Annotated in this window: 43 protein-coding genes and 3 pseudogenes (1 of these 46 running past the window's edge); 22 read left to right on the top strand and 24 right to left on the bottom strand. The window is 47.0% G+C overall.

All coding sequences use genetic code 11. From position 1 onward, the window contains the following. A protein-coding gene (locus EV681_RS00230; protein ID WP_130303966.1) for a hydantoinase/oxoprolinase family protein crosses the window boundary here: on the bottom strand, window positions 1-899 show its 5' end (the start). The gene continues 1,132 nt to the left of window position 1, outside the view; the window shows 899 of its 2,031 coding nt (coding positions 1-899); its start codon is at window positions 897-899; its stop codon lies off the left edge, out of view. 159 nt (window positions 900-1,058) lie between these two features. Here EV681_RS00230 and EV681_RS00225 point away from each other — a divergent pair, with 159 nt between their 5' ends. After that, window positions 1,059-1,970: a LysR substrate-binding domain-containing protein gene (locus tag EV681_RS00225; protein ID WP_130303000.1), complete on the top strand. Its 912-nt coding sequence runs from the start codon at window positions 1,059-1,061 to the stop codon at window positions 1,968-1,970. Window positions 1,971-2,664: 694 nt separating this feature from the next. Here EV681_RS00225 and EV681_RS00220 read toward each other — a convergent pair. From EV681_RS00220 to EV681_RS00200, 5 genes are read right to left on the bottom strand one after another with little or no spacing between them, the layout of a single operon-like run. After that, entirely contained in the window at window positions 2,665-3,849 is a 1,185-nt protein-coding gene (locus EV681_RS00220; protein WP_130302999.1) for a lysozyme inhibitor LprI family protein, read from the bottom strand. Between the two features lie 14 nt (window positions 3,850-3,863). Beyond that, complete coding sequence (locus EV681_RS00215) at window positions 3,864-4,898, bottom strand: hypothetical protein (protein ID WP_130302998.1); 1,035 nt, start codon at window positions 4,896-4,898, stop codon at window positions 3,864-3,866. Window positions 4,899-4,909: 11 nt separating this feature from the next. After that, window positions 4,910-6,379: an ATP-binding protein gene (locus tag EV681_RS00210; RefSeq protein WP_130302997.1), complete on the bottom strand. Its 1,470-nt coding sequence runs from the start codon at window positions 6,377-6,379 to the stop codon at window positions 4,910-4,912. A gap of 3 nt (window positions 6,380-6,382) precedes the next feature. Continuing rightward, window positions 6,383-8,878 carry an Hsp70 family protein gene (locus EV681_RS00205; protein WP_130302996.1) on the bottom strand — a complete coding sequence of 832 codons (2,496 nt, stop codon included), beginning with the start codon at window positions 8,876-8,878 and terminating at the stop codon, window positions 6,383-6,385. Further along, window positions 8,875-9,255 carry a hypothetical protein gene (locus EV681_RS00200; RefSeq protein WP_130302995.1) on the bottom strand — a complete coding sequence of 127 codons (381 nt, stop codon included), beginning with the start codon at window positions 9,253-9,255 and terminating at the stop codon, window positions 8,875-8,877. Before EV681_RS00200 ends, EV681_RS00205 begins: the two co-directional genes overlap by 4 nt. A gap of 473 nt (window positions 9,256-9,728) precedes the next feature. Here EV681_RS00200 and EV681_RS00195 point away from each other — a divergent pair, with 473 nt between their 5' ends. After that, complete coding sequence (locus EV681_RS00195; RefSeq protein ID WP_130302994.1) at window positions 9,729-11,609, top strand: DUF262 domain-containing protein; 1,881 nt, start codon at window positions 9,729-9,731, stop codon at window positions 11,607-11,609. 79 nt (window positions 11,610-11,688) lie between these two features. Further along, window positions 11,689-12,027 carry a hypothetical protein gene (locus EV681_RS00190; RefSeq protein WP_130302993.1) on the top strand — a complete coding sequence of 113 codons (339 nt, stop codon included), beginning with the start codon at window positions 11,689-11,691 and terminating at the stop codon, window positions 12,025-12,027. 230 nt (window positions 12,028-12,257) lie between these two features. Here EV681_RS00190 and EV681_RS00185 read toward each other — a convergent pair whose 3' ends face one another. Then, entirely contained in the window at window positions 12,258-13,958 is a 1,701-nt protein-coding gene (locus EV681_RS00185; RefSeq protein ID WP_130302992.1) for an ATP-dependent nuclease, read from the bottom strand. Window positions 13,959-14,102: 144 nt separating this feature from the next. Between EV681_RS00185 and EV681_RS00180 the strand changes: the two genes are divergently transcribed. Continuing rightward, complete coding sequence (locus tag EV681_RS00180) at window positions 14,103-14,603, top strand: hypothetical protein (protein ID WP_130302991.1); 501 nt, start codon at window positions 14,103-14,105, stop codon at window positions 14,601-14,603. Between the two features lie 970 nt (window positions 14,604-15,573). Here EV681_RS00180 and EV681_RS00175 read toward each other — a convergent pair. The 4 genes from EV681_RS00175 to EV681_RS00160 are packed head-to-tail and all read right to left on the bottom strand — an operon-like array spanning window position 15,574 to window position 19,541. Further along, the gene (locus tag EV681_RS00175) at window positions 15,574-16,347 is read right to left on the bottom strand and encodes an enoyl-CoA hydratase/isomerase family protein (RefSeq protein WP_130302990.1); all 774 of its coding nucleotides are present in this window, start codon (window positions 16,345-16,347) and stop codon (window positions 15,574-15,576) included. A 1-nt stretch (window position 16,348) separates the two neighbouring features. Further along, window positions 16,349-17,314: a Bug family tripartite tricarboxylate transporter substrate binding protein gene (locus EV681_RS00170; RefSeq protein ID WP_130302989.1), complete on the bottom strand. Its 966-nt coding sequence runs from the start codon at window positions 17,312-17,314 to the stop codon at window positions 16,349-16,351. Window positions 17,315-17,346: 32 nt separating this feature from the next. Continuing rightward, on the bottom strand, window positions 17,347-18,351 hold the full coding sequence (locus EV681_RS00165) for an NADPH:quinone oxidoreductase family protein (RefSeq protein ID WP_130302988.1): 1,005 nt from the start codon (window positions 18,349-18,351) through the stop codon (window positions 17,347-17,349). Further along, window positions 18,348-19,541: a CaiB/BaiF CoA transferase family protein gene (locus tag EV681_RS00160; protein WP_130302987.1), complete on the bottom strand. Its 1,194-nt coding sequence runs from the start codon at window positions 19,539-19,541 to the stop codon at window positions 18,348-18,350. The genes EV681_RS00165 and EV681_RS00160 overlap by 4 nt, the downstream gene beginning before the upstream one ends. Window positions 19,542-19,720: 179 nt before the next feature. Between EV681_RS00160 and EV681_RS00155 the strand changes: the two genes are divergently transcribed. The 6 genes from EV681_RS00155 to EV681_RS00130 all read left to right on the top strand — a co-directional run bounded on the left by EV681_RS00155 (window position 19,721) and on the right by EV681_RS00130 (window position 26,254). Continuing rightward, entirely contained in the window at window positions 19,721-20,887 is a 1,167-nt protein-coding gene (locus EV681_RS00155; RefSeq protein ID WP_130302986.1) for an acyl-CoA dehydrogenase family protein, read from the top strand. 45 nt (window positions 20,888-20,932) lie between these two features. Next, complete coding sequence (locus EV681_RS00150) at window positions 20,933-21,991, top strand: hypothetical protein (protein WP_130302985.1); 1,059 nt, start codon at window positions 20,933-20,935, stop codon at window positions 21,989-21,991. 16 nt (window positions 21,992-22,007) lie between these two features. Continuing rightward, on the top strand, window positions 22,008-23,123 hold the full coding sequence (locus EV681_RS00145) for a CaiB/BaiF CoA transferase family protein (RefSeq protein ID WP_130302984.1): 1,116 nt from the start codon (window positions 22,008-22,010) through the stop codon (window positions 23,121-23,123). Between the two features lie 155 nt (window positions 23,124-23,278). After that, a complete protein-coding gene (locus EV681_RS00140) occupies window positions 23,279-23,881 on the top strand; it encodes a TetR/AcrR family transcriptional regulator (protein WP_207227030.1) in 603 nt (200 codons plus the stop codon). 691 nt (window positions 23,882-24,572) lie between these two features. Further along, window positions 24,573-25,670 carry a potassium channel family protein gene (locus tag EV681_RS00135; protein WP_207226980.1) on the top strand — a complete coding sequence of 366 codons (1,098 nt, stop codon included), beginning with the start codon at window positions 24,573-24,575 and terminating at the stop codon, window positions 25,668-25,670. A gap of 65 nt (window positions 25,671-25,735) precedes the next feature. Further along, window positions 25,736-26,254: a hypothetical protein gene (locus tag EV681_RS00130; RefSeq protein WP_130302981.1), complete on the top strand. Its 519-nt coding sequence runs from the start codon at window positions 25,736-25,738 to the stop codon at window positions 26,252-26,254. A gap of 235 nt (window positions 26,255-26,489) precedes the next feature. Here the strand turns inward: EV681_RS00130 and EV681_RS00125 are convergent, their stop codons facing one another. After that, window positions 26,490-27,401, bottom strand: coding sequence for a LysR substrate-binding domain-containing protein (locus EV681_RS00125; RefSeq protein WP_130302980.1), 912 nt, complete (start codon window positions 27,399-27,401; stop codon window positions 26,490-26,492). 138 nt (window positions 27,402-27,539) lie between these two features. On the opposite strand from EV681_RS00125, the gene EV681_RS00120 reads away from it, so the two are divergent. The 6 genes from EV681_RS00120 to EV681_RS00095 all read left to right on the top strand — a co-directional run bounded on the left by EV681_RS00120 (window position 27,540) and on the right by EV681_RS00095 (window position 34,677). Next, complete coding sequence (locus EV681_RS00120) at window positions 27,540-28,919, top strand: MmgE/PrpD family protein (RefSeq protein WP_130303965.1); 1,380 nt, start codon at window positions 27,540-27,542, stop codon at window positions 28,917-28,919. After that, window positions 28,916-30,061: an NAD(P)/FAD-dependent oxidoreductase gene (locus EV681_RS00115; protein ID WP_242612081.1), complete on the top strand. Its 1,146-nt coding sequence runs from the start codon at window positions 28,916-28,918 to the stop codon at window positions 30,059-30,061. The genes EV681_RS00120 and EV681_RS00115 overlap by 4 nt, the downstream gene beginning before the upstream one ends. Next, a complete protein-coding gene (locus tag EV681_RS00110; RefSeq protein WP_423191185.1) occupies window positions 29,967-30,332 on the top strand; it encodes a (2Fe-2S)-binding protein in 366 nt (121 codons plus the stop codon). The genes EV681_RS00115 and EV681_RS00110 overlap by 95 nt, the downstream gene beginning before the upstream one ends. Window positions 30,333-30,334: 2 nt before the next feature. Next, window positions 30,335-31,720, top strand: a complete 1,386-nt coding sequence (locus tag EV681_RS00105) for an NAD(P)/FAD-dependent oxidoreductase (RefSeq protein WP_341273427.1) — start codon at window positions 30,335-30,337, stop codon at window positions 31,718-31,720. A gap of 264 nt (window positions 31,721-31,984) precedes the next feature. Next, window positions 31,985-32,992, top strand: coding sequence for a Bug family tripartite tricarboxylate transporter substrate binding protein (locus EV681_RS00100; RefSeq protein ID WP_130302977.1), 1,008 nt, complete (start codon window positions 31,985-31,987; stop codon window positions 32,990-32,992). 65 nt (window positions 32,993-33,057) lie between these two features. Further along, on the top strand, window positions 33,058-34,677 hold the full coding sequence (locus EV681_RS00095) for an amidase (protein ID WP_130302976.1): 1,620 nt from the start codon (window positions 33,058-33,060) through the stop codon (window positions 34,675-34,677). Window positions 34,678-35,116: 439 nt separating this feature from the next. Here the strand turns inward: EV681_RS00095 and EV681_RS00090 are convergent, their stop codons facing one another. Both EV681_RS00090 and EV681_RS00085 read right to left on the bottom strand, forming a co-directional pair. Then, window positions 35,117-35,857 carry a hypothetical protein gene (locus EV681_RS00090; protein ID WP_130302975.1) on the bottom strand — a complete coding sequence of 247 codons (741 nt, stop codon included), beginning with the start codon at window positions 35,855-35,857 and terminating at the stop codon, window positions 35,117-35,119. A gap of 115 nt (window positions 35,858-35,972) precedes the next feature. Next, the gene (locus EV681_RS00085) at window positions 35,973-36,878 is read right to left on the bottom strand and encodes a DUF5655 domain-containing protein (protein ID WP_207226979.1); all 906 of its coding nucleotides are present in this window, start codon (window positions 36,876-36,878) and stop codon (window positions 35,973-35,975) included. 310 nt (window positions 36,879-37,188) lie between these two features. On the opposite strand from EV681_RS00085, the pseudogene EV681_RS00080 reads away from it, so the two are divergent. Together EV681_RS00080 and EV681_RS00075 are read left to right on the top strand one after the other, a co-directional pair. Beyond that, window positions 37,189-37,305: pseudogene (locus tag EV681_RS00080) on the top strand (transposase); the annotation flags it as partial. Between the two features lie 313 nt (window positions 37,306-37,618). Next, the gene (locus EV681_RS00075) at window positions 37,619-38,161 is read left to right on the top strand and encodes a hypothetical protein (RefSeq protein WP_130302974.1); all 543 of its coding nucleotides are present in this window, start codon (window positions 37,619-37,621) and stop codon (window positions 38,159-38,161) included. 25 nt (window positions 38,162-38,186) lie between these two features. On the opposite strand, the pseudogene EV681_RS00070 reads toward EV681_RS00075, so the two are convergent. From EV681_RS00070 to EV681_RS00055, 4 genes and pseudogenes are all read right to left on the bottom strand, one after another. Then, window positions 38,187-38,381: pseudogene (locus EV681_RS00070) on the bottom strand (type I restriction-modification system subunit M N-terminal domain-containing protein); the annotation flags it as partial. Further along, window positions 38,378-38,833: a DMT family transporter gene (locus EV681_RS00065; protein ID WP_165392898.1), complete on the bottom strand. Its 456-nt coding sequence runs from the start codon at window positions 38,831-38,833 to the stop codon at window positions 38,378-38,380. The pseudogene EV681_RS00070 and the gene EV681_RS00065, both read right to left, overlap by 4 nt. Before the next feature lie 137 nt (window positions 38,834-38,970). Continuing rightward, on the bottom strand, window positions 38,971-39,324 hold the full coding sequence (locus EV681_RS00060) for an isochorismatase family protein (protein ID WP_423191194.1): 354 nt from the start codon (window positions 39,322-39,324) through the stop codon (window positions 38,971-38,973). A 172-nt stretch (window positions 39,325-39,496) separates the two neighbouring features. Then, the gene (locus tag EV681_RS00055) at window positions 39,497-41,014 is read right to left on the bottom strand and encodes an ApeA N-terminal domain 1-containing protein (RefSeq protein WP_130302971.1); all 1,518 of its coding nucleotides are present in this window, start codon (window positions 41,012-41,014) and stop codon (window positions 39,497-39,499) included. Between the two features lie 602 nt (window positions 41,015-41,616). On the opposite strand from EV681_RS00055, the gene EV681_RS00050 reads away from it, so the two are divergent. After that, complete coding sequence (locus EV681_RS00050) at window positions 41,617-43,380, top strand: ATP-binding protein (protein WP_130302970.1); 1,764 nt, start codon at window positions 41,617-41,619, stop codon at window positions 43,378-43,380. Between the two features lie 154 nt (window positions 43,381-43,534). Then, window positions 43,535-45,583: a DUF262 domain-containing protein gene (locus EV681_RS00045; RefSeq protein WP_130302969.1), complete on the top strand. Its 2,049-nt coding sequence runs from the start codon at window positions 43,535-43,537 to the stop codon at window positions 45,581-45,583. 352 nt (window positions 45,584-45,935) lie between these two features. On the opposite strand, the gene EV681_RS00040 is transcribed toward EV681_RS00045, so the two are convergent. From EV681_RS00040 to EV681_RS00015, 6 genes are all read right to left on the bottom strand, one after another. After that, entirely contained in the window at window positions 45,936-48,659 is a 2,724-nt protein-coding gene (locus tag EV681_RS00040) for a phospholipase D-like domain-containing anti-phage protein (RefSeq protein WP_130302968.1), read from the bottom strand. A gap of 3 nt (window positions 48,660-48,662) precedes the next feature. Next, window positions 48,663-51,500: an anti-phage-associated DUF1156 domain-containing protein gene (locus EV681_RS00035; protein WP_130302967.1), complete on the bottom strand. Its 2,838-nt coding sequence runs from the start codon at window positions 51,498-51,500 to the stop codon at window positions 48,663-48,665. Continuing rightward, window positions 51,500-52,087 (bottom strand): anti-phage-associated DUF3780 domain-containing protein, encoded by a 588-nt coding sequence (locus EV681_RS00030; protein ID WP_130302966.1) that lies wholly within the window; start codon window positions 52,085-52,087, stop codon window positions 51,500-51,502. The genes EV681_RS00035 and EV681_RS00030 overlap by 1 nt, the downstream gene beginning before the upstream one ends. Then, on the bottom strand, window positions 52,084-55,152 hold the full coding sequence (locus EV681_RS00025) for an anti-phage-associated DUF499 domain-containing protein (RefSeq protein ID WP_130302965.1): 3,069 nt from the start codon (window positions 55,150-55,152) through the stop codon (window positions 52,084-52,086). Before EV681_RS00025 ends, EV681_RS00030 begins: the two co-directional genes overlap by 4 nt. Continuing rightward, window positions 55,149-55,364 carry a methylation-associated defense system helix-turn-helix domain-containing protein MAD1 gene (gene mads1 / locus EV681_RS00020; RefSeq protein WP_130302964.1) on the bottom strand — a complete coding sequence of 72 codons (216 nt, stop codon included), beginning with the start codon at window positions 55,362-55,364 and terminating at the stop codon, window positions 55,149-55,151. The genes EV681_RS00025 and mads1 overlap by 4 nt, the downstream gene beginning before the upstream one ends. A 163-nt stretch (window positions 55,365-55,527) precedes the next feature. Beyond that, window positions 55,528-56,334, bottom strand: coding sequence for an ABC-three component system protein (locus EV681_RS00015; protein WP_130302963.1), 807 nt, complete (start codon window positions 56,332-56,334; stop codon window positions 55,528-55,530). Window positions 56,335-56,757: 423 nt separating this feature from the next. Between EV681_RS00015 and EV681_RS00010 the strand changes: the two genes are divergently transcribed. Together EV681_RS00010 and EV681_RS00005 are read left to right on the top strand one after the other, a co-directional pair. Continuing rightward, the gene (locus EV681_RS00010) at window positions 56,758-57,057 is read left to right on the top strand and encodes a type II toxin-antitoxin system RelB/DinJ family antitoxin (RefSeq protein WP_130302962.1); all 300 of its coding nucleotides are present in this window, start codon (window positions 56,758-56,760) and stop codon (window positions 57,055-57,057) included. Between the two features lie 42 nt (window positions 57,058-57,099). Beyond that, window positions 57,100-57,354, top strand: a pseudogene (locus tag EV681_RS00005) (type II toxin-antitoxin system Phd/YefM family antitoxin). Window positions 57,355-57,671 lie beyond the last annotated feature (317 nt).

The raw sequence follows: 57,671 nt of genomic DNA, 5'->3' as shown, positions 1-57,671 counted from the left end.
CTGCCAGAGATGATCGACACGTCCGTGCTTGTTCCACCAACGTCGAACGTGATAATTTCTGAAATTCCTGCAGCCGCTCCAAGGACAGCGCTCCCCACCACGCCCGCTGCAGGTCCAGAAAGACAAGTTAAAACGGGAAGACTTGCCACAGTATTCAGCGGCATCAGTCCACCATTAGAGTGGAATGTCAATGGCTCGACCTTTAATCCAACATCGGCTAACCGGGTGCGAAGACGATCCAAGTAGGTTTGCATACGCGGCGCAATATACGCGTTAAGCACCGTCGTCGATGTGCGCTCGAACTCCCTAAACTCAGGCAGCACTTCGTATGAAACGCTTACATGTATTTCGGGTGCAATGCGTTGAATCACACGACGAGCCTTTTGCTCATGAGCCGGGTTTCGATACGAATGGAGAAATGTGACCGCGATAGCCTTCACTCCATCGGCTATCAATTCCTTTACAACCGCCTCAAGCGCTTCCTCATTAAGTTCTCTCAGCGGCTCTCCGTTCGAGGATAAACGTTCGTCAACTTCGACCCGATGGCGCCGCTGCACAAGTGGATGGGGCTTCTGAATACCGTGATCGTACAAAGAAGGACGTGTCTGGCGGCCGACCGCCAACACGTCTCGGAACCCTTTGGTCGTAACCAAGCCGGTCTTCACTCCCGTGCGCTCTATTACCATATTGGTCGCTACCGTAGTCCCGTGACCGAAGTACTCAACGTCCTGAGGCTGCACAGAGAATATCCGCAGCATTTCCCGAGTCCCTTCCTCGATCGCCACAGATGGATCTGCAGGGGACGAGGGCACCTTAAAATAAGACAATGCACCCGTGCTGACATCCGTCATCACGAAATCCGTGAACGTGCCGCCTACATCAATTCCAATCCGAACCATGATAATTTCCACTGAATGAATTTCTATGCCTGCATCATAGTATCCACCCAAGATATAAACAACGGCACAGAATATTGGACGCGCATAATGAAATGTTATACTTCGAGAATCGCAACGAAACTCTAAGTAAGGCTATTTAGCCTCGAAAAGGCATTAGATATGGCGCTTCATCCAAAACAGCTTGAGGCCTTCTATAAGGTTATGTGCACAGGCAGCATGACGTTGGCAGCAGAAATGCTAAAGGTCAGCCAGCCTGCCGTTAGTAGATTAATTAAAGACCTGGAAGCGACTTTATCAATACGTCTTTTCAGACGAGAGGGCAATCGCCTGATTCCCGGAGACGAAGCACGACGACTCTTTCGAGAAGTTGAACGTTTTTATCGTGGTATGGAATCAATAGAACTCATCGCGAATGATCTAAAGGCAGCACGTGTCGGAACGCTGCGCATTGCCACCATTAGTGCGCTAGGGTTAGGATTCTTAAGTGATGGGATTGGAGCGTTTTCGAAGGCACACCCTCAGGTGATAGTTTCATTGGACATATGCCAGTCTCAGGGCGTTCTAGAACTCGTCACGGCCAATCAGGTTGATATCGGATACGTCGGCTTTATAGGTGCCGAATATCCCGGCGTTGACTTCTTTCCACAACCCGATGCTGCAGTTGTTTGCGTATTACCACACAATCATGCCCTTGCAGAGCAAGATACAGTAAATATCACCGACCTTGAGGGGCAACCAATAATTTCTCTACGATCGGATAGCCCTCTTCGCATGCGCGTCGAAATGGCACTAAAAGCAGCTGACGTGAAGTACCGTCCCGTTATGGAAACAACACATGCTCTATCAGCATGTAGTCTTGTCGCCTCTGGGCTGGGAATAACGCTTGCCGACCCATTCACAGCAGCGCTCCTACATGATCCCAGAGTCGTCTGCCGACCTATAGTTCCTAACATTCCATACGCATTTTCGATGGTCTTTCCATCACACCAGCCTAGGCCAAAAGTGGTAGATAGTTTCATTAGGGAGATGAAAATAATTTTCGATCAACACTTTTCATCCATTACAAATTAACAGGATCAAACGGCGTGTAAGAACACCTACTCGTCTACGTAAACCCCTTCATACGCCGGACCTGATCATCATTTGCCTTAAATGATCGGATGCTTACGTTTTGCACTGATGCAGTCGCTCGTCCCATAATCTCGGAATTCGTCACGTCATGGCTGAATGAAAATCCAGGGATCTTGTTCCTATTTAATTGCCCAAAAAACGATAAGCATGCGGCCCTAGCCGTATAAATTGGACTCGATGCGACGCCAGGTAATTATTTTTCCAGAATAAACATCGCCAACCAAGACGCAAATAAAAACGGGCTCCGTTAAAAAACAGAGCCCGTTTGCAAATCTGTACTTCTACAGATTATTCTCACTAATTATGAGAACCGACAACACCTGTCGTATCTCACAATAAGTGAAAATTTCTGGATTTTTTCTCACAATTAATGAAAATATTTTCCAGAATAAGAAAAACCCACATAACCAATTGAATTAAAACAATATTTATATAGTCAATGCTTTTGTCTAATTTATACTGTAGGAATCAATCTAAAGAGCCAATATAACTAAAGTCACGATTTCCGATGCTGCAGCTTAGTCGAGTAGTCCTACACCTTCGCCTGATGCACTAACCGCTCGGATAGAGTTACGCGGCATGAATACAATTCCTAGTTTTTCAAAATCTATCCTACTTATTCCAATGAATTAATTCAGAAATTTTCAATAAATTCTAATCCCTTTACATAACTTGATTTCAAACACGCCAAACTATCTCCGCAAGCATTACGTTCCTTAATCCAACCTCGCAGTTGATTCACTATTCTCGTTTTTTCATCTCCGATTGCCATAGCTTTCGCTGCAGCTACGGCATTACTGAACGAAACATCAAGAGAACTTAAAAGCGGGGTGCGACAAATCATATACTCAGTACTATTAGAAGCTTTATTACAATCGAAGCTAGGCCCGTTAAAAACTGCATTTAGCTCATTATTACAAGTACGAACAGTACCTTTAGTTGCCGCATCTATCGTTGCCGAAATATCCTTGCCTATCGAATTTGGATTTCTTTTGTAGTATCGACGATTATAGATTTCAATCTTGCGACTCATACATTCTGACACAGCGCGGTTACCGCCACTCGCATATTTACTTACGGCTATTCTTATAATTTCTCTATTTTCAGGATAAGCGCCTCCAGATGGAATCGGTTTAAATTGCTTGACCTCATCCTCATGGCTTGACGCGGATGTATTTAACTGTCCGGTCGACATCTCAAACGCTCTAGCTTCAGCAATAGCCTCTGAAATAATCTGATTCCGATAGGAGGCAATGTCATCGATTGCCCTGGAGTAATGATCCTGATAGTATCGATAATTCCCGCATCGGCTGTTGTAATCGCTGACAATACGGTTGAAATTATCGACACCGTTGGTTGAATAAAAAATAGATCTCATTGCTCCAAGACGTATATTTTCACGAAGGCACCACCGAATTTCTATAACGGACAACACATTGCTGTTACCAGCACCAGGCTTTGTAAACTGCAAATCATCGAGTGACGCAATAACTGTGGATTTAGCTGTCGGAGTGGGATTATTCTGTCGAGTGTTGTACATGGAAGCCTCTGACTTGGGGAGAGCAGGCTGTCGTCCATTATTTTTTTCATTACTGATAATCCAGACTAATATAACAAGACCGGTTATTACAGCGACCCATATGCCGCTCCAACCACCACCTCGTTCTGAGTTGTCAGTGCCTCCCTTTGAAGAACTAGTTTTAGCAGTATTGGCGGTCGCCGATCTCTGACTAGCTTGTATGGACGCATCAATGTCGCCAATATCTGACACTAAATCTGTAAGTCCAGAAAAGCCGCGATTATTATCTTTGTTTACCATTGACAATTATTTTTTTATTTGCGAAACAAATGGTTCCGCGGTTTTCCAATGTTATCAAGAACATCTGCATCCTCCGAAACACGCTGTATAACAGTATCAATCTCTGCAAACACGTCCTGTAACATTTTCACAAGTTCACGTGAGAGATCCAGTTTGTTGTGTTTATTAAACAGATGAATCGCAAGATCGCGTACCAGAAAAGCTAGATCTAGACTTTGCCTATGTTCGATTCCTCGACTCTTTGCGCTAACTTGTATTGGCTGAGCCACCATGTCCCAATTTTTCATAACTTGGACAAGTTTTTTCACTATGATAGTAAGTACCGAATCAGGTTTTTGTGCATCAACAGCCCTCCGCAATTTCTCGACAAGAACTGTTATATTTTCCTCTTCTTTTGTGAGAAACCCTTGAGCTTCTACCTCATAGAAGTCAGTAAGTTCAGCTATAAGAATTGGGCTCGGTACTTGCCCATTCTTAGTTGCCTTCACGACTACAGTAGTAACTGCTCCAACCAAGTCTTTTGGGAACAGATTATCTAGCGAGGACTTGAAAATTTTTCGATAATATTTTCGTCGCTCCTGAATTTCTGCGTCAATGACTGCCGCGTCCAGTACGGCAGGAAAGCCAGAAACAACCCTAGCCTCATTGATAAGTAGTCTTAGATCTTCTGATTTAATATTTTCAAACTCCCGAGATATTTCGATGATCCAGTTCTCTACTTCTGTGGTACTCAGAAAAGGTAAGCGAAATAGAGCGGCAACAAGGAGATTAGTTCGCGTAATCGACGGCAAATTTTCAACCGCGAGCAGTTCTCTTGGAGAGGAATCAAGGCGTGACAATAAATCTCGTGTGCGCTCTGAGTCGATGCCTAGTAACCAAGCGACTTCTGCCGAAAGCCTTTTCCGTGGTGCCGTTAATTCGGACTGAGCCTGTATGCCCACGTCTGAGTCAACTAAAAGACTTTGTTCATCCGCCAGCTCCATAATTCGACGACGATGGTCCCAAGGGCTGGCATTGAGAATATGAAATGGATTTTGTAAGAGGTCCATGATATTTTCTACTAATCGCTCCAGATGAATCCTATCGACTTACCTTTTTTATCTTGAGAATTAGGAAGACCATTTACAGCAGCATCGATGCATTCCTGATCAAGTTGCGTCTTCCCGTTCTTGGCAGCCAACCGCGCAGCCTCGCGTATGACAAAAGTTACGTCAGAGAGAGCTTTACCGGCTAGAACATCCAGCATTCTAGCTATATTAAGTTCATCGGTGACGGGCAGTTTGCTCAAAAGTGACTCTATCAGCGACTCCACTTCTTCTCGAGAAGGCATTCCAACTTCAATGATGTGATCGAAACGGCCACGCCGCAAAATGGCAGGGTCAATCATATCAATTAGATTCGTCATGGCAATAATCAATACGTTACTGTTGATTGCCTCTGGGATTCGACGAAGAAATTCGGCTACCTCTTCGACGTGATGTAGGCCTGATGAAATTCCCGCGTTTCTATCCGATAGAAAAGACTCCATTTCATCGATAACAATGACAGATGGAGCGGTATCTATTGCTTTGTCAAAAATTTCTGAAATTTTCTTGCTTGTTGCATGAACATATGGGCTGCCAACGCTATTCGAAGTGATGGGATAACACGGCCAATCGATATGTTCAACTAGTCGCTCTACTGCGAAAGTTTTTCCACACCCCGGTGGTCCATGCAGGACGACCGCTGATGGAAACTCAATACCCATCGCCTGATACTTATCTACATTGAATATTATGTCGATCACATGTTCGTTAAAGAAACACTCGAGCAGAGGTCTGCCTGGAAGTTTAAATACTTTCGTATTGTCCGATGTATCAGAGGATTGTGTTAGTAGGCTGGACTCATCGGAGCCCAGAGAAATATTAGGTTTTGTTTCGATTTTTACTTTAGAAGTATGCTGAGGCTTAGTAAATAACCTCACCTCTGTAGGCACATAAAATCCGACAGTATTTAGAATATCTGCCAATTCGCTGGCGTGCATCCATCCAGTAAGAGCAGCTAAACGTCGGAAGGATGCAGTTGATATGGCCACTCCTCCAGACATCCATGTGCCCAAAACCACTTCATCAATGACATGCGGAATCAGAGTAGATGTTGGAAGTAATCTTGAATACTGCTCAACATAAACAGCGTTATGAAAAGAAATACTATCCGAAAATTTTCGTGACTCTTTAATCGCAAGCGCAAAGGCTAACACCTCAAGCTTATTTTCAGGCGATTTCCCGTTTACTACCGGCGCAAGGACGTATTTCTTTGGGCTACTTAAACAATACAAGAGCCCGCAGTCTGTTGAGACTTTAACAAAGACCGATTCAGCCAAGAGCCCAATTTCATTCCAGTTTTGTACAAGTTCCTGCCGCGCAATTAATATATTGCTCGGACCAGTTGTGTCAAGGATCTGCCATTCTTCTCCGAAGTAGAGTAGAGACCGAATTTTTGAACCATCCGGAAGTCCATGTCCCCTAGGCAGCCAAAAGTCCTTTGCCACAACTTACCCCGTAATAATATTGGTTACATCGGTCATCGCTTGCTCAGCTCCCCCACCGATTTGTATAGTAGATAGCTGCGCAAGAACCTCTCGTAGGCACTTTATATCGTCTTCACGGACGAACTTCATGCCCATCTGCACTAATTCGTTGAAGCGCTGTTGATTAGAAAAGCGATGAGGCGCACTAATCAACCACTTGAAGCGCGCGACCACAAACCAATCTTGTCTCCATAGAATTTCAAAACTCATTTTTTTAAGCCGATCTAGTTGGCGTTCAAAGTCATCGTTCTTTTCCCCGATGGACTTCTGTACGAGCCTCACTTGGCTATCAAAGGTCGCTTCCTCAGATTGTTGGGCATGCTGGCGAACGTGCTCATCGAATAAGACAACTATTCCATTGAGATCAATTTGTTGAATCTCCGATAAATGCTCCATTCTGACTTCGTCCAACAGTATTCGCGCCGCTAGAATTTTCTCCATTGCTTCCTGAGATTTTTCGGTTTCCGTTTCTTCTGGGTCGAGCGACACGACTGATTCGAGTTTCTGACGTGCTTCGTGTAGTTTCGGGCTGTCTATCGCTGCGTTTATTTCTCCAATACGAGTTAGCGTTCTTTTACCTTCATCTATCACTAGAGCAGCTGCTGTCGAGTAGTCGAGTCGAGTATCATCAGTAGAATAAAAGTTCTTCTCGGAATGGAAAGTACTACCAATACAGGGTACCGATACTTCAAGAACGAGATTTCCGGAATCGAGTAATTCAAAGTCACAGATCAAGTCGGCACCAGCGGGGATCACTCCGTCATCAAAATCGGAGCCAGATATCTTTAAGACGCCGATGGCGCGATTATCACTTATCGGGTCTCTTATGTCACCCTCCCAAATTTTCAAGTTAAGCGAACCTGCATCCCTGGCTTTAAGTGATTCAGCCGCCTTGAAAACTAACTTTCCTTTCTTGGGTAATGAATCACCAGCACGAACCAAATATTCAATTACAGGACGGCCTCCGAGCTTACTCAAGACCTCTACGCCGATTGAGTGGGAAGCGGGGATAGCCTCTACCGTTGCGGCAGTGCGAGTGATGACAATTTGGTCCTGCTCTAAGGAAATAGGCCGACCTATGGAATCATAGACCGAGACCTTAAATGTATTTTCTCCAGCTTTCGTCAAGAATACCTTAGTGGTTACTCCGGATTTAAGAGTTAGACGGCCTGAAGTCCAACCAGTATCGATACTGTCGATCTGGAACTCCAAACCTTGCTCGACGGTATTGGTTAACTGAACAGCAATCGAAGCATTTTCGTCTGATGTACGGGCAATGTAATTAAAAGACAATGCCAACTTGCTACCCAATGAAATCTGCCCGCGACTACCTTTTCTTGATCGGCTCTGCGTGCTCCAATCAATAGACTCCGCGAAAAGACTTGCTCCCTGTGCGACCGCGGTCATTGGATTTACATCTATGCTTCCTAGAATTCCTAGTTCAAAGGCAATCTTGTCGCGTAAGGGCTTGTAATTGGTCGGGCCACCAACAAATACAATACGTTCCACATCGTGTGAAGATAGTCCAGCACTATCGATAGCCTTTCGCGTAGCCACGATAGATTCGTCGACACGCTCACTAATTAACCGGTCGTATATGTCGCGTTGTAAAGGAATATCGATATAGATTTCGGTACCGTTAAGATCACGCACCCGCGCTTCAGTTTCTGAGAGGCTAATGACTGTACTCTCTCTTGCAGACAATTCGATCTTTGCGCGCTCTGTAGCCCAAGTAGCCAATCGGATGAGCGATTTGAAGGTGGGATTTACGGAAAAATCCTCAGGAAGGTCAAATTGCTCATGTAGCCACGGCCGAACAACGCTATCAAGTAGAACTCGGTCAAAATCTCGACCACCGCACATGGCGATGCCACCGTGGGAAAGAAGGTTGACGCGACCGCCAATATTTTCGGCAATTGCTACGTCCAAAGTACCTCCGCCCAGATCATAAATCAGAAATATTCCATCGCTATTTCGAGCATGCATCACGCTCATGACCGCGGCAACCGGCTCCTGCATGAGCGCAACCTTTCCAAGGCCTGCCATACTAGCAGCTTGCATAGTGGCATCTTTCTGCATTTGATTAAAAGCCGCTGGTACTGTAATCACTGTGCCGGTGTCTGGGTCGTTCCGAATTTCTTCCGGTAGGTATCCGAAGAGTACTTTTAATACCTCCGCGGAACATTCCTCAGGGGTTTTGCTCTGTTTTATCGCAGAAAATTGGATCGGTGTACTCGTCCCCATTAGACGTTTAAACAAAGTTGCAGAATTATCTGGACTGTGTGGAGCAAAATCATAAGCCCGTTTACCCACGTACTTATTACCCCGCCTATCAATATATATTGCCGATGGAGTCACGTCATTTTGTTCAGGGCTTTTCCAAATTCGAGCTTCAGAACCATCGTACGAACAAATCGCACTATTCGTCGTACCCAAATCAATACCAACAAAATATTTCATAGCTCAACTTTCCTCAGCGTGACTGTCCCGGATCTAACCAGCCCATCTTTCCCCATAATGATTGGTTCAAGCATTTGATCCACCGCCAAAATATCTGTCGTACCGAACTCATCGATATTTAATGGAGTCGCAGCCAAGCCCGGGTCAAAGCGAGATCCCTCAACATTGACAATTCTCAGCTCTGCTTGTGCCAGTGCTTCTTCAACTTTCTTTATGAACCACCGAAATTGACTTCTGTATCTATTCTGTTTTTCGATGTCGAGTTTTAACAGCAGACGATCAAACACTCGTCCAAAGCGCCACGACTCAATAGCCATACTAACTACAACATCCAACAATATTTCGGAGTTTCCTTCGTGATGTTCTGAATCATCCATTCACTTATTCTCTATATTATTACTTTGACTTTAGCCAGTTAGGTATCCATCACTGTAGTGATTTACTTGTCTTGCGGATTTACGTCCACACTTAATTTGTCAAAATTCAATTGGTCAACAACGTATCTTTCGATACGATATGTACACACATATAAATCGATCCCTGTCCTGTCGAACTGAAAACGGTATGCCGACACTTTCAATCTGTAGCGATTTAGTTACAAATAAACGGATTTAATAGTTATTTAACGGTAATATATATATTATCTAACATAATACATATTCTATAACATTATTTAGACAGGGGCCGATTTTCTCAAAATTAAAGGGTTGATCCTAGCACTTAGCAATATATTGTCTAGTGAGAGTATGAGAGTATCGTGGGTAATTCGGACGATGACCAAACTCAACTGCCTGATATTTAGTTTGTCGCTCATATAAATAACAAGATTGAAAATACAAGGAAGATAGAAATGGCAGGCAGTTTCGAAAAGGCGATCACGATTCGCCAAGCTATTCGTAATATCGATGATCGTACTTTTTTATTACCAGCCATTCAGCGAAATTTTGTCTGGACTACTCAGCAAATCTGCATTTTATTTGACTCTCTAATGCGGGATTACCCAATCAATACTTTCATGATGTGGGATGTCATCAGTTCTGAAATCAAAAATAAATATCGGTTTTACAGTTTTTTGACGGATTTTTGTCAACGCTTTAAGGAGTCCAACGATTATGTTCCAACTAAGGGGGAATTCAAAGATTTCAAAGCGGTCATTGACGGACAACAACGCCTGACATCAATTTATATTGGATTGAAAGGTACCTACGCCTACAAGCAGCCCCGCGTCTGGTGGCCAAATACACGCAATGATCAAGCTCTTCCGCCTCGCAAACTCTATCTCAACCTGGCAAGCGGAGTGGACGGAGAAGACAACGAATCGATGACGCAATATCAATTTCGATTCCTAACAAAACAGCAGGAAGAGACTTACAATAATGACTCAAAGGCACACTGGTTCGAAGTCGGCAAGGTACTAACCCTACCAGAAGTAGAGTCAGTAGACGAGATCCCATTCGATGTAGTTCTGCCCTATCTTAAGCTATGTGGCCTAGATTCCAATAGCTTTGCACGTAAGGCACTAACCCGACTTTACTATCTAGTTAGGCATGAAGAAGTAATCCACTACTACAACGAACAAAGTCAAGACATTGACCACGTCCTCGATGTTTTCATTAGAACCAATAGTGGCGGCACTCCTCTTGCATTTTCTGATCTGTTAATGTCGATTGCCATTGCTAACTGGAAAGGTGATGCCCGTAAAGATATTGATGAACTTGTCACAGAGGTTCGACAAAGCTCTGAGATGCAGTTCTCAATTGGTAGAGATTGGGTTCTTAAAACCTGCTTGATGTTGGCCGGTGCCGATGTGAAGTTTCGAGTAAAGAACTTCGACTCCGATCAAGTCTATGCGATCCAGCAGCAATGGGGAAACATCAGGGACTGTATAGTTGCCACCTTCAAGCTGTTAAAAAATTTTGGAATGAATGATCAGTCCCTTAGAGCCAAGAACGCTGTAATCCCATTGGCATTCTACCTATACAAACAGTCATTCCGTGGCAAACCACTATATCAGGCAATCAATAATATCAACATTCTGCGTGACGAGCGCCTAGCACTGTCAAAGTGGTTACATATGGTGCTGTTGCGCGGGGTATTTGGTGGGCAATCTGATGGTATTTTATCGAGAATGCAAAAGATCCTTTCGTCACATCTAAACGAGGGATTATTCCCACTCAACTCAATAATTGACGCATTTACAGGTACGAATAAGGACCTTCGTTTCGATGAGGCTTATCTGAAAGGACTACTAGAGCTTCAATACGGTGATCCACGCTGCCGCTCTGTTTTGAGTTTGCTATTTCCAGAAGTTAATGAAAACCTGCAACTGGATATAGATCATCTACATCCACGAAGTGCATTTACCAAATCGGCACTTGCCGAAGAAACTTTTTTGAAGGATGAGCCTGAGCTATTGAAATACTATCAAAATCCTTCCAACTGGAACTCACTCGCTAACCTGCATCTACTAAACGCGTCTCAAAATCGTGCAAAGCAAAACTTATCTCTGATCGCATGGATGTCCAAGAAAGATCTTGGCGTTAAACCAGTAGATTTGTTGTTAGATGATGAGGACATCCTTTCGTTTTCCGATTTCAAACTGTTCTGTGAAAAACGCAGAGAGGTTTTGCTTCAACGTCTACGAGACAATATTTATATGAGCGACAGGTTAATTGCTACTGGAGAAGTTATAGACGAAGAAGAGGAATCTGAAATAGAGGAGTTGGCATGAAAGGGTCCCTAGATAACATGAATTACGAACAACGTCAAATATCCACAATCCTTGAACGAACATAACCACGGGAATAATCATGCATTACGAGGATAGCGATGATGAATTCAAACGTAATTACGATAATTATGGATGGCGATCCCGTCGCGAGTATCTTGAAATATTTGCCGAAGATAGAGAAAACCGACCTCAACGTGAGCGGCTATGGAAAATTCAAGTAAAGGGATTTTCAGAGGGTATAAAAATGCCCGAACGGATTGTGGATCAGTCAAAATTATCTATGCTTATCGATCCATCAACCGGCAGTTTTTTGGAGATTATGTGTTTTGATGACCATCCATTTCGATTAAATAAAATCGAAATTATTCATCGCACTAAAACGGTGTGTCTTCATATTTTATCCAGATGGAATAGTTAATACACAATCGGATGCAGATAAACGAATAAAAGGGTTACCTGAGCCTATGTGAGATCAATGAACTCACTCAGAGCTTTATATGGTAAAGTCAGAGACGTGTGAACGCCCAACTCGGTCAGCCCCTGCGGGCTTTTGAGAACCTCGTTCGAAAACAGAGTTTCATCTGAAATGCGTGCTGCTCCCTGCCCTAAAATATCGAGGTCTATGACACCGCGTTTATTCGGCGCATCCTACTTTGATGAGGAGCTCAAAGCTAGTTTTCTTTCTAACGAGCTGACTAGTGCGTCAATTGAAGCGCGTTTATGCGCATTTAACGCTGTAGAAGGTGTCTTAGCTACCGCGCGGGCGACAGTATCCTTTAACTGTGCTTTAACACGGTCACCCCAAGGTTTAGCTGCTTTATCGAAACAAGTTTTCGCCCGGGTAGACCATTTTTCATTCCCGCGAAAAGATGTTGACCTTAAATCGACACCAAACCTCGTCATAACGTCATCAGCATACGCATCAACATTAAAGCAGTCTTCAAGTTCTGAGTTTTGCATGCCTCTACACATGACTAAGGTAAGGTCGGCAATTTTCAAAAGGCCATCACTTTCGGCCTTTTCATAACCCAATCGTCCAGCTGCATCATGATCTAGCAATACATGTGCTGAACACAAAGCATTGCTTAACATATTAAGTTTGTAAGAGAGGTTTCCAGCACCGGCTAAACCTTCAATTACTAGAAAATTTTGCTTCAAAGCGGCTCCAATCGCGTCGCTCAATGTCGGCAATAGCGCTCTTAGCGCTATCACGTCTTCATTGCCCTCCACTACTAATACATGACTCGCATTCACGAGATTATCAGATGCTCTAATGCCGAGCAATTCGCGGATACTGGCGATTGTTTTAGCAGGTTTCGCACTATTCGTATCTACGAGGATATTGCGCGCGATCTGATCACGATCAGCGAATAATGGGCAATGACTAGTCAACACCACTTGGTTTTCCGGCACCAGATTTAGGATAGCTTCTCTGAGGCTATGAATTGCACCAGGGTGTAAATGCGATTCTGGCTCTTCAATTGCGATGATGGAGGCCGCACCCATCGATCTGCGCTTCGCTCTTAGGAGTCCAAGTACAGCGAGGCTTTTTACACCGTCGCCCTTAAACTCAAGTAAAGTTCGCGTGCCATCGTCAATCTCCACACGACACTGACTTCGTAACGCACTACGTCGGGCGGCAGGAGGGACTTGTACATAAACTTTGCTAATGCTTGGCAAAAATTCGCTTAATGATTCCTTGATAGAATTGCCGATCCGTTCAAGAATTGGTTCTTGCAGATCGGCAATAGCTTGCAAGGCAGCAATATAACTAGGCGCGGTTTCAAGCTTTGCTAGCTCGTCAGCAAGCATTTCCTGCACCACCTCTTCCGCATGCTCCTCCGTTCTCACTGCCGGTATGTAATTAAACTCAATTTTTTCAGCGATATACTGGGCGATTCTTGCTGATTTCGAGGACAGGGTATTTCCTCCTGGTCCTTTCTTAGGAACATGAATGGCGTGCTCGTTGGTTTTTCCAATCTTGATTTCGATCGGAAGAGTGCCATTGAGGTTACTTTTGATGGCATTCCGAAATTCGTTTACTTCATCCTCATCAAGTGCAAACTCAAGTCTAAATTTTGATTCCAGTCCACTTCTCCGATCTTGCAGTGAAATAGGAAAATCGCGTCGCCATACAAACCTGTCGCGTTCGAGTGGGCGTGCAAAACGACTTGGTCTATGTTTTGTCCCGTGATCGGTTAACATCTTCATCGAAACGGCAAGCGCCCTTAGTATATTCGATTTTCCTTCGTTGTTTTTCCCTAGAAGTACTGCTATGTCACCTATAGGTATCCTGTGCGTGCCAATAATGCTTCGATAATTGGTGACTGAAAAAAAAGCGAGCCGCATGAATTTCCTTTTAAGATCGAACACATATCAGTTTGGGTAGAAGAGAACAATTTGGAATAATTACATAAGGATTCAAATTTTACCATTAGTATTTTTAAATGAATTTACTCATGGAGTGAAATTCTTTTTCGCGTGCGAAGAATTTTGGGACAACTCGCATTTACGCAAAGTCCCTATCCTGCATATAGTCCTTTAGTAGTGCAAGAAGCTGTCAACGGCTCAAATAGATTAATTACCCATCCGGTTTGGAAAATTTTAAAGAGTCCAATTTATGATCGAGTGACCGCAAACCTTTTTCTGTCGCAACTCAATCAGCTGCATTTGGATGGACTCAAGAAAGATTGGCTTTTATCGAGGGCTGATCTATTTAACGATCCACTTATTGCCACGTTAGTGAGGTTCACCACGCTGGATTCCGTTTCTACTCTTGTGGTAATTTTGGAATTGGCAAAAGCAGAAAGAGGTTTCAATAAGATTAATATTGCAAAACAGCTGTACCACGCGCTGTTGAAAATAGGTATACAAATTCCAGAAACAGAAAACTTGCGGAGAAACTTTTTTTTTATTGTTGTGCGAACATGTTCTAGAAAAAGTGAACTGGGCAAAGGGCGCAGCTCTTTTAGACTCCGAGATTTACTTGTTTAGTGTTAAAAAGTTGGACTGCTACTACCCTATCACTAAACATAATGGCTTAATTCTCCCCACGAAAGACGATCTAAAGAGCATTCGCGAACGATCCACAGGTTTATTTTATGGGCTACAAGCGCATGGAAAGTTAGAATTTCTCAGTGATCTAAGACTCATATACGTTCCTGAAGAAATCGCTTTCGCAAAATCGGAAGAACTCAAAACGTTGCTTATAACGCGGCTAGGTGATCTGATTGAGATGGGGTACCCCATAACTGAGTGCCTTTCGTTTACAGGTAAAGATATAAATATTCATATCAACAATTACCAGGTCGGGCGTTTGTTCGCCTCATGGGCTAACTATGAAAGTCAATACTCGTCATTATCCTGAAAAACGATTCATTTAGATAATTCCATTCGCACTTATTTTGAGGTTTCGGTTGTAGAGTTATCGACTGATATATAGCGATCCACCCTAATTCATCTCGCGCGGATCACGCCTCGTTCTTCAAAAATACGACGCTTGCATTAACATTAACCAATCCACTTAAGAAAAAACGGGGACGGAAAATCCGTCCTCGTTCAATAAAAAATATTCTCACTTAATGTCGAGTCTCACAATTAGTGAAAATCGTGTGCTTGATTTTAAAGGCTTTTTTCACTCTGCATCATACCGGTCACGATTCGATTGCGTCATTGCGCGTTTAGAGGTATGTAGAAAATTTGGTGCTTGTGGTTTATTTTGTCTGGGTAAGCAATGCCGGGACACGACTTATCGACTTCGGACAGCATGAGTGATGGCGGCGAGGACGAGCGGTCTGGATTTGGATGGCCAATAGGCGTGTGCAGTCTAACCCGGATTTTGTCACGCAAGGGGAACACCACCGACAATGTCGCCACGAAGCGCTTCGTTGGCAGACAAAAATTTGTGTTTTCTCTCCGAGCGGCTTTGACAAAATGCAACATCTACACCTGCGAACCTATTAATTTACCGTCCAATAAAGTGCGGTTTACGTTTTTCAATGAAAGCGCGTGCACCTTCTGTGCGATCTTCACTGTTGTAAAGATCCGGTCCGACCGATAGCCGCAAAGCGGCAGCGATCGGCAAGTCTATTCCTTTTGTCGCAACGGCTTTCATGCGTTGAGTGGAAAGCGGTGCATTGTCGGCAATCCTGATAGCCAACTCGTGAGCGTACTCCAGGATTTCGCCTGGCTCGATAACATGATTGATTAGACCGACTCTATAAGCATCCTGGGCGCACAGAAGCTCGCCGGTGAATAACATCTCCAATGCCGCTCCCCGAAGGATGAGTCGAGGAAGCACCGCGCTACCGAAATTTGCACCCATTCCGACTTTCGCTTCAGGTAGTCCGATTCTGGCATTCGAACTGGCAATTCGGATATCGCACGCTAATGCGAGCTCACACCCTCCGCCTGCTGCAACGCCATTTATCGCCGCTATTGTGGGTTTGGTCATTTCCAGCACGATTTCATTCAGGTTACGTGATGGTCCACCCATCGGGTGGACCATTCTTCCGTCGTCATTCAATTCCTTCAGATCAACACCGGCGGAGAATGCGCGCTCCCCGCTCCCTGTGAATATAACGACTCTGACATCAGGGTCGGCGTCCAGCATGAGGGAGGCATCGACTAATTCCGAAAAAGTGGATTTTGCCAGAGCGTTCATACGGTCTGGCCGGTGAATGGTGATCAGCCCGATCCGGCGCTCAATATTGACTTGGATATCCTTATATTGGCCCATGTCAGTTCACCGGTTGCATATTGGCTTTCTTCATGACGTCCAGCCAGGTGCGGCGTTCATTTTCGGCAAACACCTCGAACTCCTTCGCAGTCATGTCGCTGGGGCTTACGCTCAGCGCTTTCATTCGTTTGTGCGCGGCCTCTGTCGAAGAAGCCTTGCGCATCGCTGCATTAATCTCCTCTATAATTTCCGAAGGTGTATTCTTGGGCGCCCAGACACCGTACCAAGCGGTTACATCAAATTCCTTGAGTCCATTTTCCGCGATGGTGGGAACATCAGGTAGTTCAGCCATGCGTTCCTTGGTAGAAACAGCCAGTGCGCGAAGCGTACCTGCCCGAATTTGCGGCATAACACTTGCCGCCGTGGAGTAAAGCAAGTCAACATGCCCGCCAATGACATTGGTAAGTGCGGGGGCTGTTCCACTGAACGGGACATGTGTCATATTCAGCTTTTCTTGCAAAGCAACGCGTTCACCTGTCAAATGCGGCAGTGATCCTTGCGCGCCAGAAGCAAAAGTGACATTCTTGTTTTTTCCCGTTTCCAATACATCTTTAAAGGTTTTGAAAGGAGAATCCTTGCCTGTAACAACGATGATGGGCGCCGATCCCAGAACTCCGATGGGACGGAAGTCGTCGACAGCATTGAAAGGCAGATGATTGTACATACCGTCATACATGACTTGCTGAGACGTGTTGGCTAATAAGGTATAGCCATCCGGTTTGCTTGTTGCAACTGTGCGCGCCCCGATGGTGCCGGCAGCGCCAGGCTTTGGTTCTATCACTATCGGCTGCCCCAGAATTTGGGCCACGTCATCGGTGATCAGTCGCGCGAAGGTTTCAGTCGTGCCGCCGGCCTGGTAAGGGGAAATGAGTACAATAGGTCGTTCTGGATACGTTGCGTTTGCTTGGGACGCTGTGCAGACTGCGCTGATTGTCAGCAATAAGCCGACGCTTAGACGTTGTAACATGGTATCTCCTTGTTGTGGTTCGGACTATTTAGTTATTGATATGGCTTCATAATGATCCGGCCAATGACTTCTCGGCTGGCGATCATTTGTAAAGCAGTTTTAAATTCGGACAGTGGCAGAATCGCATGCGTATGCGGAGTCAACTTTCCTTCGCTGGCCCATTCAAATAGCTGAGCGTACGCAGCTCGCAGTCTGGAATCATTATTAGGGCCGACAGGATGATGGCCCCATCCAAAGTAGTAACCCCAGTAAACGCCCAAAATGCTGATATTTTTTACTAACACGATGTTTGCAGGGATTTGCGGTATGTCACCGCTGGCAAATCCCATGGGAATGATTCTTCCTTCTGGGGCAATGCAGCGCAACGAATTGTCGAACATTGCACCACCGACCGGATCATAGATGACATCGGCACCCCGACCGTCTGTCAGGCGTATGACTTCTTCTTTCCAGTTCGATTTACGATAGTTAAAGACATGGTGGGCGCCATGCTCCTTGACCATATTCGCTTTAGCCTCTGATCCTGCTGTGGCAATGACAATTGCCCCTAGTGCCCGGGCTACTTCGACGGCGGCTATTCCGCTGCCTCCTGCCGCTCCGTGTATGAGCGCCACTTCGCCTTCGGCAAGGTTCGCTCTCCATTTCAACGCGCCATAAGCCGTGCCGTAAATTGTAGGGAAGTGGGCGCCGATATCAAATGGGATATTTTCCGGAAGACGGAATACGGTTTGTTCCGGCGCAATCACCTCCTGCGCATAGCCCCCGTTCTTCACACCGGCAATAACACGATCTCCTATACTAAATTGCGTAACGTTTTCCCCGACCTCGGTAATAATACCCGCAACCTCTGTACCAGGTATTAAGGGTAACGGTGCTTTGTTCTGATGCTTCCCTTCCATAACGAGCAAGCTGGCGAAACTGGCGCTGCAAGCCTGAACGCTTATACGCATTGATCCCGGCTGGATATCAGGCCGTTCTACTTCTTCAAGATTTGCGGCTTCCGCTCCTCCGTACTGTCGGCATACAACTGCTTTCACTTTCTTTCTCCTATCGCTGCGTTGCTGGCGAACATCGCTTGAATTCTTTCTTCTGAAAACCCTAATTCACTTAATACTTCGTCGGTATGTTCTCCCAGGCGCGGGGCGGGCCGTGTCGGCTCCGGCTGCGTTGCGGACCATTTGCTGGATACTCCCAGGCTACGAATTGTCCCTTCAGAGGGATGTTCTATCGTTTTGAAAAAACCGCTTTTCATGAGATGGGGATGCGTGAACAGCGATTCCATCGTTTCGATTTTGGCCACCGGAATGTCAGCTGCCTCGAGAAGCTGGATCCAATGTAAGGTCGAGTTAGTTGAAAAAATCTCGGAAACAATGGCGTATAGCTCATCGATATGGATACTTCTGTTGGCTAACGAACTGAATCGACTGTCCTGCATGATTTCCGGTCGCCCTGCAGTTTCAAAAAATTTTTGCCATTGTCGGTCAGTCAAAACCATCATACACATATAGCCGTCTGTGGTTCGAAAGGGTCGGCGGATAGATGCGTAGCGATGAAAAATGGGCGTCCCGATCGGAGGCTCGAAGGTCATGCCTTGCATATGATCCGAAAGAACCAGCGAAACAATAGATTCGAACATCGGTACTTCTATGTGTTGCCCCTTACCCGTCGTTGAGCGGTGATAAAGGGCGCCCAGAACGGCATTGGCGGCCAGGATTCCCGTCACGCGATCGGCGAGGGCAATGGGCGCGTAGCGGGCCGGATCATTCTCGGCTTTGAGCGACGCGATACCGGCAGCAGCTTGTATCAGGTCATCGTACGCAGGCTTCTCGTTATACGGTCCTTCGCTGCTGTATCCGACAATGTTCAGATAAATCAAATCGGGGTTCCGGGTGACGACTTGTTCGTAAGATAAGCCCAATTTAGTCATGGCTCTCGGACGGATGTTGCACACAAATACATCAGTTTTCTTTAATGCGCGTAAAAAGGCCTCTTTCCCTTCGGGGCTTTTCAGATCCAGCGCGACACTCCGTTTGCTTCTGTTGGTGTGCAAAAACATGGAACCCATGCCGCTATGGCGAGCCGGCCCAAGGTCTCGGATGCTATCTCCATATGGACTTTCGACCTTAATAACATCTGCTCCCATGTCCCCAAGGATACAGGTACATACCGGGCCGGAAAGGGCCGTGGTGAGATCCAGCACTCGCACTCCGTGTAAAGGGCCGCTCATTTAAGTTATTGCTCCTAGTTCTAATTTTCAACGCTTAACATACCTATCAGTATCTTTGAATTTCAGGTTTTTTATAATAAGGGAAAATACCTAAACATATAATGATAATTGGTAAATTATTTTTTAAGAAAATATTATAGAATACTAATCAGTATGTATTAATATTCGAAAGGAGTAGTATGACTGTAATTTGGGAACCGCAACTAGACAGCACTTCTTTGCAATGGCAGGAAAAGGCAAAAGTGCTGACCGATCAATATTTCGCACCGGCCGCTGATGCGATCGATAGGGACCAGCGATATCCAATAGAGCACCTGACACCACTGCTCGAATCGGGCGTGTCGGGGATGTTTATTCCGACTGACTACGGCGGCGGCGGGTCGACATTAACTGCGCTCGTATCCGCAGTTGAAACCATTGCTCAAGGTTGTGGCTCGACAGCGGCGATTATGGCTGCTTTATCATTGGGCGCTTTTCCCGTTCTGCTGGGAGGATCGGAGCCACACAAACAAGCGCTTCTAGGCGGCTTGGCTCGGAAAGGGGAAGCCGTTAACTTCGCTCTTAGCGAACGCAATGCGGGATCTGATGCTGCGTCGATTGAAGCTGTTGCCGTGCCGGAAAAGAACGGTTGGCGCATTCGTGGGGAGAAATGCTGGTTAGGCAATGGAGGCCATTCTGAGCACTTCATTGTGTTTGCACGCACGGGAGAGCCGGGATCGCGTAACAATATAACGGCATTCTGGGTGCCGCGTAACACGCCAGGCGCCGTAGTCGATTTTTACGAGGACAAAATGGGAATTCGAGGCACCACAACGACCAATTTAAAATTGGACGTTTGGGTGCCTGAAGTCAATGTCTTGGGTGAAAAAGGGCGTGGTCTGCGTCTGGCATTGTCCACGCTTAACGTCGGACGGGTTGTTGTGGCCGCGCAAGCATTGGGAATCGCCTTATGCAGCTACCAAGAAGCGGCACGTTTCGCAAATAGTCGAAAGACGTTTGGGCGACATATCATTGAACATCAGGGTATCGGTTTTATGCTGGCGAACGCGGCAACGCGACTTTCCGCGGCACGCATGATGCTATATGAAACCGCCAAGGCGTATGATGAATCTCAGGACATCAGTACTTTAGGTGCGATGACAAAACTGTTTGCAAGCGAGGTTGCGCACGATGTATGCGACGACGCTATGCAAATCCTTGGAGGCCGAGGGTACGTAAAGCCAAATGACGTGGAGCGCTGCTATCGGGACCAACGCATCACTGAATTATACGAAGGCACCTCGGAAATTCAACGCCTGGTCATCGCTCGGTCCATTCAGCGCGAATCACAATCCAATGCCGGATAACACAGTCAAGCAGGATAAAAAGTTCAAACCACTTTGGAGTTCAGATTGAAGCAAGACTTGATAAATGACAAGCAGATACAGGCCTGGAATGCCGTTGCAGAATGCTATCACGCATACTTTACCGGTATTGTGCTATTTGTCGTCGCAAGAAAAGGGCCAAGTGACGCGGCAGAACTGGTATATGAAATATTCTGCCGACAGCGACGCGAGCGCTTTCTACCGGGTTTGGAAAAACTGAATTTGCAAAACCTACCTGACGCTGTTGCTGCCGCTCAATACCATTACCTTTCTAACCATATTGGCGGCGTAGCGGTCGAATATATGTATGAATCCGACAGAAAAGCATGGATTCGTTACGCTGCGCCTCGCTGGATTTGGGCGGATACTGCTTTATGCGGCATCCCTCCTGAAGTTTCCAGGGCGATGCTGGCGGGTTGGCATGCGCAGAATGGCACGATGCTGAAAAACCCCCGACTGGGCTTTGTCTGTACAAAGCAGACAGTAGACGGTCAATCAGGTCTGGAGGGTTACTACTACGAATACGACCATGATCTACTTCCACATGAACGCCTGCGATTTGCCCGCGAGGAGGATGCGCCGGATTTTGACGTTCATGCGGCTCCGAAATTACCGACCGATCAATGGCCGAAAGCGCGTCTGGCCAAGGCGCATCGCAATTATGCAATGGAGTACGTCAAATCAGCTTTCTCGACTGCGTTGCAATTATGGGGCCCTGATAAAGCCGGCCACCGTTTGCACATGGTAGGGAAAATGATCGGTATGCAGTTTTATCATCGGATCGCAATTGGTGTTGGTGGTCCCTATCAGTCAAATGCAGAAGGGCTTTCTCAATTCCTGGCTGATTTTGCTCGTGCACATGGGGACAAGGCGGAGGTAGTTGCCCATAGAGACGATAGTTTTGAAGTCATACAAGAGAGTAGCGCATTTCTTGACGGGATTGCGGCCCAGCACCCGTCTCTCCTCGCTGCTTGGGGAGGGTTCGCAGAGGGAACGCTGCAAGCCCATAATCGACGTTTAAAAATATCGTTATCCACTCGAGTCGACAACCCTTTATACGCATTCCGGTGGAAAATCAGCGAATAGTCTTGGAGTAAATTTTATGCAACCAACTAATATTGGCGCTCTTGATGGCCTGAAAGTGATTGATGCTGCCCGGGTTCTTGCCGGACCATTCGCCGGACAGATACTTGGTGATCATGGCGCTGAAATAGTAAAAATAGAGAGTCCGGAAGGAGACGAATGCCGCGGGTTTGGCCCTCCGTTTGTTAATGGCAGCTCAGCGTATTTTAATGCCGTGAACAGAAATAAACGCAGTGTGGTTCTTGATCTTGGGGAACAAAATGATCGCGAGCAATTCTTTAAGATGTTGGAAACAGCAGATGTGCTGATTGAAAATTTCAAATTAAGCACGTTGCGAAAGTGGCAGATTCCTGATGCGAAGTGGTTTACCCAACAATATCCCAGACTGATACATTGTCGAATCACCGGCTTTGGAGATGACGGCCCATACGGTGGGCTACCAGGCTACGATGCCGCGGTACAAGCGATGGCTGGGCTGTTATCGATAAATGGAGATCTTGACGGTGACCCTGTCCGGGTAGGCGTCCCTGTTGTCGATTTGACAACAGGCATGAATGCAGCCTTGGCAGCGCTACTGGCGTTACAGGCAAGAAACCGCACTGGTCGCGGGCAACTCGCGGACATTAGCCTGTATGACAGCGCAGTTTCCATGGCGCACCCTTTTTTAACGAACTACTTGCATTCAGGCGTGATCCCCGGTCCGACAGGCAATCGGCATGCGAATATTGTTCCTTACAACGTCTATAAAACCCGTACTGTCCCTTTATTTATTGCTGTCGCTAATGACCGTATGTTTTCCAAGCTTTGCAATCATCTGAACTTGCAGGAATTGCCAAACGACCCCTTGTTCTCCACCAATCGTGCACGGGTCGAAAATCGTGATTTGCTGGAGGCTAAGCTTAATAAAGCGTTTGAATCAGTGGATGGCGAAGTCTTTGGCCCAACCTTATTGGATAATGGTATACCGGCTGCGCCAATTTTAAATATTGAAACGGTTGCAAATTCAGCTCATGCTCGTCATCGGAATATGGTTATACAAACCCAAGAATATACGGGTCCCGGAATCCCAATCAAGTTAAGCGATACACCGGCAAGCATTCGACATTTTCCTCCACGCCTCGGAGAGAAAGAATAGCGTCATTGCAGAGAATATCTACAAGAGAAAATTTATTGCCCGGCAAGGCAAAATAAAAATCCCTAGGTATACTTCATGCTATACAAATTCTGAGTATATATATCGTGATCATCACACCTGAGCTTGAGAACTGGATAGGCATTGATTATCAAAATATGCCAGCTATTCAATTGAAATTGCTGGATGCCGCAGCGAAGGCATTTACCATCTATGGTTTCACTGCAGCATCAATTGACATCATAGCGAACCAAATTGGGGCTACAAAAGGTAGCGTATATTATTACTACCGCAGCAAAATTGACCTTTTCTTTGGTGTCCATAAACGGGCAATGGTCATGAATCTGAGAAATCAGGTACCGATTGCGACGGATACAAACATGGATTCGGAGCAAAAACTATATCAGATGGCGTACCAGCATGCGAAATTGATGATGGATTCCTTGTACTATCAGCGAGTAACTGTCCAGGGCGTGGCATTGCACCAATCGGTCAGCACCACGCCGATGCAAAGAGAATCATTAGCCGAGGTCATAGCGATGCGTGACATCTATGAAGATCTGTTCACTCAGACTGTTGCAAAAGGCAGCAGCGAGGGGTTTTTTTCTGACTTGGATGCTTCATTAGCAGCGAAAGGGGTACTCGGGATGTTGAATTGGATTACGGTATGGTACCGGCCGCGCGAAACTGAAGCGCCTGACTTTAAAGAACGTGTCGCGAAACAATTGGCTACGCAAGTGGTCGGCGGTGTTTTGCGATAGTGATGTTGCTTACCACAGCATGGATCGGCAATCCAGTGTTGTCCTGATGAATGAACCCAGTAATGCACTCGATTAGGAAACTCGTGACGTGCTCGTTGAAGAATTGAGTACTCTGAGAAATTCCACCGTTGTCATCATGTCTACCCATGACGCCGATTTCGCACGAACAGTAGGAGCAGAAATCATTCCCTTTTTCAAGCTTACAGTCGCGCAAATGTGCCTCCTGAAAGGAATATATCGTAAACCGCTAAGGCCGGTAGACGAGAAAAGGGGAACGAAAACTCGTCCCCCAAATAAAATAATCGCACTATTTATGAAATTTCATTCTCACTAATTGTGGAATATTCTCATTTAATGTGGAATTCGACAACACTGTAGGGTCTCACAATAAGTGAAAATCGAGGGCTTGATTTTAAAGGCTTTTTTCATTAATTGTGAGAATGCCTATTTTCGAATTCTCATAATTAGTGAAAATTTCCGGAATTTGTCTCACAATTAATGAAAATATTTTGCAGTTCAAAAAAATCACAACAACTCATTGAATTAAAAAAAATTTTTATTATTAATACTTTTCTTTGCGACGGCTATCATAAATTTCCGTGGGAATCTCTAGTGCTAGTAAGTTTTGTGCAAAATAGAAATTTTTGTTTACAATTAGACATGAAAACTAAACAGCATGGATCTTAACCATATGGACGAAAACCTTGCCTCCCCGCCGCACACCAAGGGGCCGTTAACGACTAAGTTTGGGCGTCTATGCGAGCAAGCAGCATATGTTGATCTCCTCGTTGGTGCGGCGCTGATAATCTTTGGCGCGGCAGCATATTATTCCTTTATGCCTATTGGGTGGACGCTTTCGCTCAATGGAACGAACATCTCACCTGGATTTGCGGACTCTCTTTATTTCAGTGTAGTAACCTTTACCACACTTGGATATGGTGACTACATTCCTGTTGGGTGTGGTAAATTTATCGCGGTTTTTGTTGTACTGTGTGGCCTACTTCTCTCTGCCTTGCTTATCGGGAAAATTGCCTCCGAGCGGCATCAGGCTATGTTGTTGCTCATGTTCACGAGTGACGCTCAACGACGACTGGACGCCTTCACTACTGAATTACAAGGCCTTCGTTTAGAGATCAAGGTTGCCGCGACAAATCATGACATCTTGGGTGTCAGAAAGTCGACCAAACTGCTAACCGGTCTGCTAGAGGCAATTTTTAACTATCTGATATTTAATGCAAATCAAGCACGTCTGCTAGAGTTCGGGAACGCAAGTGCTTTGAAATCGCTCTACACCGAGCTTTATCAAGTTCAATTAACATGCGTTTCGGTACACAAGCAGAGATTTAACGATGTGATAGTGAGCAATAGAACATTTGCGATTTCCCTTCGACTTTCAAGCATGATGGAAACTTTACGAAGGATACACCAATCGCGTTCTTCTCATATTTCCTATTGCTGCTTATTTGCACGGATGATCAGGAAAGCTCTGCGCTATAAAGCCGGAACGATATTTCAGATGCAGAATTTTCCAACCTACGCCATCGACAAGATGCATCAGGATATCGCAAAAAAAATTAGCGATGAAGCCGAAAAAATCAAAAAATGGGCAACAAGCCATGAAACAGCGCGCACACTTCAGCAACTATACGATCTCGTGCCTGCAGGAAAACCTACGACTTGGCCAAAAGATTTACATAAACGATTGGCACGCCAATTAAAAGTGTCCAACAACCTAGCAAAACGCTGCATTGATAGTCTGATAAATACCGGAAAATTGCCAAAACCCTAACAGCCAAGAGATATATTTTTACCAGCGTTATTGACTCGATGTACATACACTTTCGTGGGGAACGAATGAATAATCCTGTTGATCTATCAAAAAAGAATTTTATGCTGCTGGTGGACGCTTCCAATAGCCCTCTTTGGGAGTTCATTGACTACAAAAAACTATTGCTGTCGGATCTTTTTGCACAAGCACTTAAATATGCTTCAGACAAAGCAGACCAACATAATGATTACACGCTTTTGGAACGCATAATCAATAACCAACCAACGGTAGATATCAAATTGTTCTTAAGTGGATATTCATGCGAGAGATTTGCCTTACATGCTCGCAGTGAGGATAGAAAAAACATTAGGCTCAGAAAAAACAAGCAATGCAGGCCAAACAGTGCTCTCCTATTTTCTCAATCTGTTTCTGAATTTTGCTCCAATCGCATGAACATTTTAAAATATAAAAATGGCGCTCACGCTTCGCTAAAAGGGCTAAACGATGCGAGCACAAATAAAAAAAATCACTCGCCAAAAAGTACAGACCTTTTAGACAGCTGGTTAGTTCTACCAGGAAGTTTTGAGAGCGGGAAACGTCGGTAACCAGTAATTACCGGCTCTCCGTAAAAACAGATAAATCGCAGCGGCGATATACGCCTTGCGCCTTGCAACCTTCGGAAACAGTGTTCATCTTTGCCTCAGTTGTAGTTTTTCATTACACCCGTTGCAACAAGTACCGGGGCATACGTCAGTCATTCCCAACAACAGCCTGCCTTTAAGATGATAGGTTTCTTACAAAGCAAAGGAATAAAAATGTGGTGCAGCAACTAGCTGTAGTCTAGCCATGCTCCGACGCCCTTACTCCCATTTGAGCCGCAAGTAAAGATTGAAATTCGTCCGCCAACGTCATAGGAACGGCACCTTCTGGTCTTAAGCATGCATACTGCGATTGAATTAGTTCCTTGAGCGGTCTTTGCACGAGGCACGTATCCTCGTGAGGCGACGGAGCCCAGGCCGACACTAATCCGATACCTGCACCTTCTGCCACCAACGCGCATACAAGGGGTGATGTCGGCGTTTCGGCCACGACATTGGGCACAATACCTAGACGCGTGAGAGCATCATCAATTTGGTAACGAAGGTAACTTTGCGGCGATGGCAATACCAAGCGCTCCCCTGTCAGATCGTGCAAAGCAATCGCTTCATACTCGACCAAACGATGTGTCGACGGCAGTACCGTCACAATACGGGTGGGGGGTAGGGCCTGTACACTCACTCCGGATTTCGACATGGGCAACTCGACCACGCCCAGATCAAATTGCCTTGTCGCCACTAGTTCAGCAATCTGCGTTGATGGCAACGTTTGCACAAAGATGCGGACCTGGGGCCGAGCTTCCATAAACCTTGCGAGCACCGCCGGTACCAGCCATTGGGCCAACGCAGGCAAGACAGCTATTCGTAGCGCGCCGGCACGATGATGGCCAATATCATAGGCCACCTGAGAGATTCGATCTATCCCGGTATAAAGCTGCTCTACCTCGCGATAAAGCGCCTCGGCCTCGGTAGTAGGCACCAGGCGCCGCCCCTTACGCTGAAACAAAGCATAGCCGAGCCGCATCTCCAGTAGCGCGATCGTGCGGCTGACGCCCGGCTGGGTCACGTTGAGCAGCTTGGCAGCGCCAACCACACTACCCGAAATCATAACCGAGCGGAAAACCTCGATGTGACGCATGTTCATTTCAATTCTCATATATACCTCCAGGGCATAAGCAGCTCAAACATAAGCAGTATTCTGCGAGAAAAGCTGATTCTATAATATACGAATTGAGCTAGTTTTGCTTATTGATACTTACTAGACACGCCACTTGGATAAAGTTGAATATTGATTATGCCAAAATGTTATGCATTACAAGAAACGCCGACACAATCTGACAGTAGGCATAACACTGCACTACAGCTGGGACATTATGTCGCGGGCCTGAGCTTCAGCAAAATTGATACTGCTACCAAGGAGGCGGTGATACGCTGTGTACTGGACGCTCTTGTGAGCGCAGCGGCCGCGTTAGAACTTCCGGGAGTAAAGGCGTCGCAGCGAGCAGCCCAGGCACTATACGGCGCTGGTCGCTCAACATTGTGGTTCACGCGATCTGATGTGTCGGAGGCGGCGGCGCTGTATGCGAACAGCGCCGCCGCCTCCGCCCTGGATCTGGACGACGGTAACCGCATGGCCAGGGGGCATCCTGGAGCTGCCGTCATTCCCACAGCGCTAGCCCTGGTCCACAACCATCCGCAAATCGCCGTACGGGATTTCATGGCGGCGGTGGTAGCCGGTTATGAGGTAGGAATACGTATGGCTACGGCCAAGCCTAACTATGCGCCGTCTGGATCTTGGTCTGGATTCGCGGTCGTGGCAACCGCCGGCAGGATGCTAGGCGTTAGTGCAGAGATCATTGCACAGGCGCTTGCTATTGTCGCCCAAACTGCCCCTGCGCTACCTGCTCTGGCCGGCCTCGCTGGCTCCGATCTAAAGGAAGGCATCCCTGCAGGTGTTGCCTCTGGCTGGGCTGCGCTGCAGCTTGCGCAGGCAGGCTTTGCCGGTCCTACAGCCATGTTGGATGACCCCGAATTATTCGATTTAGATACGATCCTGCACAATTTGGACGGCCAACCATTAATCAATAGCACCTATTTCAAGATATTCGGTTGCTGCCGACACATCCACGCTCCGCTGGAGGCTTTTCTCCATTTGCAATCCGTCCATGGTTTTTCTGCACGCGACATCATCAAGATGGAAGTGTATACCTACCGAGCCACCTTCAATCTATCCAATAAGCCCCATCCTCTGACGCTAGTAGAGGCGCAGTACAGTGTCCCCTACTGCCTGGCCTTGTGTGCGTTACAGGGTAGCGACGCGCTATTGCCCTTGGATAGTTGTCATCTAAGTAACGTCGAGGTAAGAGACTTAGCGGAGCAAGTCCAAGTAGTGTACGACGCTTCCATCGAACCTCTGTTCCCGGTCCGTTCTCCAGCCTGGGTTGCGGTGAATTTGGCGAATGGAGTAAGGCTGGAGTCGCCGTTGATAGACCCACGGGGCGACCCTGATCGCCCGTTAACGTGGGACGATCTCGAACATAAGCTTTCGGTCGCCACACGCTCAACTTTATCCGAAACTCAGCAGCGGGCACTGCTAGACGGTATGGCCGCACTTCGCAAAGAAGAATTGGAACCACTGCTGCGCGCTCTGGACGCACAGGAAGTTGAGACATGATGCTCTGCGAAAATAATCAAATAGTCGAGGGTCAGTCATATGACATCGCAGTAATCGGCGCCGGTGCCGTCGGTATGTCCGTTGCCTATGGGCTAACCAAGTTGGGACAAACGGTTTGCGTGGTTGATGAAGGCGATATTGGGTTTCGCGCATCGCGCGGCAACTTCGGCCTGATTTGGGTACAGGGCAAAGGGGCACGGCATCGTGCCTATGGTCGCTGGACGCTAAAAGCAGCATCGCAGTGGCCTGATCTGGCAGCGGAGCTACTAAACCAGACAGGCGTAGACGTAGGATTATCAAACCCCGGCGGGTTCACGATTTGTTTAGACGAGCAGGAATTACAGGCCCGCGTAGAGCTCTTAGACGCGATGCGCGATCTGGTTGGTGAGCAATTCGAGTACCAAGTTCTATCGCCTGCCCAGACTCAGGAGCGATTGCCCGCCGTCGGTAGCGAGATTGCGGGTTCGGTATTTTGTCCACTCGACGGCCATGTTAGTCCTCTAATGTTGTTACGAGCGTTATTTAAGGCTCACACCACAGCGGGCGGCGCCTGGATGGTAGGTCAAGCCGTCTCCGCCATCGAGCCGCAGCTCAGTGGCGGGTACCTGATCCGGGCGGGCGACAGAAGCGTGGGCGCACGTAAAATAGTTCTCGCTGCCGGTCTCGGAAACCGGGCGCTAGCCGCACCGCTAGGCTTAGAAGTCCCGATACGCCCTGTCCGTGGACAGATTCTGATCACCGAAAGGATGGCCCCTTTCCTGCACTATCCAACCCTGCACGTACGCCAAACCTCCGACGGTACTGTCCAGATCGGCGATTCTAAGGAAGAGGTAGGACTGGATGATCAAACCACATTGATTCAGCTCTCGCGTATCGCACAACGCGCCAGCCACTGCTTTCCGTGTCTGGCGGGTGTCAATGTGGTGCGTAGTTGGGGAGCGTTGCGAGTGATGAGCCAGGACGGGTACCCAATTTACTCCGAATCACTGCTCCATTCCGGGGCTTACGTCGTCACTTGCCACAGCGGGATCACGCTTGCGCCGCTACATGCGGGGCCAATTGCAGACTGGATTGCGAGCGAGGTCGCGACTGGCGGTTTATCCGATTTTTCGTTATCGAGATTCCATGTTCAAACGCATTGACGGGGTCGCACGGCGACCCAAAGCCCGTATCACTGTGGACGAGCGGCCTGTTTACGCCGAAGAAGGCACGACATTAGCTATCGCGTTATTGGAAGTTGGGTGCATTCCCACGCGCCATCACCAGGACGAGGCTCGAGCACCGTACTGCCTCATGGGTGCTTGCTTCGAATGTCTTGTACATGTCGACGGCGCTAGCAACGTGCAGTCGTGTCAGATTAAAGTGCGGGCGGGGATGGTTGTGCGGCGGCCTAATGGTCCACGGGAGGCATAATTATGATGAAAGAATACGACCTGGTAGTCATAGGCGCTGGCCCAGCTGGCATACGAGCGGCGTTAGAGGCAAATCGATATGGCCTACGAACCCTGATAATCGACGAGCAAGCAGCCCCAGGAGGACAGATCTATCGCAATACCCTGCATGCAGACCAACATGTGCGACGAATGTTAGGACCGGACTACCAGGATGGATTGCAATTGGCTCAAAAACTCATGGCCAGTCCCATACACCGAGCCTTTAATACAACGGTCTGGGATATATCACCCGATTTGGTGGTGACAATGCTGTCGGACGGTACAACGCGCAGCATTCAGGGAAAACAAATCATTGCTGCCACCGGTGCAATAGAAAGAGCATCACCTTTGATCGGGTGGACATTGCCAGGTGTTCTGACCGCCGGCGCTGCCCAAATCGCCCTGAAGGCCGATGCATCTATTCCGTCCGGACCGGTGGTTCTGGTTGGATGTGGCCCCTTGTTACTATTGGTGGCCCGGCAACTGCTTGATGCAGGAGCACAGGTCGCAGCCGTCATTGAGACTTCTCCCAGGAGCAATCGAGGTTTGGCGACGCGGCACCTACCCTCTGCATTGCGTGCACCAGGCTATCTCGCCAAAGGGGTAGCGCTTATGGCTAGCTTGGTTTTACATCGAGTGCCGTGGTTTCGTTGCGCCAGGAATGTTGAGGTGTTAGGTCACGATCGCGCTAAAGCTGTACGTTTCAGCGATGGTGAGGTGATTCGAGAAATTGCTGCAGATACCGTATTGCTTCATCATGGAGTAGTGCCTAACCATCAAATATCCCAGCTAATGCGGGTCGAGCACCGATGGGTGGACATACAACGAGCCTGGCGTGTTGTCTGTGACGATTACGGCCAGACTTCTGTTGCCGGTTTTCGGATAGCCGGCGACGGTGTCGCGATAGCAGGGGCAAAAGCCGCCGAAAAATCAGGAGCATTGGCCGCCCTGGGTGCCGCTAATGCCTTAGGAGTACTGACCAAGTCGCAGTTGCATGACCATGCACTCCCCTGGAAAAAAGCCCTTCAAATCCAATTGGCCATACGCCCGTTCCTCGATAGCCTGTATCGTCCTCCTGATTGGATCTGCGCGCCTGCTGACAATACTACGGTCTGCCGCTGTGAGCATGTCACCGCAGGTGAGATTCGCCAAATGGCAGACATTGGATGCATCGGCCCGAATCAAACCAAATTTTTCAGCCGATGCGGCATGGGGCCTTGTCAGGGAAGAGTGTGCGGTGGAGTGGTGACCCAAATTCTTTCAGAACGCCTTTGTCGTACGGTCGACGAAATCGGCAGCTATCGGGTCCGCTCTCCGATCAAGCCCGTGACTTTACAGGCCATTGCCAATTACTCCGACTCTGATTGATATTCCCGGCGTTCGCTACTCTGAGTTTTCCTATGAATACTGGTCCGTGTAAAAGGTTGTCGCGCTTAACCTCTTCGTTATCTCCAGTGACGTGCAACATCTTTGGACGAATGTATAACAGCAGGGCATCAGCAACGACTTTTATATTGATTGTCTTACTGCTTTGTTTCTATAGAATTTATAAGCATGCAACATTTATTAAAACCAACAGATTGAACCTTGCTTTCCCAGAAATATATACAAAAAATCTTGATGGAATAAATTATGAAAACGATGACAAAAAATTTCACATTTAGCCGACGTAACATGATCCGCGCCGCCGTTATGGGGGCAGCGTTACTAGCGGCGGGAACCAGTTTGGCAGAAAACTTTCCGACCAAACCGATCAGGCTCGTTATTCCCGCGCCACCAGGAGGAGGAACAGACACAATGGCTCGCTTAATGGCTAAAGCAGTAACAGAATCTGCTAACTGGGCGTTCATTCCTGATAATCGTCCTGGAGGTGGCGGAAATATTGGGTTCGATCAAGCATTCAAGGCGCAGCCCGATGGCTATACCTTGGCGCTGGGCGAATCAAGCAATATGATCGTGAACCAGTTTCTCTATCACCAAATTCCCTTTGATATTGAAAAAGATATGCAACCTATCGCGTTGCTTGCCAGAGTACCGCTTGTATTAATCGTCTCCGCTAGCGGACCATACACCAGCGTGGATGAACTATTAGCTGCGGGTAAAAACAAATCGCTGTCCTTTGCCTCTTCAGGAAACGGCACCTTGGCTCACCTGGTCGGTGAATCCTGGAAGCACAAGCTCGGAACCGATATGTTGCATGTTCCCTATCGCGGTGCAGCGCCTGCTATGACAGATCTGGTGGGTGGTCGAGTAGACATGTTCTTTGCCTCGATCCCGGCGGCCCTTCCGATGATCCAGGCGGGGAAGGTACGCGCGCTCGCAATTACGGCAGCCGATCGTGTCGCCGTGCTCAAAAATATCCCAACTATGCAAGAGGCAGGCTACAAGGATATGGAGGCGAGCGTTGTGTTCGGCCTTGTCGGGCCGGCAGGAATTCCTTTAACTATCGTCAGCCAAATCAATACGCAGATCAACAAAGCGATGCAAAACCCTGAAATGGTGAAACAACTCGGCGACATGGGTGTTGAGCGCACATCTGGCTCTATTGGAGGCGATGCGAGCTTCTTCGCCAAGTTGCTGCGTGAGGAGCGAACCAAGTGGGAACCAGTGGTCAAAGCGTCCGGCGCAACCGTCGACTAGAAACGCGCCACGCGTCTCCTGTTATCACTGCGAAACATTAACCACAACCATAAGAAAGGTTAAACATGCATCATAAAATTCTTCTTCGTTTTATCCCCCGAAATCGGATCCCGGCGCAACGAACCATACTCTTTCTGATCTGGGCGATGATCACCGCTCCTACCTGGGTGGGTGCAGGTGTCGCTCCCAATAAGATAATAAACATGGGCTTAGCAGAGTTGCGAACAGCGCTGGATAGTGGAACCCTCACTTCCGCAGAGCTTGTTACTGCTTATTTAAAGCGCATCGAAACCGAGGACAGCGGCGCCAATGGCATCCATGCCGTGTTGTCTGTTAATGACAAGGCCATGGAGCAAGCCAGAGCCTGGGATGTCTGGAGAGCACAACAAGGCAAAAACCAGCGTAATGCGCCTTTGGCTGGCATACCGTTTCTAGCCAAGGACAACTTCGACACAGTAGAGATGCCCACTACCGGTGGTTCGATGGCACTTCGCACATCGAAACCGACATCTAACGCGTTCGTCATACAGAAGCTGCTAAATCAAGGTGCGGTCCTGCTGGGCAAAACCAATATGTCAGAGCTTGCGGCGTCCTACGGGTGGTACGGCTATAGCTCGGTAGGTGGCCAAACGCTAAACCCCTTCAACCCGCTGCGCACCGCCGACGGCTCCAGTAGTGGCTCCGCCGCCGCCGTGGCGGCAAACTTCGCGCCCTTCGCCTTGGGTACAGATACCACGGGTTCCATCCGTTCGCCTGCTAGCGTTACTGGTACAGTAGGAATGCGCACGACGCTTGGTCTGGTTAGTCGTTCGGGGATTATTCCGATGTCACTCACAGCAGATGTCGCCGGCGCGATCACCCGGACCGTTGAAGATCAGGCAATCGTTCTCGATGCTATCCAAGCCGAAGATAAGAACGATGCAGCTACTCGGGATGTAACTCGTCCACACAATTCGCTGACGATGGAATTGGGCGCCAGTACTTTCTCCGGCAAGACTATTGCCGTAGTGGACAACTTTGATGGTGCTAATACCGAGGTTGATGCCATCAAGCAGCGTTCCATAGCGGCTATAGAGAAGGCAGGCGCCCGGATTGTTCATATAAGTCTGCCAGCAGTGTATGAAACGCTACAGCCCGCCCTTTTAGGCCCGATTGGCGTTGTAGAGTTTCGACCTCAGTTCGAGGCATACCTGACCACACTGCCTGTTGGCCAGCCCAAAGACCTGAAAGATTTCATGCACACGCTCGACGCTCTCACCGACAAGGGTACCCGTATGATCAACCCTGGTCGTTACAAGGGACTGATAGAAAACCTGGAGACCCGAAACACCAATTCTCCCGACTATATACGGATGCTCACTATTGTCATTCCGTCATTGAAACGGGAATTAACTCAAATTATGGAGCAAGGAGGGTATGACGCCTTATTCTTTCCGACTATTAGCTGCACCGCTCCAGTGGTACCAAATAAAGTTGATCCCACCTTTTCGTGTAAGTCGTATGCGTATGCCGCTGCAAAAATTTCCGCGGCCACAGGATTTCCAGAGATCACTGTGAATGGCGGCTTGTCAGCCAACAATATTCCAATTGGCATGTCTTTTCTTGGAAAGGCCGGTGATGATGCAAAAGTTTTGCAACTGGGAGCTGCTTTCGAACGTGTACGTCCGTCTGATCCACCCAGATAATCAAATCATTAGGAAAGCTACTGAATCGGCCTTGATAACCCCATGCGAGTTCAATATTAGTAAGTTTTCCCAAGAAGTTTATCTGAAATTGTTTCTGGTTTCATATGGCGAAAAAAGATAGGCAAACTTACTTGTTTGCCTATATCCCCCGTTTTACATACAAATTCCAAATAGCCAAGTCATTTCTACAGCGCGAAAACAAGCCGAGTGGTTATTGCGAGCCGACAACAACCTAAGGAGCTACGGTATGCCGCAGCGATTTTCAGGAGAATTGTTGAAAAAGATTTCACCATTCCCAAGGCTCGGTAAAAAAGCCATCTCACACTAAAAATCCATCAAGAAATAGGTAACTCGCTCATGCAACCAAAAAACCACTGTTACCCGAGAGAAAATCTAGCATTTGAGGATTGCTTTAACAGTGTGGTGTAGCGACAGTTAATCAAACAGAATTTAAAGCATATATCTTTTCTGTTCTTTCGTAATTTTCTCGATGCATGAACTGCTCTACAAGATCATTGCAGTGCGATATTGCAAATAGTCCCCCAGAACGGTGCCGTCTGGCCACTACACTCGATAGCGTGAAGCATTCATGTTGCCGAGTCATGTGAATATTCACGTTTAAAAGCGAAAGAATAGGGAGTGATGCAAAATTGTTTCGATAAAGTTGGCTCTCATATTTCACCAGCGCCGTAATAGCGTGCCCATATTCGACCTCTACTCGAAGTAACTGATCATTAACTTTGAGCTGACATGGCTCTAAAAGAAGAATCACACAAGCTACAAACTCGCGAAAACTATGACTATTAGAGTCAAAGTTGCGGGTGTCTACATCACTGAAAGATAAAACGGCGGCCAGTTCATTTGACAGTTGGTCTCTTGTTATACCGTGAAAGCGTGGGAGTTTTGTATAGTCGTACTCCAAGCCATTTCTGCGCAAGCGGTATTCTTCTGTAAGAAATTCGTCATGAAGCGCGGCAATTCTATGGATTTCGGTAATTAGGAGCCCTCTGTCCTTTCGATCTGGGTGTGCTAAAAAATCACCTAACTCGCGAAGCAAACCACCCTTAGCTGTATAGTCGCGTACTAAAACAAGTATCAATGCAACATCGTCTTGATCGAAAACTCGTTGCTGATATAGCTTGTGGAATTTCCGAATCGAGTGTTTTACATATTCGTTCATGGAGAATTCTTTTAAATTACATGTGGTAATTCCTTTGCCACCACTGTGTCGTTACCTAAGCATCATGCGTTTCTACCTAGTGCCGATATAATCTCTAAAAATTATCTTAAATTAATCACAGCACCTGTCTGATCAAGCTCATTATGTATTCCAAATTGGTGTCATCGTCGACCGTGATCTCATAATCTCCCGTGCCCCAATGGCCGATTGTGGACACGTCTTTTGCCAGCGCTTTTGAATCGTCAAGCGATCCCGCTTTTGCGCCGATGTAGATTTTTAATTTTTTCTTCTGCAATTCCAAACAAGCAATATTGCTATCTTTCTTGAAAGCTATATAGTGCTTCTGTGGTTTAATCTCAATTCCATCACCCAAATTTAATATTGCATCACGGAATTTTTCGTAAAGTTCGAAAGTCACTTCGCCTCCGCGGGAGGCATGATCCTCTTCAGTATAGATTTTTATTTCATCTGTCACTTTCTTTAATTCATTATTTTGTTGGGCAATTGGCTTTATGCTAGCAGCAGACTTACTCTGCTTCAGCTGATTTATTGATATCAGACCATTCTCATACTGACGTATTTCCCAAAGTTCAATGGCTATATCTTTAAAATTTGTGGCTTGAACCTGATTCTCCGTGAATGAAGGGGAAACGAAAGCAACTCTCGTTTGACTCCAATCGACATCGTTGCGTTTTAAATTTTTTTTTAACTGTTCATTATACTCGACGATAAAATCAGCCTTGTTCTCAAGCATTAAACTGAGATACGTAAAGCCTTGATCAATAACGCTTACATTTCTGTTGCGCTTATATTCGATGATGACAAACGCTTTTGTTTGATCATCAAACCCCAAAGTATCAATGCGTTTGTTTTTGATGGAAAACTCACTACGCACTAAATTAAGATCCATGATTTTCATCAAGTTGGATTCAAACATTTGCTGTATTTCACGTTCTAATTTGAACGGCTTTTCCTTTATCTCTTTGAGATTACCATTGTCATGTTTATAAATTTGCATCATCAACCTCGTTGGAATTTACAGCGTATTTTGAAAGTAGAATTTCGCCATAATAAATTGTACTCTTTTCTATATTTTCCATAACACGATAACAAACAGCACAATCGTGAGATATCCCGAAGTACCACCGTAAATAGGTTACGAAACTTCTTTCGCCAAGCGTTGCATGTTGAGTGTGGAGGTCGTCAACCCAGCCCGGTCAAAGCGCTATCGCATGTAAGCAGAGATATCTTCCTCGTGGGACGATACTATGAATCGGCCAGGGTTTACTAGACACTTTTAAGCCTCATAATACTCACAGACGGAGATTATTATGAGTAAGGTCCGATTTACGGAAGAATTCAAACTCGAAGCGATAAAGCAAATTACAGAACACCACCGACCGGTGGCTGAAGTGTCTCAACGATTGAGCGTTTCGAGCCACAGCCTATAGCCCAGATCAATCGGTACGGTAAGTCTGCGCTATCGGACAACCTATCACCGGTAATCTATGAATAGCAATACTTTTCTGAGGCTACGAACTGTCTATAAAAGTCTGGCCACTCATGATGCTTAGCGCACAGATTCGTATAGGCAAAGCGAAAGGGGAAGGGAAGCATAAGGTGCGGCAAGCTGATCAGATTATGCACGATAAAATAATTCAGCTGCGCAGCAAAAAAAAGGAATGGGTATTGCAGATACAGCAAGATTCGTGGGAGTATTTACTCCGTACCATAATTCGAGTTAATAAACAGGTGTCATAAATGGTTAGTCGAAGAAATCTAAAAAACTTGCATGAAGAGGCTGTTCTTCGCCAATTCAAGGATTACTTAGAAAAGGATGGTATTAACTTGAAAATACTGGAGCGACCTGAGCCTCCAGAAGCTATTGTTGAATTGAATGGAAGGAAAACGTGGATCGAGATCACAGACGCCTTTTTAGACAGTCATCACGCAATTAGCCTTACTTCAGGGGCGTCTGATGATGTAGAGCATGTACCGGATCACCGCAGGCTAATTTACGAACCTGATGAGTCATTCTCAGCCGTTTTTCATTCTGTTATAGAAGCAAAGTACGACAAGGCTTCGATGCACTCGATTGCCAACAGCCAAGGTTCTGGCATTCTTCTAGTTGGAGTTTTCACACCATTCACCAATGCTGTGGCTGTAGCTCAGCACGAAGCAGAAGCAGTCGCAAATTTAGCTTCAAAAAAGTCGATTCAGGTGTTCGAAACTATCTATACCTATGATGGCACAGGGCAGAGAAGCTTTCATGTTGTATTTCGTCGAAAGAATCAGCGGGCATGAACCAACCAAAGACAGTTCTATTTAGGACACCCGTGTCCAGTGTCGGATAATCCGAGCCTAATTCTTTGTGTGCAGCTACCTCGTAGTTGTCGGACAGATAGCGCAGGAATAAGAAGGAGAGCATGTAGTCGCGAAAATCGTCTGCATTCATCGCGCCCCGCTGTTGGTCGGCGATTCCCCACAGAGTAGTCCCCAGTTGTTTTTTATCGAGTTCGGTCATGGTGTTGGCTCTCCGTGACCTGCACCTCCGCCCAGCAACATGCCCGGATCACCACGGGTCACGACCAGGCAAACTCCCGCGATTCCCGCCATTACCGCAGTGAGCGCCCGCGAAGATGGCCATGACCGTCCACGGATCGATGCGACCACGATTGCGATCAAGGGCATCAAGGCTGGAATCACAGCGGCATGTTCTGGACGCGTGCTCTTGAGGCCCAGTACGAGCAACAGCCCAAAACCAGCGAAACCTAATGTTCCGAGCCACCATAACTGCAACGCCTTGCCGCTGGTCGACAATGTCCCCAACCCTTCCTTGATCACCAGTAGAGCAATCAGAACAGGCACGGCAAATCCGAAGCGCACCAAGGTCAACGTGATCGGATCGATGTCGCCCAGCAGCGGCTTCATGACCGGGAACATTCCGCCCCATGCCATGGCTGTTGCTGTAAGCATGGCTGCACCTCGCAGCCAAGTTGAGCTACCACTCATTCAAATACTCCATTAGTTTCACGGCAGCATGCCGATGAACGCCTCGATGAAATCCGAAACCTTTCTCGGGGCTTCCAACTCAATAACGCGCAGTGATGGTTCTACACAACGTCGCATCGAGCGCTCAGACCTTTCAGGGCCAAATCACTCAAGGCTTTGGCGGGTGCGGCACAGCCTTTGGCAACGATGTGGACTTTCATGTCGCTCGCTTGCGGAGACAGGGCCGTGTGGGTGACACAATGCTGAGTCATCATGCCGGTGAGATAAATATCGGTGATGCCTGCTTCGCGCACGATTTGCTCTAAATTTGTTTTGAAGAAACTGTCGGCTTCACTCTTTACAACGATGGGCGCATCACCTAACGCGGTAGCAATGGCGCTGTGAGTTTTCATGCCTTCGGTGTCGGGCTTGAAAACGGGGGCATCCGGCGAATTGACGTGCTGCACCCCAACCACCAACCAGCACTGTCTCCCTCCCAAGCCAGACGCATCTTAGTCTGAAACGTATATAAGCATAGTGCCGTCTGAAATGTTCGTAAAATGCGTACCTTGTCCTCCGACAATAGTACTAACCCACTGGCGGCGGACCAACAAACAGGTGACTGTTTAAGTCAAATCGCCCTGAACGCTACTTCTGGATTAAAGCTTTGAGGCGACGAATGTTTTCCGAGTAGTTAACGGTATAGACGCTAAACGGATGCGTCATCGAAGTCCCTTCATCCATCCAGCGCTCCAAATCCCATCCCAGATCAAGTAGATCCGATATGGCAAACACGAACTCTAGTGTTTCGGCGATGAACGCGAATTCCGTAAAGTGCTTTTGGTAGTTGAAAGCACCCTTGCTGCCGTGAACATAGTGGTTGCGGCACAAGACAGCGTGATGACATGGCAAATGCAGTTCTGGAAGCTTGCCTCCAGCCGCCGCGAGGACTTTGTTGGCACGGTGATATACCTTGTCTCGAAGACTGGCTCTACCAATGCGCCCCAGGGCGGAGAGGACAGACTGCTTAGCGAAACTGTCAGGAAGATCCGAGAATATCATACGGCATTTTGTCACTGCCTCCTTCAACGATCCATCAGTCTCCGTCGTTTTAGGCGCGTAGCTGTCAGGCAGCAAATCGAACAAGTTGGCAGCGCCAACAATACGATCTATGCTGAAACTACCGAAGAATGATGTCGCAAATCGTTCCCTGGGATCGCCCATGATTTCTGCGCTATTCATCCAACCCGTCGTCACCTTGGCAAACTCTTCGGGACGTCGTTCTGGAGCTAGAAGTGCGTCCCTGAGAATCACGTTCGAGTCATCCTCAGCGTGCACGTTACACAGACTCCAATAGAGCCGTGCAGTTTGAGGCAGATCGTGTTCGGTATCCTTTGAACGGTGCGTCAACTCTATCTCAATCCGACCATAGCGCTGACGGTGTCCGAGACTTAATTCGAATAACCTGTGCAGGGTATAAAGAGCATGAGTTGCTGCGTCGACCGTCTTAGGCTTCCGGAATTCGATATTCGCGGTAACTTCGTTGTCGATGCCAATCCCTGCTGCACCTCTCCCACGTTGTGAAATGCGGTTCGTCAGTAAAATTTTCCCAATCTTGGTCTCGCACGCAATAATTTCCCGAACCCCGCTGAAATACAGGAGATGTGGATGCTCGCTGATCTCTGGGTTAAATGGGTGCTTCGGCCAACCTTGCTCCTCCGCCATCTTCTCGAATTTTTTGTGGTCGGTCTCCAGAATCCGGCGCATTTCATCTGGATCCGGCCTGAGAGATCGAAAGGAATTGTGCCCACTTAAAAGTCTGGTGATGCTATCGAAATGATAGCGAACCGCCTGAATCACAGGTTCGTCAGAACCTATAAATTCTTCACCGACAATGACATAGTGTGGAAAAAAACGGCTCTCGAACTGAGTGTTCTCATCGAACCGGTGTTGTGTTTGGCCATGGAGTACACACTCAAGAAGCGACGCTTTTTTGCCATCGCTTAACATTCCATGAATATCCACGTATTCGGTTTCGGGCGGTAATGTCCAGAAACTCTTTCCAACGAGCTGGACGAAGCTATCCGCGCCCGCTATATTCAGGTGTCCTGCGAATTGACTGTCACTTGAAAGGAAAACACCGTTGTACTGTTCATGCGTCTGCATAGGAAGAAGTATTAAACCTAGTCGTGTATAAGAAAGAGATTTAGAGTATGTATCCTGCATGTCCTAGCATAAGCACAAATCCTTCCTTTGAGGACAGAGATAACATATCGGTTAATCCTTAGACTCACTGTATGCTGACACTCCAATTTCAACTGAATTATATTTAATTTTGATACAATTGTATCAAAATTAATCAATTCTTTGATTAGCTTTGAGCATATTCGTTGTAGAAGCTAGATACGAACAGCGAGCAAAGTTTTGCCATCATTCTGGTGCAAAAAGCGGGAAAATGCTTCAGCCTAGCAAGGGAGAGCTCCAAGTTCTCTAAAATTTGGAAGCCTAGTAAACGGGATACACCAGTGACGTCAAGGCCACAACCGATTCGACGAAGTTCGTGATGGAAACCAAAATGGCGATATCGATAAACAAGAATTTCAGGCCTTGTCCGCGCTAATGGAGTAAGCACAACTGGACGCAGCTTTGAATATTGATGGGGCACCTTGGTAGTATTGGGTGGCATTGCACAATGAAGTCAGTAAATCACGGCGGCTCATTGATTTCCTTTCGTTTGAGGAAAAGGATTGATTTTAAGGAACGTTGACATGAGCCGTACCCAGATGCGTTTTCAGGTTGATTCCCGACTCGCCACTCTGCTGAGTCAGGAATACCCGTCATCGGAACGAGCCTTGAAAGAGCTTGTCGACAATGCTTGGGATGCAGACGCTGTGCAGGTGTCTGTCAATCTTCCAAAGCCACTGACAGGCGGCGCCATCGTCATTAGGGACGATGGAAGTGGCATGACCGAAGAAGAACTGCGACGCCACTATTTGAACATTGCATCAGACCGTCGAACACGGCGCGGAGAGCGTACGGCGGGGAAAAATCGTCCAGTCAAGGGCAGAAAGGGTATCGGAAAATTTTCTGGTCTTATGGCTGCCGCGACCATGACGCTTGAAACACGCGCGCGCGGCCGCCTATGTCGTATCACGCTACGGCTGGACGATCTTTCACGAGTGGAAGATATCGAACAGTTGGACATCGTGTTGCACAGTGAGCCATGCGCGCTTGAGCTTCACGGCACGATTATTACGCTCAGCGATTTGCATCAAGGCTTGGCCTACCCTGATGCCAACCGGCTTCGCCAGATCCTCTTGCAGGATTATGGCCGCCAGGATGATTTTTCAATAACGGTAGAAGACAAGCGGCTGGATGTGGATGACGTATCAGGTCATTATGAAGAGCAAGAACACGCTTTGCCGAATGTAGGAAAGGTGAAATTGCGATTTTCAATCAGCGATCGCAAATCAGGCTTACGTCAGCCCGGTATTATTTTGCGCGTTGATGGGAAGACGGTAGGACGCCCTGGATTCTTCGGCTTGGATCAACGGGATGACTTCCCTCCCAAGTTACTTCGAAAGCTATATGGCGAAATCGAAGCAGATGGTCTGCGCGATCACATCACCGCGGGCTGGGATGCCGCGGTTGAGAACAGCGAACTCCTGCGGGAGGTTGAGGCATACGTCCAGCCCATTCTGCGGGAAACCTACGAGCAGCAGTACTGGCAGGATATCCAGCTTGCACAGGCGCGATTGCAAAAAACCATTCTCACTCGGCTATCTGCTCTGCCTGAACATAAGCGGAGCTTTGCCGATCAAGCAATCAAGAAAATTCTCGATAAATATTACGGCGAGCCTGAAAGCAAGGTCGAACCGGTAGTGAACGTGCTATTAGAGGCAATGGAACGCTCCGATTACCGCATCCTTCTTGAACACATTGATGCTGCGACACCTGGAGATATTGCAGGTATTGCAGAACGATTGAACGACTTTGGCCTTTCAGAGATGGCAATACTTGTTCAGCAAGCGACAGCTCGTCAAGTTTTTCTCGATCAACTGGATAAGTTGGTACACGATACCACTACCAGTGAAGCCATGATGCATAAAGCGCTTGAACGGAATCTCTGGGTGTTGGGTCCCGAATATTCGCTGTTCAGCTCAAACATCACCTTGCGCCGCCAGGTAGAGGATATGCTAGGCAAGACCTACACAGGCACGAAGGCAGACAAGCGTCCCGATCTACTGCTAAATGAAAATTTGAGCGGCAAATACTTGCTAATTGAATTTAAGCGGCCAGGCCACGCACTGAATCACGATGATTACCTGCAAGCAGTCTCCTACCGGCACGAATTGAGCAAATTCATCAGCGCATCGATTCAAGTACTTGTAATCGGAGGTCGCCGTTCACCTGATTTTCCGACAACGGATCGAGAGCCGCAGGTCGACGTACGAGTATTCAGCCAAGTCATTTCTACGGCGCGACGACAAGTCGAGTGGTTATTACGAGCCGACAGCAGCCAGAGCTCCTGATGATCGTGACAGAAATGACGGTTGACCATAGGCAGCTACATCATGCCGTCACGATTTTCTGGGGTATGGTCCGAAAAAATGTCAGCTAACCCCAATGCTCAGTAGATAAGTCATTCCCCACTAAAAATTTTTTAAGCAATAGGTAAAATCGCTCATGCAGCCAAAGAGAACCACTGTTACTGGCTTATTCGATTCACCATATCAATACCAAGTTCCCATTTTTCAACGCGGATATGTATGGACTCTGGAAAAACAGGTTGCCCCATTATGGGCGGACATTCAAGATAGATCAGACGCACATTTGGAACGCCAAGTTCTATCGACGAGTGGTACCGCCAATGGAGTAAAACCATTGCAAAAGCACTTCCTCGGCTCCATTGTAATGACACCAATACCACACAATAAATTTGGGCGTGTTCCTGCCTACGAAGTAATTGACGGACAACAACGCTCCACCACGTTACATTTACTTCTCCTGGCTTTTAGTTTTTCAGCCAGGACAGTAAGCAATCCAGTCTTGCAGCAAATGCTGGCGAATTTGATACGTAATCCAGGTCCCTACGGTGACGTTGATGACCACCACAAGGTTTGGCCTACCCAGGCCGGTCGTTCAGAAATGAAATTTCTGAACAATGCCCAAACAATAGAAGAAATTTACGATACCTACCCAGCTAGAGAGGGTCGAAATAAGCTAGAACGGCCGCTAATGGTACAGACCTTCCTGTACCTCTACCACGCTTGCCTCGCATATATGAATGGCGTTGACTTGAACGACGTCGTCAATCCAATTCGAGATAAAAACTATAGCGATCTGCTTACTTCGCAGATACGCAGTACCAACTCAATAAGCCCTCTTCTCGGCGATGGCTCTCCAGATACTACGCGCGCTGAAGCTCTATACATGACTCTGTCAGAACATATCCAAATCATGACTTTAGTTTTGGAAGATGACGACGATCCTCAAATTATTTTCGAGACACTGAACGCTCGAGGCGAGCCTCTACTGGCATCAGACCTAATTCGCAATTTTCTTTTCTTGGAAGCCGCCCGCAATGACTTCAACGTTGACTCCCTATACGATGAATATTGGAGAAAGTTCGACCAGACCGTTACAAACAAACAGTCGATCACTACCAACCAATACTGGCGAGAAAAGGAGCGCCAAGGCCGCTTGCTACATCCGCGTATCGATCTGTTTTTCTACAACTATACAGTTCTACGAAGCCAGGAAGCCACCCTTGTAACTCATGTATTCCAAGGTTTTAAAAGCTGGTGGCAAAAAGATCAACGTAATATTGAAGAAGAGCTCCGACGCATTCAAATACTAAGTGGGTACTTCGCCGAACTTATCACTCCGACCGGTACTGGATACTTGGCTGAGTTTTCTCGACTTATCAAGTCACTAGATGTGGGAACTATTACTCCAATCTATTTAGCTTTACGTGAACGCCTAACCGCAGAGAGTGCGGAATTAAAGCAGGCGATCGGGGATTTGTCGTCATACCTTGTCCGCCGCACTGTTTCTGGCCTGACGACTAAGGGGTATAACCGCTTCTTTTTGCGCGTACTGCGAGCAATATCCAAATCCTCCGATGCCCCTCATAACGCGCTGCGCAGAGCGTTACTCAATGGACAAGGAGCCAGCGAGGAGTGGCCGGATGATCGGGTATTTACCGATTCATGGATAACACGTCCGGTTTACACCGAAATGAAACCTGCCCGCGTGGCCGCTTTGTTGCGCGCATTAGAATATGCCGCGCGGGGGACCCACCAAGGCAGCAATCATGTTCCAGTACAATCAGCGCTAACAGTAGAGCATGTCATGCCACAAAGCTGGCAAAACTTACCGACCTATTTTGTTTCAGGCATGACTGACGATCAAAAGGCGATCAAGCAAGCTGCGTTGCATTGCTTCGGCAACCTTACAATATTGACAGGATCACTCAATAGCTCGGTGAGCAATGGACCATTTGCCGATTTTGTTGATGACAAAGACAAACCCGTTTTAGGAAAACGCTCTAGGCTTGGTCAGAGCGCGTTACTAATCAACACCTACTTTCAGCAAAACGGACTAAGCGATTGGGATGAAGAATCTATCCGCAAAAGAGCGGCAACTCTTGCGAAAACAGCTGTGATGGTGTGGAGTCATCCTAGTGCTGATGTATCACCGAAGCACATTTCGAATGCGATGTCAGGACAGTAATCTATAAGCCGCGCCCCAGAGCCGCTAAATAAAACTATGTAACCGATTTATCATTAGACCCTGACTGGGAGGGAATATTGCGAAGACTTGACTGGATTTCGATTATGCTAGTACAACTAATGTGAACCAAATATAATCTGATAGACACTGCATAAAAAACGGGTAACTGTCAGATCAAGTTTGAGGTAGTATAAATTATGCATGCCTATCGAACCCTCAACTGGACGGTTTTTTGGAGATTTTGTGTTTTGATGACCATCTGTTTCAAGTAGAAAAAATCAAAATACTTCATCACCGCAGATTTGTAGGTCTTCTTATTTTATCCAAATAGAAGAGTTAGAACACTATCGGCTTAGCTTCCCCATGGCTCACTCAGCTTGCTAACGATGTCCCTACGGGAGAGTACCGTAGCGCACTGCTCCCAGAGGTTGGCATCTGGGTCGTGGGTTCCACGATATTTAACCGAGAATGCATCCTGAGCTTTTTTGCGCTCGTGCATGTATTCGTTCATATGGGTACTTAGTTCTTCCTCGTCATCGATCCAATCATCATCAATAGTGTCAGGAAGGCTGCCAAATATGTCGTAGGTATCACGTAAGCGTTCTGATATTACGTTGTAGACCTTCTCATCCTGTGTTTCGCTGTATACAAGGTTGAGCATGTCTACAAACTTACGAGTTTGACCGAAACGCTTAATTCTACCAAGTCGTTGCTCTAAGCGGGAGGGGTTCCAAGGTAAGTCGATATTGATTAGTGTACCCAAAGTTTGCAGGTTCAAACCTTCACATGCCGCGTCAGTAGCCACAACTAATCGAATTTCGCGCATTTTTACTGCTGTTTTAATCACTTCACGCTCGACGTTATTAAACTGCTCACCCCGAAATAGGCCACTTTTTCCAACGCCCGCGTAAACTGCAACCACTTCACCCTTAAAGGATTTCGCAAGTTCTTTAGCTATCCATTCCGCAGTGTCGAAATATTGACTAAAGATGATACAGCCATGCTCCAACCAGTTTTTCCCGCCGGTACGGAACTCTGTTAAAAACCATCTCACTGTGTTCAACTTAGAATCGACGGCTTCCGGGCGCGACAACTGTGTTTCAATCTCTCTTAAGCAAGCAACTTCGGCTGGAGTCATTTCTGAGAGAATGTGTTCAACGTCTTCGACCAAATCCTCGTCATCATTAGAAACCGTATGCTTCAGCATCTTCTGAGCGGTTTTCAAGCCAGATGCAAAGCTAGAACAGATTCGCTGCAACATCAATGACTTCATGAAACCGGCCGATTTGGTACGGGAATGAAGTAATTTACTGAATTCCTCGGCCTTCCCGTAAGCCACTTGGAACGGCGTATTGGTTGGAATGCCAAGCCCTACAAATCGGGATTGATACTGTGCAAGATTGCGCGTCATGGGGTGCGTGTTTACGCCAACTCTTTCTAGCAGACCTTCCTCCTCCAACTGCTTACGCTTCCTTAGCACCGTATGGCGAAGGACGGGGTTATTCTCTTTGAAGAAGCCAGGCGTCAGGCATTCCGAAAGCCAGAGGCTCTGAATCATATAGCCGAGGTCTTCGAAGCGATGAGTGCTGCCAAAGGATTTATTGTCGATCAACAGGTAGTCTCGTAGTTGCTGAACAATATGGTGTTCATTGCCTGGGGGTAAAGGGTTGCTTAACCAACGCCAGACTTCAGCCTCAGACGTAACTCGTGCTCTGCCAGTGATCAAAGGAATAGCTTGCTCATGGTCATGCCATGGCGATAAAGCATCGCCCAGTACAAACTCAGCGCCACTATTTAAAATACCGAGCAAATCCCATAGCTCACGCACGTCGGTTTGGATCGGTGTTGCCGTGCCGAGTATCAAGTGCCGTGTGCGTCTTCCTATCTGCTGCATAAAGGCCATGAGGTTATTAGGCTCTGAAGCCTGGTCACCAAAACCTCCGCGAGCACGGGCTTTGTGTGCTTCATCCAGGATGATGGTACCAAAACGATTTTTCAAAAGCATACCAGCTTCTTTAACAAAATCAAACTTCTCCCGCTGATGCATGATCAAGCCGGTAGATACAATAGCAATGCGATAAGGGCATTTTTTAATTGAAGAAGCATCTCCACGTGGTGAAAGAATTTGCCCCTCCACACCTAGCCAAACCTTCTTTTGAGATGACCAAACAGCAGCAGGCACGCCGAGCTTATCCATCATCTCAATTTGCCACTGAATCGTGAGTGTGGATGGGGCTAAAATCAGAACGGGGCCATCATCAAGAAGCGCACTGACCAGCGCACTGGTTGCCATAGATAAGGTTTTACCAACACCCACTTCATCAGCCAGAAGTAGGCGAGCCTTACCATAGATCTCTCTATGCTCCAGAAACATAGTGACAAACGTGCGTTGCCAGGGCTGTAACTGTTCTCCACCACGATAAATCGGCGCTTCTGCCATGGCGGCAGCGGGTACTTCCTCAGGCTTTAATACCTCAATGGTCACTTCCCGACGGTTAGCCACCCGATTAATTTCGGCCAGGACCGCTTCTGGCAATGGCACACCATCATTCCAAAGTGCCCAGAACTCCTTTTCTACCCAATCGGCACTTTCCTCATCATCGTCCTGCCAAACTAGTTCGTAGTTGTGAGCGAAGGCGCTTTTGGAATCGTTCACCGAACCAATGAAGGACTTGCGGCTACCATCCTCGTAATGAATAGAACCTGCCTTGCCATGCAGGAACAACCGCTCTCTGGGAACTACGCGGATTTCAACATTCCCCGATTGCAACAGCCTATCCAGAATCTGATAGCGCTCTTTTTTAAGTAGGGCCTCGGCCTCTACGTCCACCTCGTTCCAGCGTTCTTTGAGCGCGGTGGTTCTGCCAGATGCCACCTGAAAATCAGCCAGGTCGAGTTCCGAGTTGCAGATAATTTTAACCTCTGGGATCTTTGCAATTTCTTCCCCCACAAGCTCAAAAATCGAGCTTCTGAAATAACCAGCGATACGAAAATACTTGACGGCTCCTCTTAACGACTCAGCCAGGAACTCCGTGTCCAATCTTTCTGTGCGAGATGAAAAGCGCCGAATCGCCATAGATTACAACCTCTGATTTCGAATGGCTTCAGCCAACACCCGAGCACAACTCGCTTCCAGCTCAGGGTTGAAAATTTTAGTGCCTTTTAGGCCCTCACGTTTTTCGGCCAAGTAATCGGCCATTTTTGCCAATAGCTGCTTGTTGGGTAAATAATTCGGGCAGTTCTCCATCAAGTGCAAAAGTACATCATCCACTTCAACATCTTTCGATAGCTCAAACAACGCATAGAGCAATGCCCGCAATGGCGTACCTGCCATTTCGGCATCACCGGACATCATGGCACTTCTGAATTCGGTAGAAAGCTTTAACCGCGCAGAATTGGCCTTTGATGCATCGCTCATCAGCTGGTCAAAGTCGTGCACCTTAAACGCCTTGGCAAAGTTTTGATAGTTATCCAAGGTTTTTGCGCCTTGGTGCTCCATCTCGGCCATTTTCAGGTAAAAACGCTCAACGGCCTGCAGTTTCTGCCATTCGCCCTTCTGAAAGCCAACAGGAACTAAAAATTGAACTGCTGTTTGCACGGCGAAGTCGATCAGCTCGTCAACAAAGGTTTTTTTGCCTTTTTGCCGTGGTGCTTCGGCCTCTGTTACCATATCCTTGCCGTCAATACAAGAATAAGCGGTCAGCACTTTCAATGCAGCAGCGTAACCGGCCATTTGCAAGTCTGCATCGGTATAGAGGCCTTCGGCGCCCTGAGCTCGAACCTTTTTATCCAACCCTATCAAAGATTCGACTTGCTCTTTTACAGCCTCTTCGATTTCCCAGCCTAAATCATCACGGAAGCTTTCTAACGCCTGATGGCGCTTACGCAAAATCAGAATGATGGTACCTTTGACGTTGGATCCACCTCTTAATGCGGAATCTGTCTCCGTTACTACATACCATGCAGCAGTCACTTGCAAACCACTGGCCCAGATGATGTTGGCCATGTCCGCCCAGATAGCACCACTTTGATGAGTAAACATAAGCACCTGTAATCCATTGTCAGGCATCTTCTGAGCCATCCTTCGATAGGCGGCAACCATACCCGTTCGGAAGCCTTCATCTTCACCCTTGACAGCAAGAGATCTTCGACTATCCCAGGTCCAGTGTGCAAATTCCTTTGGTGGATTTTTGCGCAGCCAGGCGATGAAGAATTCAGTGATTTCTTCATACTTAACGGCATCGCCATAAGGCGGGTCCGTAACGTAAATATCGTTCTCTATGTCTAGTTCAGGTGCGGGATGCGATTTAACTATGAATGAAACATTCTCACTAATTTGGCAGTGATTATGCTGCGCTGCCAATATATTCTCAATTGAACCCGTTGCCCTTACAGGGTAGTTATATAAGGTATTAAGTGCTTGGTTATCAAAAGTAGCCGCAGAGCCACCGCCACCACCAGCCTGTGGTCGCCAACGAGTAAGCTTGGACAGATGATTCATGCATTGCAGAAAGTTGAACTTCCCTTCTGCCGGGGAGTGTTTGTTTACGAGGCTCAGAAAAAGCAGTTGCCTTGGGTGGAACAAATGGTGCCAATGGGTCCAGCCGCGAGTTCTAATTGGCTCATCAGTCTTATCACCAGCTTCAATGACCATATCAGGAACAATACCTTGCTCATGCCAGCTGCCTAGGTTGGCTTCAACGTAATCGCTGATTTTTTTCTCGCGTATTAAGTCGTCATTCGTAACAGAACGAAATTCGTAAAGATATTGCAATCCTTTTGGCTTTTTCTTCATCCATTGAACACAAAACAGCCGATCCTGATATATATCATCTGGGCGGGAAGTAAAGTCCGATTTCTCCCACATACGCAAACGATTTTTATTTTCCTTACCCTCTTTATAATCGCCTCGAATGGTTTTGATACTAACGCGATACTGTGTTTTTCCATCCGGGGAATGAATTACCTCACCATCTTGTATGGTTCCTGATTTGTATAGTTCCAGCTCCTCGTCCGTTTCCACTTCACGAATATCAATATCGTATCGCTTCTCACTAGGCACAGGCTTAAGCTCAACAACAACTCGAAATCCATTGCTGACAATCAAGCTAGGAATTAAAGGAACACGCCAACCAGATTCTGGGCAGGTCACCTCTACGCAATATAGGAACACCTTGGCCCGCCATCCTCGGCCATCGGCTTCAATATCAAGGGCATCAATTTCTTTCTGGACTTGCTTGACGAGATCGCGCTGGGCTTTATCGATCGCAACTCTTTTTTGAGGAGTCGCCCCAACAACGTTCAAGCCACCCCACGTCAGCATGCACGCGATTGGGTTAAGGTCGGAAGCATACACATCACAGCCTAAGCGAGCAGCCTCAAAAGGAATTTGGCCCGAACCTGAAAAAACATCAGCCACTCTTGGTCTATGACCGAACCGTGCAATACCCATTTCCTCAACGAGTTGTGCGAATGTATGGGCAGACGTGCCAAGATGTTTATTCACTCGATTCCAAACGTGAATAAAAAGGCGCTCACCAATTTCTTCCGGCCTTTTGGCAATTCTAATTTGCTCGGCATATGGCAGAACTATATACTCACCAATTGTTTCCTGCTTGGAGGCAGGAAGAGATGCCTCAATTCTCTTCTGCATTGACTCTGAGTCAATACCCATCAAAAGCTCAAATACCTCTAAATCTTCTAGAGGATTATCGGTTGCTGGTAGCAATGAGCCCAGAATACATGCTTTGTTTAAAATGAGAGGCTTCCTACCTTTCCAAAAGGCCCCCAAAGAAACCAACAACTGCCCTTGGCTAGCCATTCGTTCTTTAAAGGTTTCAGCAGATATTTTCTGAACAGGGAATAAGTGCTCAATTAAGGCTGGTTTGTCCTTCCATTCATAAGGTTGTAGAGCCATTAAATATCTCCCTTCTCCATAAACCCAAAAAGATCTTGGGGTTCTTCTTCAGATTGAAGCTTTTTAGACATAGGTTTTTTCTTAGTTTTCAGCTTTATATTTTCGCCATCAGAAAGCGCGCAATACAGAGCCTTGCGCCAGCCGCGCTGCGTTTGATCGTCACGAGCTGCCTCGGCAGCAGTTTTACTGTAAAGCCACCATCTTTCTTCTGGTCGAAGGGCCAGCCACTTTTGGCAGATAATTAGGCATTCGTCGGGTGAGGCATGCTCCGCTGCCCATCCCAGTACGCACAACTCGCGCCCCAAAAAGCGGTCGAGCTTCACTTTACCAGTAGACCAAGCACCAGCACCTTGCTTTTTCACCTTGAGGCGAGCATTAAAATCACGTCGGGCGTCATCACGGATCTTGGTCCACAGTTCTCTGGCTAAAACCAGGCGAAGCTCAACGGTTTCACGGCGTGATTCATCACCATCGAAACCATAATCTTCATATATAACAACAGCGTCACGCGAACCCGTGGGGATTTCCACATAAAAGTGATGCATACCGAATTCTGGCGGCGCCCCAAAATCAATGGTTTTACTCATCGTTGTTCTACCTCACCATTGCCTATTTCAATGCTCAGCTGTTTCGCAAATTGTTCAAGGTCGTGACCGGTTTTAGTGTACGCCTTTTTGAACGTCATAACCACGGGTGCTTCTGGGCTTAACACAGTTTGCAAGTGTGCTAGTGCGGTTTCAATGAATTCGGCACTGATTTTCATCTCCCCCAGCGACATGTGAATCACCTTAGGAGCAGAACCAACCATCAAACTTACCTGCTCGAATACGATGTCTTTTTCTTTGGCAATTTTTAGGCCTTCATAGGTTTTCGCTGAACTATCCATGCGCTTAGGTGAAGGGCTTACGAGAGTGGCTGGCTTGTCTTTAATGATCGGGATTTCTTTTGAACCAGAGGCAGCAAAGGTGAAATTTCTCTTCTCTTCCAAACCATCACATTCAGCAAAAACATAGATTGTGGTTTCCTCATCACTCAGCTGGATAGGAGCGGTGTAGGTTTCACCATTGCGTGCTTCTGATCCATCGAGTGTGTATTTGATTGTGCCCTTTGGGGCGACGAACAGCTCGACTGTTCTTGCTACCTCGTCAAAGCGGTTGCGTAAGGTAAGGCGGTTCTTCCACGTGGTCGGGCCGCCAGTGAGGTTTTTACCGGTAGGATCTATCGCTAAAAACCGTACCCGCAACGCCTTAGTTGCGAGAGTGTTATCACTAAGCACTGGGCTACTTTCAGATACGCCGTTATCTTCTGCGTAATGAATACGAGGGTTGTTGCCTGCGTTGGCTACATCGATTTTCAGGCGCACCGTACCTGCATCGTCTGGCGAAGAATCTTCGCTGATGATTACCTCTGTAGTTTTTGGCTTGGGCTTTTTCGTAATGTATCCATTACCTAAATCTTCCCATACGCCACGCTGGTAAGCCTCAATGGCGAGCTGATCGAAACCTCGACTAGGCACCCAAGGCATCTGCGTTTTTTGCTTCATTTTGTCGAGCAGGTCTGTCTTTCTGGCCTCATCCTGAGTCCCGAACAGTAAGGATTCTGCTCTCGCTCGCAAAGCATCGAAGTTTTCTGTGATTTGCGTGTAGAGTTTTATGGGGTCTGAGGTCAAGGTTTTAACAACCTGACGCTCGCCGTTATAGGGTTCATTGGAAGGATAGGTGCTATCCAAGGCTTTAGGGCGCAGAAGGTCTTCGCTACGAGTGTTGCCGGGGAATAGCAACTTATCGAAGACGGAGAGCACGGTGGTTTGAAAATCTTGCTCGTACTGCGCTTTCTTTTCATCCAGCTCTTTTCGCTGCGGATGAGATGCTGGAATTTCGTTATCAGCCTTGGTAACGGCATAAACATGGCGTGCCGCCTTTTCGATGCTGGCAATAGAGGATTTGTCGCCAGTTAATACTAGAATATTGTTTTTATTTATCAAGGCCTTAAAGAAGTTAGCTACAACGCCTGGTGGCGTTTTTCCATCCGGGCTTATTATTAGCAGGGCGCGGCTATTCTTCAGTATGGCTTCAGCATCATCCATTTCTGGAAGTGGTAATACTTTTTCGTAAGCTTCTCTAGTCACTGGACGATACATTTCTTCCAGCCGATGACGAATCAGTTCGTCGACTTTGTTCTGTGGTGCTTTGTCGGCGTAACCCTGGAGCTTCTTTGTAAGGTTTTCTTGATGGCTGAAATAATTGCGGCCTTCTTGAGTCTGATGCAGGTACCAAGCTGATTTGGCAAGCTCCGCGAACGCGGCTCGGTAATCACTGCCTTGGTGATTCGGGTCGATCAGACACTCCAGCATTTCACTTTCGGTTAAACCTTTAACCGAATTCACCGCGGTGGAGAGACTGGCCGTTAGCAACAGAGTACCAACCTGTTTTGCATAATGATTACCACTATTGAGGTCAATAATCTGGGCGTGTGCGCTGTCGGTGGAGTCCCATAGGTCTCTGGCGATAACATCTCGCATTTCCGAAATTTCAGCGAGCTTCTCGCGTACGTCGTGTATTGAAAGATCAAAGTGTTGAGCACCGACCAAATACACATTCTCGCTATTTTCCCATACGGATTTCAGAAGACGAGAAACCAGTTCCATCAAACCACGGGTTTGCTTGAATTTTTCGTTTTCTTTGAAGAGCGCAACGATACTTTTGAAACTTGGATGGAATGGATAGGTGGACTCAATGTCATTCGCCAGCGCTTCTGCACTTCGCTCAACAGTTTTGGCTTTGGCCGCTTCGGCAAGCCTGGATGCATAAACCGATGCGATTTCGGAGATTTCACTTTTATCCGGCAGCGCCAGGAACAGGCGTTTACGCAGAATTTCATAGATTTCATTGGACTCCAGGTTTACTGGTGTAATAGATACCTCAGCTCGCCCCAACTCTTGAGTGGCGTCATCTAACGCGCGCTGGATCAATTTCCCCCCCGTGTCGTAAGCAGCTTCAAGGTCGGATACTACGATACATACGTTCTTTTTTTTCTGCGCAGCCGTCAGCATATTAGAGAAGGCACGCGTTACTACATCGGCTATGGTTCCTTGTCCAAGCACTTGGGTACTGTAGTAGTGAAAGTAAGGTGGCATCTCATCTAATAAGATGAGGATAGGTTCATCACCATCAAATAGATTGACCCAGGCTTGCTCGTCAGGAGCTTTAGCACCTGACTCCCAGTATTCCCTGAAGACTCCTTCTCTACCCAGTTGACGCGCTATCTCACCCCAGAAATAGGTATGAGGGTTATTGCGACCATTAAACGCCGCGATTTTCGCAGCACCATAATCGGACTGGTATGGCATTGAGCATATATGACTATTTCGAAGCGCAGCATCTTTGGCTAACAAACCAAAGCCGACCATCAAGTGGGTTTTACCACCACCCATGGCTTGTTTTAGGTGAAAAACAGTGTCATTTGACTTGCCTGCCAAGCGGGCAATACCCTTGGAGAGTAGTGTTTTAAAGCCATCAGTAATGAAGGTCTTTTTGAAGTACTCCTGACCGTTGGTATTGTCGATGATTTGATCAAGCTGCTCGATTTGGTCGCCGACATTGATTTCCAAAGCTTTCGGCTGCAACTGACATGCGTTACGTACGGTTTTCATTTAACTGCTCCTAAATCTGCTTTTTCTTGGTCACTACTTTCACCGGCTTTGCCATCGCGTACCCAGCCATCTACCTCGTCCCTTTTAAATTTCCAAAGGCGTCCAGTTTTATGGGCAGGCATACGCCTCTCTGCAATCCACTTGTATACCGTATCTCGCTTGATTCCAAGGTAATCTGCAATTTCATCAACGGATAACCATCTGTCTTTCACTTCGGACTCCAATCGGGTCATTTTTAGGGCAATAAATTGAAGAATAGCCCTCAGTAGGGCCATATACTTACAAACGAGGTTTAAGCTTGTCAGAATAGTATAAAAACGGCCTAGTAGAAACTGAATGGAGTACCTTTGAATAAATTATGCGGAGTTACGCGCCTTACGCATAATTTCGCACAGCGCGCGTAGGCATAATTTCGCACAGCGCGCGTAGCCGCCGGGCTCTGGCATACATCTCATCACTTATGCTTGGCAAAGCTTGATCTAGCCGATCTTCCAGATAGCTGGAAAATCGGGCCTTAAGATCAACAGCGAAATATTCTGTGCCGTTGTATGGGTTTTTGGTCCAGATGTCGTCTATTAAGCTCTGTGCGACAATCCGATTTTCGTAGGCAGCTTTGTTAGCCTTTTGGCGATCGTCTTGCACTAAACGATGTATTGCCACAGCCTTAGAGTTTATGTTTTCGGAAAGAAGGCAATAGTTATAGTACAAGAGGTCTTCACTAAGCGTTATGCATCTGCTCGTACAAATCTGCCTAATAACCTCTTTGGTCAGCCTTTCGATTTCACGCAAGCCGCAATATTTATTTGTGCCATACGTATAAAATTGAACGAGTTCCCCATTTTCTCCCGTGTAATCGTCAGTGTCATCTAGTTGAATGGATACATGGAAGTAACGTGAAATACCCTTGACTCGATCAAACTCGATAGTCGAAGCTTTCTCCAAAGCTTCGGCGTACCCGCTGCGGTACTTTCCGATCTTGGCCTTTACTTGGTGCGCACTTGTCAAAGCGCCATTTTTGTATATTGCGAAATCTTCACTACTGTCTAGCTGGAGCTCAAAACTAGTATCCCCTTTATTGAACATATTGAGGCAATGGTAGAGCGCAACTTTCCCTTGATAGACGTATCCACTCCACGTTGACACAGCGGTCGCTGGATAATTTTCATCCCGTTCACTACTCACTTATGCTCCCCCCTTAAAGGTTCGATCCACTACCAGCGTAAGACTGTCCTAGCTCATTTCAAATAGCGATATATCAGGCTTTAGGTCATTCTGTATCAATTTGAAACATGATATCAAATAGTAAGTCAAATTGGGGGTATAAAGGGCATTCTAGTAAAGTCTATCGACTCTTTGTACACAAAATCGTTGAGCGATTTTCTCGTGGAGCAATAGCGTATTAGGTTGGGCCGATGAGAGCACAAGCTGCGGCTGATAAGAAAATACCCTAGCGGCAGAAATCCAGCAGTTGGCACTTACAATGACTCAGAATAATATCGATATTAGGTAGAAACATAGGAATAGGGCGAATAGTCGCGGAATAGCTTTTGACTGTATCTCAAAAGAGATACATAATAACGAGAGTCGCAAGTAGGAGGAGCAACAATGGCTGCGCGCACTTCAATGCTTCATGTTCGCATGGACGACAAACTTAAGGTCAAAGCAGCTGCAAATCTCGCTAACTTTGGCCTCACAATCTCAGATGCCGTGCGTATCCTACTTACTCGTGTCGCCCAGGAAGGAGGCCTACCAGCCTGCCTCATTACCGATCCAGAAGCCTACGATCGGTGGTTCAGGGCGAAGGTACAAGAGGCTATCAAAGGCACTCGGCCACCGATCCTGCATCAGGATGTCATGAATGACGCACAAACGCTTATCGATAGGAAGCGCCATACCAATACTTGAATTGTCGAATGTTGCAACGTACATGTAATTGGATCCACAACTATGACTATGACCACCGTATCCAGTCGAGAGTTCAAGCAAAACGTATTGCGTGCTAAAAAAGCAGCTAATAGTGGCCCCGTATTCATAACAAATCGTGGTAACCCTGCTCATGTATTGCTGAGTTTTGAGTTCTATCAACAGCTTACTTAGCAAAAGCGTAATATAGCAGACGCGCTAGCAATGCCAGGTGCTGCTGGTATAGAGTTTGAGCCTGAACATGCGAATCTCTGCTCACAGGCAGCAGATTTATCATAACGCATGTAGTTGGTGAAACAACCTTGCATCAGTACAACGCAAAGCCCATCTTTATGATGAGGACGTATGCCCAGAAAATTACTGTTTTTTAAGAGAGGGCATTGAATGAAGGCGAACGGCGCCAAGGCGGTTTAGAAGAGCTCAACGCAGATATAAAATCTCTCGTTGAAATAACGCCAACTTGTAGGATGCAGTTCAATATTAAGCCACACTATCCCGATTGTAAGCGTTCGGGGAACACATATTGACACGGCCGCGTTAACGGCCGTTGTCTTTTAGTGGGTAGATTCAGGCGTCCAGTTGTGCGGTAACAGTTC

The organism is Advenella incenata, assembly GCF_004217095.1.
In the GTDB taxonomy this organism is placed as follows: Bacteria; Pseudomonadota; Gammaproteobacteria; order Burkholderiales; family Burkholderiaceae_B; genus Advenella; species Advenella incenata.
The sequence above is the reverse complement of the archived record's forward strand: the minus strand, read 5'-3'. Positions and strand labels throughout refer to the sequence as shown.

What these genes read in the sequence shown, in the direction of transcription:
- EV681_RS00170 (WP_130302989.1), bottom strand. Translation starts at nt 17,314, where the DNA reads ATGTTACAACGTCTAAGCGTCGGCTTATTGCTGACAATCAGCGCAGTC.
- EV681_RS00205 (WP_130302996.1), bottom strand. Translation starts at nt 8,878, where the DNA reads ATGAAATATTTTGTTGGTATTGATTTGGGTACGACGAATAGTGCGATT.
- EV681_RS00215 (WP_130302998.1), bottom strand. Translation starts at nt 4,898, where the DNA reads ATGGACCTCTTACAAAATCCATTTCATATTCTCAATGCCAGCCCTTGG.
- EV681_RS00105 (WP_341273427.1), top strand. Translation starts at nt 30,335, where the DNA reads ATGATGAAAGAATACGACCTGGTAGTCATAGGCGCTGGCCCAGCTGGC.
- EV681_RS00100 (WP_130302977.1), top strand. Translation starts at nt 31,985, where the DNA reads ATGAAAACGATGACAAAAAATTTCACATTTAGCCGACGTAACATGATC.
- EV681_RS00040 (WP_130302968.1), bottom strand. Translation starts at nt 48,659, where the DNA reads ATGGCGATTCGGCGCTTTTCATCTCGCACAGAAAGATTGGACACGGAG.
- EV681_RS00140 (WP_207227030.1), top strand. Translation starts at nt 23,279, where the DNA reads ATGCCAGCTATTCAATTGAAATTGCTGGATGCCGCAGCGAAGGCATTT.
- EV681_RS00190 (WP_130302993.1), top strand. Translation starts at nt 11,689, where the DNA reads ATGCATTACGAGGATAGCGATGATGAATTCAAACGTAATTACGATAAT.
- EV681_RS00045 (WP_130302969.1), top strand. Translation starts at nt 43,535, where the DNA reads ATGCAGCCAAAGAGAACCACTGTTACTGGCTTATTCGATTCACCATAT.
- EV681_RS00050 (WP_130302970.1), top strand. Translation starts at nt 41,617, where the DNA reads ATGAGCCGTACCCAGATGCGTTTTCAGGTTGATTCCCGACTCGCCACT.
- EV681_RS00055 (WP_130302971.1), bottom strand. Translation starts at nt 41,014, where the DNA reads ATGCAGACGCATGAACAGTACAACGGTGTTTTCCTTTCAAGTGACAGT.
- EV681_RS00090 (WP_130302975.1), bottom strand. Translation starts at nt 35,857, where the DNA reads ATGAACGAATATGTAAAACACTCGATTCGGAAATTCCACAAGCTATAT.
- EV681_RS00135 (WP_207226980.1), top strand. Translation starts at nt 24,573, where the DNA reads ATGGACGAAAACCTTGCCTCCCCGCCGCACACCAAGGGGCCGTTAACG.
- EV681_RS00085 (WP_207226979.1), bottom strand. Translation starts at nt 36,878, where the DNA reads ATGATGCAAATTTATAAACATGACAATGGTAATCTCAAAGAGATAAAG.
- EV681_RS00200 (WP_130302995.1), bottom strand. Translation starts at nt 9,255, where the DNA reads ATGGATGATTCAGAACATCACGAAGGAAACTCCGAAATATTGTTGGAT.
- EV681_RS00125 (WP_130302980.1), bottom strand. Translation starts at nt 27,401, where the DNA reads ATGAGAATTGAAATGAACATGCGTCACATCGAGGTTTTCCGCTCGGTT.
- EV681_RS00130 (WP_130302981.1), top strand. Translation starts at nt 25,736, where the DNA reads ATGAATAATCCTGTTGATCTATCAAAAAAGAATTTTATGCTGCTGGTG.
- EV681_RS00075 (WP_130302974.1), top strand. Translation starts at nt 37,619, where the DNA reads ATGGTTAGTCGAAGAAATCTAAAAAACTTGCATGAAGAGGCTGTTCTT.
- EV681_RS00110 (WP_423191185.1), top strand. Translation starts at nt 29,967, where the DNA reads ATGCGGGGCCAATTGCAGACTGGATTGCGAGCGAGGTCGCGACTGGCG.
- EV681_RS00065 (WP_165392898.1), bottom strand. Translation starts at nt 38,833, where the DNA reads ATGCTTACAGCAACAGCCATGGCATGGGGCGGAATGTTCCCGGTCATG.
- EV681_RS00030 (WP_130302966.1), bottom strand. Translation starts at nt 52,087, where the DNA reads ATGAGTAAAACCATTGATTTTGGGGCGCCGCCAGAATTCGGTATGCAT.
- EV681_RS00225 (WP_130303000.1), top strand. Translation starts at nt 1,059, where the DNA reads ATGGCGCTTCATCCAAAACAGCTTGAGGCCTTCTATAAGGTTATGTGC.
- EV681_RS00145 (WP_130302984.1), top strand. Translation starts at nt 22,008, where the DNA reads ATGCAACCAACTAATATTGGCGCTCTTGATGGCCTGAAAGTGATTGAT.
- EV681_RS00025 (WP_130302965.1), bottom strand. Translation starts at nt 55,152, where the DNA reads ATGAAAACCGTACGTAACGCATGTCAGTTGCAGCCGAAAGCTTTGGAA.
- EV681_RS00195 (WP_130302994.1), top strand. Translation starts at nt 9,729, where the DNA reads ATGGCAGGCAGTTTCGAAAAGGCGATCACGATTCGCCAAGCTATTCGT.
- EV681_RS00220 (WP_130302999.1), bottom strand. Translation starts at nt 3,849, where the DNA reads ATGGTAAACAAAGATAATAATCGCGGCTTTTCTGGACTTACAGATTTA.
- EV681_RS00095 (WP_130302976.1), top strand. Translation starts at nt 33,058, where the DNA reads ATGCATCATAAAATTCTTCTTCGTTTTATCCCCCGAAATCGGATCCCG.
- EV681_RS00160 (WP_130302987.1), bottom strand. Translation starts at nt 19,541, where the DNA reads ATGAGCGGCCCTTTACACGGAGTGCGAGTGCTGGATCTCACCACGGCC.
- EV681_RS00120 (WP_130303965.1), top strand. Translation starts at nt 27,540, where the DNA reads ATGCCAAAATGTTATGCATTACAAGAAACGCCGACACAATCTGACAGT.
- EV681_RS00115 (WP_242612081.1), top strand. Translation starts at nt 28,916, where the DNA reads ATGATGCTCTGCGAAAATAATCAAATAGTCGAGGGTCAGTCATATGAC.
- EV681_RS00185 (WP_130302992.1), bottom strand. Translation starts at nt 13,958, where the DNA reads ATGCGGCTCGCTTTTTTTTCAGTCACCAATTATCGAAGCATTATTGGC.
- EV681_RS00155 (WP_130302986.1), top strand. Translation starts at nt 19,721, where the DNA reads ATGACTGTAATTTGGGAACCGCAACTAGACAGCACTTCTTTGCAATGG.
- EV681_RS00035 (WP_130302967.1), bottom strand. Translation starts at nt 51,500, where the DNA reads ATGGCTCTACAACCTTATGAATGGAAGGACAAACCAGCCTTAATTGAG.
- EV681_RS00010 (WP_130302962.1), top strand. Translation starts at nt 56,758, where the DNA reads ATGGCTGCGCGCACTTCAATGCTTCATGTTCGCATGGACGACAAACTT.
- EV681_RS00175 (WP_130302990.1), bottom strand. Translation starts at nt 16,347, where the DNA reads ATGGGCCAATATAAGGATATCCAAGTCAATATTGAGCGCCGGATCGGG.